58 protein-coding genes and 1 tRNA gene (2 of these 59 only partly in view) are annotated in these 54,846 nt (G+C 69.3%); 32 read left to right on the forward strand and 27 right to left on the reverse strand.

Translation table 11 applies throughout. The annotated features are described in order from the left end of the window. Both ilvD and AVL48_RS00755 read left to right on the forward strand, forming a co-directional pair. Positions 1 to 93, forward strand: partial view of a dihydroxy-acid dehydratase gene (gene ilvD / locus AVL48_RS00750; RefSeq protein WP_061982961.1) — the 3' portion only. 1,587 nt of this gene lie to the left of the window's left edge; the window shows 93 of its 1,680 coding nt (coding positions 1,588–1,680); its start codon lies beyond the left edge, outside the window; the stop codon is at positions 91 to 93. A gap of 148 nt (positions 94 to 241) precedes the next feature. Then, positions 242 to 1,366 (forward strand): helix-turn-helix domain-containing protein, encoded by a 1,125-nt coding sequence (locus AVL48_RS00755; protein WP_061982960.1) that lies wholly within the window; start codon positions 242 to 244, stop codon positions 1,364 to 1,366. Positions 1,367 to 1,369: 3 nt separating this feature from the next. Here AVL48_RS00755 and AVL48_RS00760 read toward each other — a convergent pair whose 3' ends face one another. Both AVL48_RS00760 and AVL48_RS00765 read right to left on the reverse strand, forming a co-directional pair. Continuing rightward, positions 1,370 to 3,682, reverse strand: a complete 2,313-nt coding sequence (locus AVL48_RS00760; protein WP_061982959.1) for a LuxR C-terminal-related transcriptional regulator — start codon at positions 3,680 to 3,682, stop codon at positions 1,370 to 1,372. An 89-nt stretch (positions 3,683 to 3,771) separates the two neighbouring features. Then, entirely contained in the window at positions 3,772 to 4,005 is a 234-nt protein-coding gene (locus tag AVL48_RS00765) for a hypothetical protein (RefSeq protein WP_061982958.1), read from the reverse strand. A gap of 45 nt (positions 4,006 to 4,050) precedes the next feature. On the opposite strand from AVL48_RS00765, the gene AVL48_RS00770 reads away from it, so the two are divergent. The 3 genes from AVL48_RS00770 (at position 4,051) to AVL48_RS00780 (ending at position 6,711) form a co-directional block, all read left to right on the forward strand. Beyond that, the gene (locus AVL48_RS00770) at positions 4,051 to 5,364 is read left to right on the forward strand and encodes a sensor histidine kinase (protein ID WP_143104911.1); all 1,314 of its coding nucleotides are present in this window, start codon (positions 4,051 to 4,053) and stop codon (positions 5,362 to 5,364) included. Beyond that, positions 5,365 to 6,036 (forward strand): response regulator, encoded by a 672-nt coding sequence (locus AVL48_RS00775; protein WP_061982957.1) that lies wholly within the window; start codon positions 5,365 to 5,367, stop codon positions 6,034 to 6,036. It begins immediately after the preceding gene. A 99-nt stretch (positions 6,037 to 6,135) separates the two neighbouring features. After that, complete coding sequence (locus AVL48_RS00780) at positions 6,136 to 6,711, forward strand: dihydrofolate reductase family protein (protein ID WP_061982956.1); 576 nt, start codon at positions 6,136 to 6,138, stop codon at positions 6,709 to 6,711. A 20-nt stretch (positions 6,712 to 6,731) separates the two neighbouring features. Here the strand turns inward: AVL48_RS00780 and AVL48_RS00785 are convergent, their stop codons facing one another. Further along, positions 6,732 to 7,145 (reverse strand): ATP-binding protein, encoded by a 414-nt coding sequence (locus AVL48_RS00785; RefSeq protein WP_061982955.1) that lies wholly within the window; start codon positions 7,143 to 7,145, stop codon positions 6,732 to 6,734. A 160-nt stretch (positions 7,146 to 7,305) separates the two neighbouring features. Between AVL48_RS00785 and AVL48_RS00790 the strand changes: the two genes are divergently transcribed. After that, positions 7,306 to 7,650 (forward strand): STAS domain-containing protein, encoded by a 345-nt coding sequence (locus tag AVL48_RS00790; RefSeq protein ID WP_244162433.1) that lies wholly within the window; start codon positions 7,306 to 7,308, stop codon positions 7,648 to 7,650. A 12-nt stretch (positions 7,651 to 7,662) separates the two neighbouring features. On the opposite strand, the gene AVL48_RS00795 is transcribed toward AVL48_RS00790, so the two are convergent. Then, entirely contained in the window at positions 7,663 to 8,121 is a 459-nt protein-coding gene (locus AVL48_RS00795; RefSeq protein WP_061982953.1) for an STAS domain-containing protein, read from the reverse strand. Between the two features lie 230 nt (positions 8,122 to 8,351). Beyond that, positions 8,352 to 8,690, reverse strand: coding sequence for a winged helix-turn-helix transcriptional regulator (locus tag AVL48_RS00800; protein ID WP_061982952.1), 339 nt, complete (start codon positions 8,688 to 8,690; stop codon positions 8,352 to 8,354). Between the two features lie 68 nt (positions 8,691 to 8,758). Between AVL48_RS00800 and AVL48_RS00805 the strand changes: the two genes are divergently transcribed. Next, the gene (locus AVL48_RS00805; RefSeq protein WP_061982951.1) at positions 8,759 to 9,322 is read left to right on the forward strand and encodes a carboxymuconolactone decarboxylase family protein; all 564 of its coding nucleotides are present in this window, start codon (positions 8,759 to 8,761) and stop codon (positions 9,320 to 9,322) included. Here the strand turns inward: AVL48_RS00805 and AVL48_RS00810 are convergent. Together AVL48_RS00810 and AVL48_RS00815 are read right to left on the reverse strand one after the other, a co-directional pair. After that, a complete protein-coding gene (locus tag AVL48_RS00810; protein ID WP_061982950.1) occupies positions 9,319 to 9,531 on the reverse strand; it encodes a hypothetical protein in 213 nt (70 codons plus the stop codon). The two genes, AVL48_RS00805 and AVL48_RS00810, sit on opposite strands and share 4 nt — an antisense overlap. 53 nt (positions 9,532 to 9,584) lie before the next feature. Next, positions 9,585 to 10,952, reverse strand: a complete 1,368-nt coding sequence (locus AVL48_RS00815; protein ID WP_061982949.1) for an FAD-binding oxidoreductase — start codon at positions 10,950 to 10,952, stop codon at positions 9,585 to 9,587. A 307-nt stretch (positions 10,953 to 11,259) separates the two neighbouring features. Between AVL48_RS00815 and AVL48_RS00820 the strand changes: the two genes are divergently transcribed. The 6 genes from AVL48_RS00820 (at position 11,260) to AVL48_RS00845 (ending at position 16,696) form a co-directional block, all read left to right on the forward strand. Next, the gene (locus AVL48_RS00820) at positions 11,260 to 11,859 is read left to right on the forward strand and encodes a helix-turn-helix domain-containing protein (protein WP_061982948.1); all 600 of its coding nucleotides are present in this window, start codon (positions 11,260 to 11,262) and stop codon (positions 11,857 to 11,859) included. Positions 11,860 to 11,938: 79 nt separating this feature from the next. After that, positions 11,939 to 13,117 carry an NAD(P)/FAD-dependent oxidoreductase gene (locus AVL48_RS00825; RefSeq protein ID WP_061982947.1) on the forward strand — a complete coding sequence of 393 codons (1,179 nt, stop codon included), beginning with the start codon at positions 11,939 to 11,941 and terminating at the stop codon, positions 13,115 to 13,117. Next, on the forward strand, positions 13,114 to 13,422 hold the full coding sequence (locus tag AVL48_RS00830; RefSeq protein WP_061982946.1) for a (2Fe-2S)-binding protein: 309 nt from the start codon (positions 13,114 to 13,116) through the stop codon (positions 13,420 to 13,422). Before AVL48_RS00825 ends, AVL48_RS00830 begins: the two co-directional genes overlap by 4 nt. Continuing rightward, positions 13,419 to 14,786 (forward strand): FAD/NAD(P)-dependent oxidoreductase, encoded by a 1,368-nt coding sequence (locus tag AVL48_RS00835; RefSeq protein WP_061982945.1) that lies wholly within the window; start codon positions 13,419 to 13,421, stop codon positions 14,784 to 14,786. Before AVL48_RS00830 ends, AVL48_RS00835 begins: the two co-directional genes overlap by 4 nt. After that, positions 14,783 to 15,694 (forward strand): dihydrodipicolinate synthase family protein, encoded by a 912-nt coding sequence (locus AVL48_RS00840; RefSeq protein ID WP_061982944.1) that lies wholly within the window; start codon positions 14,783 to 14,785, stop codon positions 15,692 to 15,694. The genes AVL48_RS00835 and AVL48_RS00840 overlap by 4 nt, the downstream gene beginning before the upstream one ends. Continuing rightward, entirely contained in the window at positions 15,695 to 16,696 is a 1,002-nt protein-coding gene (locus AVL48_RS00845) for a proline racemase family protein (RefSeq protein WP_061982943.1), read from the forward strand. A gap of 69 nt (positions 16,697 to 16,765) precedes the next feature. Here the strand turns inward: AVL48_RS00845 and AVL48_RS00850 are convergent, their stop codons facing one another. From AVL48_RS00850 to AVL48_RS00860, 3 genes are read right to left on the reverse strand one after another with little or no spacing between them, the layout of a single operon-like run. Beyond that, positions 16,766 to 17,980, reverse strand: a complete 1,215-nt coding sequence (locus AVL48_RS00850; protein WP_061982942.1) for a metal-dependent hydrolase family protein — start codon at positions 17,978 to 17,980, stop codon at positions 16,766 to 16,768. Beyond that, positions 17,977 to 18,414, reverse strand: a complete 438-nt coding sequence (locus AVL48_RS00855) for a GAF domain-containing protein (protein WP_061982941.1) — start codon at positions 18,412 to 18,414, stop codon at positions 17,977 to 17,979. Before AVL48_RS00855 ends, AVL48_RS00850 begins: the two co-directional genes overlap by 4 nt. Further along, positions 18,411 to 19,802: an MFS transporter gene (locus AVL48_RS00860; RefSeq protein ID WP_061982940.1), complete on the reverse strand. Its 1,392-nt coding sequence runs from the start codon at positions 19,800 to 19,802 to the stop codon at positions 18,411 to 18,413. Before AVL48_RS00860 ends, AVL48_RS00855 begins: the two co-directional genes overlap by 4 nt. 134 nt (positions 19,803 to 19,936) lie before the next feature. Between AVL48_RS00860 and AVL48_RS00865 the strand changes: the two genes are divergently transcribed. The 3 genes from AVL48_RS00865 (at position 19,937) to AVL48_RS00875 (ending at position 22,481) form a co-directional block, all read left to right on the forward strand. After that, positions 19,937 to 20,830: a MurR/RpiR family transcriptional regulator gene (locus AVL48_RS00865; protein ID WP_143104912.1), complete on the forward strand. Its 894-nt coding sequence runs from the start codon at positions 19,937 to 19,939 to the stop codon at positions 20,828 to 20,830. Positions 20,831 to 21,037: 207 nt separating this feature from the next. After that, the gene (locus AVL48_RS00870; protein ID WP_061982939.1) at positions 21,038 to 21,343 is read left to right on the forward strand and encodes a hypothetical protein; all 306 of its coding nucleotides are present in this window, start codon (positions 21,038 to 21,040) and stop codon (positions 21,341 to 21,343) included. Then, a complete protein-coding gene (locus tag AVL48_RS00875; RefSeq protein WP_061982938.1) occupies positions 21,336 to 22,481 on the forward strand; it encodes a VanZ family protein in 1,146 nt (381 codons plus the stop codon). The genes AVL48_RS00870 and AVL48_RS00875 overlap by 8 nt, the downstream gene beginning before the upstream one ends. Before the next feature lie 124 nt (positions 22,482 to 22,605). On the opposite strand, the gene AVL48_RS00880 is transcribed toward AVL48_RS00875, so the two are convergent. Continuing rightward, positions 22,606 to 23,700, reverse strand: a complete 1,095-nt coding sequence (locus AVL48_RS00880; protein WP_061982937.1) for a S1 family peptidase — start codon at positions 23,698 to 23,700, stop codon at positions 22,606 to 22,608. A gap of 483 nt (positions 23,701 to 24,183) precedes the next feature. Here AVL48_RS00880 and AVL48_RS00885 point away from each other — a divergent pair, with 483 nt between their 5' ends. The 3 genes from AVL48_RS00885 to AVL48_RS00895 all read left to right on the forward strand — a co-directional run bounded on the left by AVL48_RS00885 (position 24,184) and on the right by AVL48_RS00895 (position 27,460). After that, positions 24,184 to 25,146 carry a YncE family protein gene (locus AVL48_RS00885; RefSeq protein WP_061982936.1) on the forward strand — a complete coding sequence of 321 codons (963 nt, stop codon included), beginning with the start codon at positions 24,184 to 24,186 and terminating at the stop codon, positions 25,144 to 25,146. Positions 25,147 to 25,563: 417 nt separating this feature from the next. After that, the gene (locus AVL48_RS39915) at positions 25,564 to 26,598 is read left to right on the forward strand and encodes a sigma-70 family RNA polymerase sigma factor (RefSeq protein WP_244162432.1); all 1,035 of its coding nucleotides are present in this window, start codon (positions 25,564 to 25,566) and stop codon (positions 26,596 to 26,598) included. Positions 26,599 to 26,608: 10 nt separating this feature from the next. After that, positions 26,609 to 27,460 (forward strand): hypothetical protein, encoded by an 852-nt coding sequence (locus tag AVL48_RS00895; protein WP_061982935.1) that lies wholly within the window; start codon positions 26,609 to 26,611, stop codon positions 27,458 to 27,460. A 103-nt stretch (positions 27,461 to 27,563) separates the two neighbouring features. Here the strand turns inward: AVL48_RS00895 and AVL48_RS00900 are convergent, their stop codons facing one another. Beyond that, on the reverse strand, positions 27,564 to 27,980 hold the full coding sequence (locus AVL48_RS00900) for a DUF6892 domain-containing protein (RefSeq protein WP_061983095.1): 417 nt from the start codon (positions 27,978 to 27,980) through the stop codon (positions 27,564 to 27,566). Between the two features lie 311 nt (positions 27,981 to 28,291). On the opposite strand from AVL48_RS00900, the gene AVL48_RS00905 reads away from it, so the two are divergent. From AVL48_RS00905 to AVL48_RS00925, 5 genes are read left to right on the forward strand one after another with little or no spacing between them, the layout of a single operon-like run. After that, positions 28,292 to 28,771, forward strand: coding sequence for a hypothetical protein (locus AVL48_RS00905; protein ID WP_061982934.1), 480 nt, complete (start codon positions 28,292 to 28,294; stop codon positions 28,769 to 28,771). Next, entirely contained in the window at positions 28,761 to 29,975 is a 1,215-nt protein-coding gene (locus AVL48_RS40475) for a PPE domain-containing protein (RefSeq protein ID WP_061982933.1), read from the forward strand. Before AVL48_RS00905 ends, AVL48_RS40475 begins: the two co-directional genes overlap by 11 nt. Then, positions 29,972 to 30,271: a hypothetical protein gene (locus AVL48_RS00915; RefSeq protein ID WP_061982932.1), complete on the forward strand. Its 300-nt coding sequence runs from the start codon at positions 29,972 to 29,974 to the stop codon at positions 30,269 to 30,271. The genes AVL48_RS40475 and AVL48_RS00915 overlap by 4 nt, the downstream gene beginning before the upstream one ends. After that, positions 30,271 to 30,999 (forward strand): hypothetical protein, encoded by a 729-nt coding sequence (locus tag AVL48_RS00920; protein WP_061982931.1) that lies wholly within the window; start codon positions 30,271 to 30,273, stop codon positions 30,997 to 30,999. Before AVL48_RS00915 ends, AVL48_RS00920 begins: the two co-directional genes overlap by 1 nt. After that, a complete protein-coding gene (locus AVL48_RS00925; protein ID WP_061982930.1) occupies positions 30,996 to 31,541 on the forward strand; it encodes a hypothetical protein in 546 nt (181 codons plus the stop codon). The genes AVL48_RS00920 and AVL48_RS00925 overlap by 4 nt, the downstream gene beginning before the upstream one ends. Here the strand turns inward: AVL48_RS00925 and AVL48_RS00930 are convergent. Continuing rightward, complete coding sequence (locus AVL48_RS00930) at positions 31,516 to 32,325, reverse strand: helix-turn-helix transcriptional regulator (RefSeq protein WP_061982929.1); 810 nt, start codon at positions 32,323 to 32,325, stop codon at positions 31,516 to 31,518. The genes AVL48_RS00925 and AVL48_RS00930 overlap by 26 nt on opposite strands. A 97-nt stretch (positions 32,326 to 32,422) precedes the next feature. On the opposite strand from AVL48_RS00930, the gene AVL48_RS00935 reads away from it, so the two are divergent. Next, positions 32,423 to 33,193, forward strand: coding sequence for an ESX secretion-associated protein EspG (locus AVL48_RS00935; protein WP_061982928.1), 771 nt, complete (start codon positions 32,423 to 32,425; stop codon positions 33,191 to 33,193). Here AVL48_RS00935 and AVL48_RS00940 read toward each other — a convergent pair. The 5 genes from AVL48_RS00940 to AVL48_RS00960 all read right to left on the reverse strand — a co-directional run bounded on the left by AVL48_RS00940 (position 33,188) and on the right by AVL48_RS00960 (position 36,513). Beyond that, positions 33,188 to 33,481 (reverse strand): hypothetical protein, encoded by a 294-nt coding sequence (locus tag AVL48_RS00940; RefSeq protein WP_061982927.1) that lies wholly within the window; start codon positions 33,479 to 33,481, stop codon positions 33,188 to 33,190. The two genes, AVL48_RS00935 and AVL48_RS00940, sit on opposite strands and share 6 nt — an antisense overlap. Continuing rightward, on the reverse strand, positions 33,478 to 33,744 hold the full coding sequence (locus AVL48_RS00945) for a hypothetical protein (RefSeq protein WP_061982926.1): 267 nt from the start codon (positions 33,742 to 33,744) through the stop codon (positions 33,478 to 33,480). The genes AVL48_RS00940 and AVL48_RS00945 overlap by 4 nt, the downstream gene beginning before the upstream one ends. Then, complete coding sequence (locus tag AVL48_RS00950) at positions 33,741 to 34,769, reverse strand: CHAP domain-containing protein (RefSeq protein WP_061982925.1); 1,029 nt, start codon at positions 34,767 to 34,769, stop codon at positions 33,741 to 33,743. Before AVL48_RS00950 ends, AVL48_RS00945 begins: the two co-directional genes overlap by 4 nt. 17 nt (positions 34,770 to 34,786) lie before the next feature. Then, positions 34,787 to 35,503: a transglycosylase SLT domain-containing protein gene (locus AVL48_RS00955; RefSeq protein WP_061982924.1), complete on the reverse strand. Its 717-nt coding sequence runs from the start codon at positions 35,501 to 35,503 to the stop codon at positions 34,787 to 34,789. A 113-nt stretch (positions 35,504 to 35,616) separates the two neighbouring features. Then, on the reverse strand, positions 35,617 to 36,513 hold the full coding sequence (locus AVL48_RS00960) for an SDR family oxidoreductase (protein WP_061982923.1): 897 nt from the start codon (positions 36,511 to 36,513) through the stop codon (positions 35,617 to 35,619). Between the two features lie 493 nt (positions 36,514 to 37,006). Here AVL48_RS00960 and AVL48_RS00965 point away from each other — a divergent pair, with 493 nt between their 5' ends. After that, the gene (locus AVL48_RS00965) at positions 37,007 to 38,206 is read left to right on the forward strand and encodes an FAD-dependent monooxygenase (protein ID WP_061982922.1); all 1,200 of its coding nucleotides are present in this window, start codon (positions 37,007 to 37,009) and stop codon (positions 38,204 to 38,206) included. A 606-nt stretch (positions 38,207 to 38,812) separates the two neighbouring features. Here the strand turns inward: AVL48_RS00965 and AVL48_RS00970 are convergent. After that, a complete protein-coding gene (locus AVL48_RS00970; RefSeq protein ID WP_061982921.1) occupies positions 38,813 to 39,241 on the reverse strand; it encodes a GNAT family N-acetyltransferase in 429 nt (142 codons plus the stop codon). A gap of 347 nt (positions 39,242 to 39,588) precedes the next feature. Between AVL48_RS00970 and AVL48_RS00975 the strand changes: the two genes are divergently transcribed. From AVL48_RS00975 to AVL48_RS00985, 3 genes are all read left to right on the forward strand, one after another. After that, the gene (locus tag AVL48_RS00975) at positions 39,589 to 40,935 is read left to right on the forward strand and encodes an ABC transporter substrate-binding protein (protein WP_061982920.1); all 1,347 of its coding nucleotides are present in this window, start codon (positions 39,589 to 39,591) and stop codon (positions 40,933 to 40,935) included. A 68-nt stretch (positions 40,936 to 41,003) separates the two neighbouring features. Further along, the gene (locus tag AVL48_RS00980) at positions 41,004 to 41,879 is read left to right on the forward strand and encodes a carbohydrate ABC transporter permease (RefSeq protein ID WP_244162431.1); all 876 of its coding nucleotides are present in this window, start codon (positions 41,004 to 41,006) and stop codon (positions 41,877 to 41,879) included. Positions 41,880 to 41,978: 99 nt separating this feature from the next. After that, a complete protein-coding gene (locus AVL48_RS00985; protein ID WP_244896125.1) occupies positions 41,979 to 42,776 on the forward strand; it encodes a carbohydrate ABC transporter permease in 798 nt (265 codons plus the stop codon). A gap of 887 nt (positions 42,777 to 43,663) precedes the next feature. On the opposite strand, the gene AVL48_RS00995 is transcribed toward AVL48_RS00985, so the two are convergent. From AVL48_RS00995 to AVL48_RS01010, 4 genes are all read right to left on the reverse strand, one after another. After that, a tRNA-Pro gene (locus tag AVL48_RS00995) sits at positions 43,664 to 43,737 on the reverse strand. 139 nt (positions 43,738 to 43,876) lie between these two features. Further along, complete coding sequence (locus AVL48_RS01000) at positions 43,877 to 45,046, reverse strand: alginate lyase family protein (protein ID WP_061982919.1); 1,170 nt, start codon at positions 45,044 to 45,046, stop codon at positions 43,877 to 43,879. Between the two features lie 117 nt (positions 45,047 to 45,163). Then, the gene (locus tag AVL48_RS01005) at positions 45,164 to 46,189 is read right to left on the reverse strand and encodes a lactonase family protein (protein WP_082857501.1); all 1,026 of its coding nucleotides are present in this window, start codon (positions 46,187 to 46,189) and stop codon (positions 45,164 to 45,166) included. Between the two features lie 91 nt (positions 46,190 to 46,280). Continuing rightward, entirely contained in the window at positions 46,281 to 48,497 is a 2,217-nt protein-coding gene (locus tag AVL48_RS01010) for a glycosyl hydrolase family 18 protein (RefSeq protein ID WP_082857502.1), read from the reverse strand. 221 nt (positions 48,498 to 48,718) lie between these two features. Here AVL48_RS01010 and AVL48_RS01015 point away from each other — a divergent pair, with 221 nt between their 5' ends. Continuing rightward, entirely contained in the window at positions 48,719 to 49,321 is a 603-nt protein-coding gene (locus AVL48_RS01015) for an RNA polymerase sigma factor (RefSeq protein WP_061982917.1), read from the forward strand. After that, a complete protein-coding gene (locus AVL48_RS01020) occupies positions 49,314 to 50,213 on the forward strand; it encodes a CU044_5270 family protein (protein WP_061982916.1) in 900 nt (299 codons plus the stop codon). Before AVL48_RS01015 ends, AVL48_RS01020 begins: the two co-directional genes overlap by 8 nt. A gap of 18 nt (positions 50,214 to 50,231) precedes the next feature. Here AVL48_RS01020 and AVL48_RS01025 read toward each other — a convergent pair whose 3' ends face one another. Beyond that, positions 50,232 to 51,011: an enoyl-CoA hydratase/isomerase family protein gene (locus tag AVL48_RS01025; protein WP_061982915.1), complete on the reverse strand. Its 780-nt coding sequence runs from the start codon at positions 51,009 to 51,011 to the stop codon at positions 50,232 to 50,234. A 36-nt stretch (positions 51,012 to 51,047) separates the two neighbouring features. After that, positions 51,048 to 51,938 (reverse strand): PaaX family transcriptional regulator, encoded by an 891-nt coding sequence (locus tag AVL48_RS01030; RefSeq protein ID WP_074038176.1) that lies wholly within the window; start codon positions 51,936 to 51,938, stop codon positions 51,048 to 51,050. Positions 51,939 to 52,084: 146 nt separating this feature from the next. Between AVL48_RS01030 and AVL48_RS01035 the strand changes: the two genes are divergently transcribed. Then, complete coding sequence (locus AVL48_RS01035; protein ID WP_061982913.1) at positions 52,085 to 53,722, forward strand: ABC-F family ATP-binding cassette domain-containing protein; 1,638 nt, start codon at positions 52,085 to 52,087, stop codon at positions 53,720 to 53,722. 49 nt (positions 53,723 to 53,771) lie between these two features. Here the strand turns inward: AVL48_RS01035 and AVL48_RS01040 are convergent, their stop codons facing one another. Beyond that, entirely contained in the window at positions 53,772 to 54,611 is an 840-nt protein-coding gene (locus AVL48_RS01040; protein ID WP_061982912.1) for a carbohydrate ABC transporter permease, read from the reverse strand. Beyond that, positions 54,608 to 54,846, reverse strand: partial view of a carbohydrate ABC transporter permease gene (locus AVL48_RS01045; RefSeq protein WP_244162430.1) — the final stretch only. 649 nt of this gene lie beyond the right edge of the window; 239 of the gene's 888 nt are visible here — the last part of the coding sequence; its start codon lies beyond the right edge, outside the window; it ends in the stop codon at positions 54,608 to 54,610. Before AVL48_RS01045 ends, AVL48_RS01040 begins: the two co-directional genes overlap by 4 nt.

The following is a 54,846-nucleotide window of genomic DNA, read 5'->3' on the forward strand; positions in this document are numbered from 1 at the left end:
TGGACTCCGAAGACCCCGGCGTACACGCGCGGAGTGCTCGGCAAGTACGCGAAGGTCGTCCAGAGCGCCGCTCATGGAGCCGTGTGCGAGTAACCGCTGACTGCCGGACCTGGCGGATTTTGCCACGATCGGGTGATCAACACCGCGGAAAGGCCCGACTACGTAATTCACCCGATGTGCCCGTTACCCCGGAGTAGCAGACTCGGCGCCCCGACGATTCCCGCTGCTCCGGAGGTCGACGATGACCGCGTCCCTTGCTCCAGCCCGTTCCGCCGCCCTCGTGCTCGCCCGCGCCGTCGTCGACGGCGTCCGGCATGCCCTGCCCGAGCATGCCCCCCTGTTCGGCGCGCGCGCCACGGAGTTCGTCGCGTCGGTCCTGGAGCACGACGGCATGGCGTCCGCGCTGGGTATCGCCGCCGGAGCGGACGCCTTCCGGGAAGTGGGGGTCGCCGAGTACGCCGCCGGCAGGGAACTCGACCGGCTCTCCAGGGCCTACCACGCGGCCGGCCGGTGCGCGCTGCCCGTGCTGGCCTCGTTGTCGCGCCGGCCCGGGGCCGGACCGGGCTTGATGGACACCGGGGTGGAGGCGCTGCTGCGCTGCTCCGACGTCCTGACCCGGCTCTCCACCGCCGCCTACCGCGCCGCGCACACGCCTTCGGTGGCCGAATTGCGCCGCGACCTGCTGAAGGAGATCTTGAGCGGCCGCCCGCCCGCGAAGTGGGCGGGACTCGCGGCCGAGGCGGGCTGGGTGCCGCCCGCTCGCGTGGTCGCGCTCGCCGCGGAGCCCGGCGCGATCCGCGCCTCGTTCGGCCCGGAGGTGCTGGCCGACCTCACCGGCGAGTATCCGCATCTCCTCGTGCCCGACGACGTCGAGATCGGCGGCGTACTGGCGGGGGCGCGGGCGGCTGCCGGGCCGGCGGTGGCGCCCGCCGAAGCCGCGGTGTCCCTGCGGTGGGCCCGCCGGACGCTGGAGCTGGTCCGGCGTGAGGTGATCGAGGACGGCCCGCTCGTGCGCTGGTCGGACCATCTCACCACGCACTGGCTGTTCGCCGACGAGGTCCTCACGACCGCGCTCGTCGCGCGCAGCCTGGCGCCGTTCGCCCAGCTGCCGCCGAACGAGCGCACCAAGCTCGCCGAGACCCTCGAGGCGATGCTCGCCGCCCGTGGCGGTGCGCCCGAGATCGCGAACAACCTCGGCGTGCACCCGCAGACCGTCCGTAACCGCCTGCGCCGTCTGCGCGTGTTGTTCGGTGACCGCCTCGACGACCCGCGCGAGCGGCTCGATCTGCGGATCGCCTTGCGCGCGGAGCTGCTCACGCCCGCACCCGAGCCGGCGAAGCCTCTCACGCCGATCAGGGCGGCGTGACCGTCAGGCCTGCTCCGCGGTGCGGGTCACCCAGGTGGCGACCTGCACCCGGTTGGAGTAGCCGAGCTTGGTGAGGATGTGGTCGATATGCGTGTCCACGGTGCGCCTGGCGATGCCGAGCCGGTCGGCGATCTCCTGGTTGGTGAGCCCCTCGGCGATCACGTGCGCGATCTCGGTCTCGCGTTTGGTCAGTACCCGCGCGGCCTGTTTCCGCGGCTCGGGGGACCGTTCACCGAGGGCATACGCGATGGCGTCACCGGTGGACATCGCGGAGCCGTCGGTGAACTCCTTGACCGCGACCTCCCAGCCGAGCGCCGTCGTCACGACATCGACGTCGGCCTGCAGCGGCTCGGTGAACGCCTCGTAGCGGGTCGGCCACGCGCCGACCGTGCGCCAGACGTTCATCGCGGCGCCCTGCAGGATCGCGGCGCGGTTGGGCCGTCCGGTGCGGGCCGCGCAGCCCGCCATGACGGTGAGGGTGAAGCCGACGACGACGCGGTCGTCGACGCGGGCGTGCAGCCGCAGGATCTGCTCGCAGCAGCGGCCGGCCACCACGAAATCGCCCTGGAGGTACTCGGCGGCCGCACGCGACCACAGCGCCCAGCCCCGCCAGAAGACCTCGCCCCGGCGTTCGCAGCGCTCGACGGATTCGGTGAGCACCGTCCGGCCGCGGTCGATGTCGCCGTCCAGCCAGACGGCCAGCCCGTAGTTGTAGCTCGCCCAGATCTCCGCGCCTTCGTCGCCGTGGATACGGAAGAGGTCGATGGCCGCGCCGAACAGGCGCGCCGCCTCGGACATGTCGTTGCCGATCAGCGCGGCATAAGCGCGGACGTGCAGGACGTACGCGGCGGCGAGTTCGTCGCCGCTCGTCTCGGCTTCCGCGGCCGCCCTGTCCACCATGGACCGATGAGCGGACAGGTCTCCTTGCACCAAGGCCAGGAAACCGGACAACCACAACCCGTGCGCCCGCTCCGGGACACCCGGCGCCGCGGTCTCGTCGAGCCGGCGTACCCACATCCGGCCTTCGGTGTTCAGCCCGCGGACGATCCAGAACTCCTTGACGTCGCGCAGCATCCGCAGCCCGACGACCGCGTCTTCGGGAGCGCCCGCGCAGAAGTCGAGTGCGACGCGGAGGTTCGCGTGCTCGCGCCGCAACCGCGCGATCCAGGCCAGCTGATCGGTCTTCAGCCATTCCGCGGCGTACCGGGCGGAGAGTTCGGCGAACCAGTCCCGGTGCCGTTTCCGGAACTCCGTCGTCCCACCGGCCTCGCTCAGCCTGTCGGCGCCGTACTCGCGTACCGACTCCAGCATGCGGTACCGCACGCCGCCCGGGTACTCCTCCCGCAGCAGGATGGACTTGTCGAGCAGCCCGTCGACGACCTCGAGGACGTGTTCGCGCGGCAGGTCGCCGCCGGAACAGACCTCCTCGGCGGCGTCGAGGTCGAAACTGCCGGAAAACACCGACGCGCGTGCCCACAGCAGCCGTTCGGGACCGGTGCACAGCTCGTGGCTCCAGTCGATCAGCGCCCGCATCGTCTCGTGCCGTTCCGGGCGGCCGCGGCGATCCTTCGTGAGCACCGAGAACTGCCGGTCGAGCCGGTCGGCGAGCTGACGCAGGGACAGCACCAGCGCGCGGACCGCGGCCAGTTCGATGGCCAGCGGCAGCCCGTCGAGTCGGCGGCACAGCCGGATCAGCGGTTCGGTGTCGGATTCGGTGAGCCGGAACGACGGCGCCACCGCGGTCGCGCGGTCCACGAACAGCCGCACGGACTCGTAGTTCACCGCGCGCTCGAAGGAGTCGCCCTGTTGCGGCACCGCCAGTGGCGGCACCGGCAGGATCCGTTCGCCCGCGACGCCGAGGGACTGCCTGCTCGTGGCCAGCACGGACACCTGGGGGCACTCCCGCACCACGGTGTCGGCGAACCGGGCGCAGCTCTCGACCAGGTGCTCGCAGTTGTCCAGGACCAGCAGTAACCGGCTCTCCCGCAGCGCTTCGACGACGACGTCGATGGCCGGTTTCGCCGAACGGTCGCCGAAGCCGAGCACGTTCGCCACGGTCGGTACCAGCAACGCGGGTTCGCGCAGTTCGGCCAGCGACACGAACGCGACGTCGTCGGCGGTCGCCTCCCGGTGCGCCGTCGCGATCCGCCACGCGAGCCTTGTCTTCCCGACGCCGCCCGGGCCGGTCAAGGTGACCAGCGACGCCGCTTCCAGCAGGCGCCGCGCCTCACCGGTCTCGGCGTCACGGCCTACGTAGCTGGTCACTTCGGCGGGTTCGGCCGACCACCCCGAAAGCAAGCCGACTCCGTCCGCCATGCACTCTCCCGCGATCGACCAGGTCCGCGTTCTCCGTCCGAAGTAGACGGAAAACGCCCGGCTGCGGATCCTAGCGGACCGGCGTTCCTTCAGCGGGACACTTGTTCGCCGCGCTCGTGCGCCCAGCCTGCCAGCACCACGCCAGCGGCGGTGAGCAGCGAAAAGACGATCAACCTGCCGCCCCACTCGCCGGGTACCCAGTCGAACGCTCCCCACAACTGGGTGGCGGAATGGTCGAAGAGACCGCGGATGGCGGCCTGCGCGAAGACGGCGATCACCACCATCCCGAGCACCCGCAGCCCCGGATAGCCGCCCTTGGCCATGCCCTCTACCTCCTGTTTCGCGATAAGGGCTCAGCTTCGCGCAGGATGGACGACGACCACATCGGCATCGCGTCGCTTCTGGTGTTCGACCAAAGTCGACCCCGGCCGCGACCGAGGTCGGGGCCGGAATCGTCCGGTGTCCGGCTGCGTCGCCGGGCGCGGGCCGACCATGATGGGCCGGTGATCACCGACGCCCAACCGCCCCTGCGCCCCTGGCAGCAGGCCTGGCGTTTGCTGGCGGCGGCCGCACTGGGGATGGTGCTCTGGATCCTCACCGCGGCGCAACTCCCGCCGGGCTCGGCTGACCCGAGGATCCAGTGGCTGATCACCGGTGATCCGCTGGTGGCCCTCGTCTGCCTGGCCGTGCTGCCGTGGCGCCGCCGGTTCCCGGTCGTGGTCGCGATGGCGGTCATCCTCCTCGCGACGGTTTCGGTGGTGGCCGGTGGCGCCGCGATGTACGCCCTCGGCTCGCTCGCCACCCGGCGGCGACCGGTGGAAACGTCGGTCGCGGCGCTGCTCTGCGTGGTCACCGCGATGCCGACTTTCGGGCTCTACCCCAGCCGTGACGCGCCGGCACCGCTGTGGCTCATGCTCGGCGTCTCCGTCCTGGCCGTGGGCATCGTGGTGGCCGTGGGTGCCGCCGTCGGGGCACGCCGGGAGGAACTGCGTTCCCTGCGGGCACGGGCCGAGAGCGCGGAACGCGAGCAGGCCGCGCGGTCGGCCGAGGCGAGGATCCTGGAGCGGCACCGGATCGCCCGCGAAATGCACGACGTCCTCGCGCACCGGGTCTCGCTGGTCGCCATGCAGGCCGGCGTACTGGGTCATCGCACAGACCTGCCCGCCGACCAGGTCGCGGAACTGGCCCGCGGCATCGCCGACGGCTCTCATCAGGCGCTGGAGGAACTGCGCGACGTCCTCGGCGTGCTCCGGGCGGGTCCCGAAGGCCTGGAACCACCGCAACCCTCGTTCGCCGATCTGCCCGCCCTCGTCGCGGACGCGCGGGGGCTGGGACTGGAGGTCACCTTGACGGCCACGACCGACGGCTCGCCGCCCGACGCGATCGCGAGGACCGTGTACCGGATCGTCCAGGAAGGGCTGACCAACGTGGGCAAGCACGCGCCGGGAGCCCGGGTCGCGGTCACCGTCGAAGGCGGGCCGGGTGCCGGGCTGCGGGTGACCGTCCGGGATTCCGGTGCGTCGCTGGCGGTCGCGGGTCCGCCCGCCTCGGGATTCGGCCTGCTCGGTCTCGCCGAGCGGGTCGCGCTGGCCGGCGGTCAGCTCGACCATCACGCCGATCCCGGTGGCGGGTTCGTCCTCGCCGCGCGGCTGCCGTGGCCGGTCCGCGAAGGGAGCGAGTGAATGGACAGCGAGCGGGTGCGGGTCGTGCTCGTCGACGACGAACACCTGGTACGGATGGCGCTGCGGCTCATCGTCGACGGCGAACCGGACCTCGTCGTGGTCGGGGAGGCCGCCGAGGGGGACGCCGCGGTCACCGTGGTGGGCGAGCAGCGGCCCGACGTCGTCCTGATGGACGTCCGGATGCCGGGGCGGGACGGGCTGAGCGCGACCGAGGAGATCCTCCGCCTTCCGGATCCGCCCGCGGTGCTGGTGCTGACCACGTTCGACACCGACGAGATGGTGCTGGGCGCGTTGCGGGTCGGCGCGCTCGGGTTCGTCCTCAAGGACACCCCGCCACCACGGATCCTGGAAGCCGTGCGCACGGTCGCCGCCGGGGAACCCGCGCTTTCGCCCGCCGCCACGGCCCGGCTGATCGCCGCCGCCACCGGACCGCGCTCGTCCGACGCGCGCCGGGCGTCCCGCGACCAGGCGCGTGCCCTGCTGGCCACGCTCACCGACCGTGAACGCGAGACCGCGTGCGCCATCGCCGAGGGGCTCTCCAACACCGATGTCGCGCGGCGGCTCGACATCACCGTCGCGACGGTGAAGGCCCACACCAGCAACATGCTCGCCAAACTCGGCGTCGAGAACCGGGTCCAGATCGCCCTGCTGGTCCGCGACGCCGAGAGCTGACCGGATGCGCCGGAACTTTTTCCGGCACGCTGTCGAAATCCGCCGGTTCCCGGACGACGCAGTGTCGAAAGCAGATCGGAACGACCAAGGAGAAACCAAATGCGCACCCTGATCGTCACCGCGTTCGTCTCGCTCGACGGCGTCGTCGAGGCTCCCGGCGGGGAGCCGGGCTATCGCAACTCCGGCTGGACCTTCAACGGCATCGAGTTCGATGAATCCGCCTACGAACTCAAGGGCCGTGAGCAGGGCGAGGCCACCGCGATGATGATGGGCCGGGTCAGCTACCAGGCGTTCTCGCCGGTGTGGCCGGAGATGACCGTGGAGTTCGCCGGATACAACGCGATGCCGAAGTACGTCGTTTCGACCACGCTGCGGGAGGAGGATCTGGTCGACAACTGGGGTGAGACCACGATCCTGCGTTCGCTGGACGACGTCGCCGCGGTCAAGGAGACCGAGGGCGGGCCGATCATCGTCCACGGCAGCGCGGAGCTGAACCGGAACCTCGCCGACGCCGGCCTCGTCGATCGCTACCACCTGCTGCTGTTCCCGGTCCTGCTCGGCGCGGGCAAGAAGCTGTTCAGCGACACCGACAAGGACAAGCAGGGCCTCAAGCTCGTCGAGAGCGAGGCTTACCGCAACGGTGTGCAGAAGCTGGTCTACGACGTCGTCCGCTGAGCCTGCCGCGAGTCAGCGGGTCAGCGGGTGGGACAGGGCCAGGAAAGCCGGACGCTGGTGCCGGTGGGCGTGCTCGTCACGGAGGCCTCCGGGGCGAAGGCGCGGATGATCGGCAGGCCGCGCCCGCCGTCCGAGCGGTGCCCGTCGCGCCAGCGGCCCTCGTCGGCGACGGTGACCACGATGGAGCCGTCGACGTACGTGGCGGTGATCGTCATGACGTTGTCGTCGGTCCCGTCCGGGTAGGCGTGCTTGACGACGTTGGTCATCGCTTCGTAGGCGGTGAGCTTGAGGTCCTCGGCCAGTTCACGGGGCAGACCCCGGTCGAGTGCCCAGGTCGCCAGGACGTCCCGCAACGCGGCGGCCTCTGCGGGAACGGCGGCGACCTCGCGGACCAGCTCGTCAGGACTCTGGCGCACCGGCTCGTCGATCGGCATCACGGGACTTCTCCTCCTCGTCCGCCGCGGTCGACGACCGCCGGATCCACCGCCCAGGTTAAGGCAACACCCGGATCCGCGGCGCGAGTGCCGCGCGGCTGGGGGCCGTAATCCGATATCTTCGGAACTCTCGGTGTTCCGATCGTGAGGGAGTGTGACGGTGACGAGCGGAGACTGCGACATCAAGGAGGTTCCCTTCTCGGTGACGGTCGCCAGGCCCCACGGCACACAGGTCGTCATTTCGGTGGCGGGGGAGATCGACATGACGACGTCAGAGGACCTCAAAGAGACCTTCGAGGAGGCGCTGGAACCCGTGCCCGGCAGGCTCGTCGTCGACCTCGAACGCGTGGAATTCTGCGATTCCACCGGACTGGCCACCCTGGTCCGGATCAACGACCGGTGCGGCAGCCGGGGGGTCGGCCTGAGTTTCCTGCCTTCCCCCACGATCCGGCGTCTCGCGCAGAAGACGGGCCTCTCCACGTTGCTGCCGCTCGCCGGAGCCTGAGCGGGCCGCGGGTCAGGGATTGCGCGCGGGCACGGCCTTCGGTACTTCGCGGACCGCGGCGGCGAGGTGCCGGTACAGGGGGATGTGGGCGTCGACACCGAAAAGGTGCAGCAGCCGCAGCACCGGATGGGTGCACGCTACGACTCCGGTAGCCCGGCGTTCGGTGCGAGCGCGGGCGGCGGACGATTCGATGACCCGGAGCCCGGCGACGCCGAGGAAAGTGACCTCGGTCAGGTCGATGATCGTGGTGGCGGGGAGACTGCCCCGCAGTGCGCGTTCGAGCCGTCCCGCCGTGGCGAGGTCGATCTCGCCGGCGGCCGAGACGACGAGCAGGTCGTCACTCCATCGGATCCGGCGGACGCGCATCAGGTGCTCGTCGGACGGGCGGGGCCGCGGAACGGAGACACGGAGGACGGTCCGGACGGCGGGGCCGTGGCGGCTTCCTCGGGGGAACGGAAGTCGGTCGATCATGGGAAGTCTCCCGGATAGCCGGGGACGAGACGGACAACGGGTAAGCCTGCACAACGGCTGCGCAAGTGAACTCGCCGCCGCGTCGCCCGTCGAAAATTCGTGGGCCGCGGACATGCGGGTCGTTCATGCGGGCTGGTGGACTCAACCTCACGTACCTGTCACGGTACGCCGCTCACAGCGCGTGGCAATACCGCGAGGGTGAACAACGCATGATCCCCGGCGGCGCATGATCACGCTTCGAGGGCTTTTTCCCAGGTCAGTCCCCACTTTTCCAGTGGATGCAACGCGTCGAGAAGTTGTTCCCCCAATGGTGTCAGTCGGTAACCGTCTTCACCGGTTTCGACGATCAGGGCTTCGGTGAGCTCACCGAGCCGCGTCGCGAGCACGCTCGAGGACATGCGCTCGCAGCGACGCTGGAGTTCGCGGAAGCCGGCCCCGCCGTGGCGCAGTTCCCAGATCACCCGCAGCGTCCATCGCCGTCCCAGGAGGTCGAGCGCGGCCATGAGAGGGCGGCCCGTTTCGGAGCCGCGGACCGGCCGTCCGGGGCGCGGGTGCGGGTCTTCGGGCATGACATCCCCTTGTGCTTCGGCTTTCGAAGCAGCATAGTGGTTCGAAAAGAGAAGCACTTGAGGTGGTCATGGCCCGGATCGCACCGCTCGCCCCGCCCTACGAGGCACACGTCGAAGAAGCACTGCGCACATGGATGCCGCCCGGTGTCGCGCACGACCCGCCGGCCCTGTTCCGCTTGCTGCAGCATCACCCGGATTTGGCTTCGCGCATGCGCGTCCTGGGCGCCGGTTTGCTCGCGCACGGAGAATTACCTGCCCTGGACCGGGAAATCGTCATCGCCCGGGTCACCGCGCGCTGCGGCTGCCGGTACGAATGGGGCGTCCACGCCGCGGTTTTCGCCTCGGCCGTCGGGCTCACGCCGGAGCAGGTCGAAGCGACCGTGTCGGGCGGTTCCGGGCATCCGGCCTGGTCCGGACGTCAGCGCGCGCTGATCGTCGCCGTCGACGAACTCCATGACACGGCGACGGTTTCCGATGACGCATGGACCGCGCTCGCCGAGCACTACCCGGCCGGACAGCTCCTGGAATTCCTCGTGCTCGCCGGCTGGTACCGCACGATCGCCTACGTGGCCAACGGCGTCCTCCTCGAAGGGGAACCGTGGGCAGTCCCGTACCCACCGGACAGCGCCTAGCGCCGAGGCGAGCCGACTTCCCGTGTGCCGTCCCGTTCCTGTTTCGGGGCCTTCCACGCGGCGAACGCGCACGAAAACGCCGCCACGAAGCCGGCCGCGGTGAGTGTCCCGGCCCAGACGGCACCGGTGCTGACGAGGAGGTAGAGCTGTACCACGGCGGTGCCTGTGTAGACGACCGCCAGACCCAGCCACAGCCGTTGCGTCATCATCTCCCGTCTCCGTTCCCCAGGTATCGCCTCCATCGCGGCTGGAGGGGATGGGGTTACAGGAAGACCTTTCCGGGATTGAGGATTCCGTGCGGATCGAGCGCGCGTTTGACCGCGCGGTGCATTTCGAGCACCGCGGGACCGAGCTCACGGGTGAGCCCCGCTTGCTTCAACAGGCCGACGCCGTGCTCGCCGGTGACCGTGCCGCCGAGGTCCAGCGCGCCGGAGATGATGTCCTCGAAGGCCGCTTGCGCCGCCTTCCTCGCGTTCTCGTCGCCGGGTGGTGTGACGAGCAGCGGATGCAGGTTGCCGTCGCCGACGTGCGCGACGTTGGCGATCACGACGTCGTGCCGCCGGGCGGCGGCGTCGATCCGCGCGAGCATCTCGGGCACCGCCTGCGTCGGCACGCAGACGTCCTCGGTGAGCACCGGCCCGAGCCGTTCCAGCGCCGGGTAGGCCAGCCGGCGGGCGGCGAACAGCGCGTTGGCCTCGGTCTCGTCGGAGGATTGGGCGGCCCAGGTCGCTCCGGCGTTCTCGAAGCATTCGAGCAGAACGGCGGCCTCGTGCTCGCCCAGCGCGCCGGGGGTGTCGGTGCGGCCGAGCAGCACGACGTTCGCGTCCGCGCTCAGCCCCATGTTCTTCCAGGCGTCCACCGCCGCGAGACAGTGCCTGTCGACCAGTTCGAGCGCGGAGGGCACCACCCCTCGCGCGGCCACCGCGGCAGCGGCTTCGCCCGCCGCGACCGTGGTGTCGAAATATCCGGCGACGGTCCGCTCCGGGCCGCGCGCGGGCCGGAGCCGGACGGTGATCTCGGTGAGCACCCCCAGCGTGCCCTCGGAGCCGACCATGAGCCCGGCGAGGTCGTAACCCGCGACGCCCTTCGCCGTGCGGCGGCCGAGCCGGACGAGCTCGCCGGTGCCGGTCACCACCTGCAGGCCGAGCACGTAGTCACGGGTGACGCCGTACTTCATGCAGCACACGCCGCCCGCGTTGGTCGCCACGTTGCCGCCGATGGTCGACCACGGCGAACTGGCCGGGTCCGGCGGATACCACAGCCCGCGCTCCGCACACGCGGCGCCGAGATCGTCGTTGACCACGCCGGGTTCGACGACCGCGAACCGCTCTCGTTCGTCGATCTCCTTGATCGCGGTGAGCTTGTCGGTGACGAGGATGACGCAGCCGTCGAGAGCGTTCGCGCCGCCGGACAGGCCGGTGCCCGCGCCGCGGGTGACCAACGGGACGCGATGACGCAGGCAGAGCCGTACCACCGCCTGGACCTCTTCGGCGGTGTGCGGGCGGATCGCGGCGACCGGTGTGCCGTGCGGCGCCCACTCGGCTTCGTCGTGGGCGAAGCTCCGCAGGACGTCCGGGTCGCGGACAAGACGGTCCGGCGGGAACCCGGCGACCAGATCATCGATCATCATGGTCCTCACGCTAAGTGGCGCGCGTGGTGACAAGGGTGGGAACCGTCATTTCCACTCACGAGTACCAGCCGGACGACCATGCCCGGAAACTCGGGCGCGGCCGGTTTCCCCACTTGGCTCCCCGTGAGGCGGGTCGAGGCACGCCCGTTTGCCTTAGCCTTCAGTAGAACCCGAATCGCCACTCACGACCCTCCGGACCGAAGCGCTCCCGCCCTTAGGGGCGTGTCATGATGTCCGCGAACTCGATCGGCAAAGCGAACGATTCGCCGTCCGGTCGTACGGTTTGTCGAACGACGCGGGAGAAGTGGTGGAGAACGAGACACCCTCGATCCGGGACATGCTGGCGGTCAACCTGCGCGTGGCCAGGACGGCGAGAGGGCTCTCCCTGTCGGAGTTGTCCCGGCGCTCGGGTATCGGCAAGGCGACGCTGTCGCAGCTGGAGTCCGGCGGTGGCAATCCGACCATCGAAACCGTGTTCAGTCTGTCCAGGGTGCTGGAGGTGGCGATCTCCGATCTGCTCGATCACCGGGCGGGCGGTGCGCTCACCGTGGTGCGCGGTGCCGACGTCGAGGTGCTCCGCGGGGAGGGCGTCGATCTTCGTCCGCTGCGGCGGATCGAGACCGGTGACGGCGTCTTCGAGGTGTACGACCAGGTGGTCCGCGGTGGCGCGCCGCAGCGGTCGCAGGGGCATGTCGGCATCGAACACACCGTCGTGCAGTCGGGCTCGCTGCGCGTCGAGGTGGCCGGTCGGACCGTCGACGTCGGCCCGGGGGACTACGTCGCCTTCGACGCCCGTGAGCCGCATTGCTATACCGCTGCCGAAGGGCCGGTGCATTCGGTTCTGCTGCTGCAATACCGCGCAGACGAACGGCTCGACGGCAAGCCGCATCCGGTACTGAAGGGCTGACCGCCGGGCAGGGGATTGACACTTCTCCTGACCGCGACCTACCCTCCGATCGTTCGCTTTATCGAACACTGGAGGGCCGTTGAACCGAACGCGCGTGGTCGTTCTCGGCGCGGGTATCGTCGGCGCCGCTTGTGCCCGTGAGCTGAGCCTGGCGGGCTTCGACGTCGTGGTCGTGGATCGCGGCCGTCCGGCCGGGGGCACCACGTCGCACGGTGAGGGCAACGTCCTCGTCTCCGACAAGGGACCGGGCGCCGAACTCGAACTCGCGAAGCTTTCGGCTCTGCTGTGGCCGCGAGTGGTCGCCGAGATCGCCGACGAGGACGCACGCGCGGCGTCGGCGATCGAGTACGACCCCAAAGGCGGCATCGTGGTCGCCACCACCGGCGAGGGTGCTCGCGCCCTCGCCGCGTTCGCCGAGACCCAGACCGGTGCCGGAGTGCGCGCTGAACCGTTGTCACACAAGGAACTCGCTGAAGTCGAACCCGCGCTGACCCGCGAGGTGACCACCGCTTTCCGCTATCCGGAGGACGCTCAGGTCCAGCCCGCCGGCGCGGCGTTGGCGCTGCTGGGTTCCGCGTTGCGGCACGGCGCCCGGTTGCGATCCGGGACCGAGGTCGTCGGAGCTGTCGTCCGCGATGGATCGATCACCGGTGTCCGCGTGCCCGGTGAGGTCATCGAGGCAGACGTCGTCGTGAACGCCGCGGGCCCGTGGGCCGGGCAGGTGTCGGCGCGCCTCGGTGCCCCGATCGCGATCCGCCCCCGCCGGGGCGAGGTGCTGGTGACCACCCCGATGCCCGGTGTGGTTCGGCACAAGGTCTACGACGCCGATTACGTCGGCGCGGTCGGCGCCGATTCGGGCGACTTACAGACTTCCGCCGTCGTGGAGTCGACGTGGGGCGGCACCGTGCTGATCGGCTCGTCACGCCGCCGGGTGGGTTTCGACGACGCCATCCGCCCCGACGTGCTGAGCGCCATCGCGGTCAAGGCGCTGCGGCTGTTCCCGGCGCTCGCCGACGCCGCGGTGATGCGGGCCTACGGCGGTTTCCGGCCCTATGTGGACGATCATCTCCCGGTGCTCGGCGAAGATCCGCGGCTGGGAAACCTGTGGCACGCCACCGGCCACGAAGGCGCCGGTATCGGGTTGAGCGTCGGCACCGCCCGGTTGCTGCGCGAACTGCTCACCGGGACGGAGCCCGCGATGGGCGTCGAAGAGTTCACGGTGGACCGTCCGGCGGTACTGGCCGGGGTGGCGGCGTGAGCGGCCGGTTGCTGCCGCGTGACCGGGACCCGGCCGGCCGTACCGACCGGCCGATCCGGATCACCGTCGACGGCGAACCGGTGGCCGGGATCGCGGGCCAGAGCGTGGCTGGCGTGCTGCTCGCCGCCGGCCGGATCTCCTGGCGCACCACCCGGGCCGGCGCGCCACGTGGCGTGTTCTGCGGAATCGGTGCCTGCTTCGACTGCCTGCTCACGGTCAACGACGTGCCCGACGTCCGCGCGTGCCGCCGTCCGGCCGCCGACGGCGACCAGATCCGCACCCAGTCCCGGGAGGAGGGCGCGTGAGCGGGCACGTGGTGATCGTCGGTGCCGGACCCGCCGGGCTCGCGGCGGCCGAGCACGCGCTGCGGGCCGGTGCCCGCGTCACCGTGCTGGACCAGGCGGACGCCCCTGGCGGTCAGTACCACCGGACGTTGCCCGAGGCCTACGCGGCGCGGCATCCGGACCGGGTCCAGCACGGCTGGGCCGGCTTCGACCGGCGCCGGCGCGTGCTCACGCATCCGCGCTGCCGATGGTGGCCCGGCGCCACCGTCTGGGCGTTCGATCGCGTGGAGCACCGGCTGCACGTGCTGCGGGGGCAGCCTGACGGCAGTGGACGGCGGAGGCTGGCCCTCGAACCGGACGCGCTGATCCTGGCGACCGGCGCGCACGATCGCACCCTGCCGTTCCCCGGCTGGGAACTGCCCGGCGTGTACACCGCGGGCGCGGCGCAGGCGCTGGCCAAGGGGGAGCGGGTCGCGATCGGCGAGCGCGTGCTCGTCGCCGGGGCCGGGCCGTTCCTGCTGCCGGTCGCGGAATCGCTGCTGGGCGTCGGGGCGGAGGTGGTCGCCGTGCTGGAGGCCAACCCGTTCGCCACCGTCCGAAAAGGATGGTCGGCTCGGCCGTGGCAGTTGGCCGCGCATACCGGCAAGGCAGGCGAGCTGGCCCGCTATGCCCTCACCCTGGCCCGCCACCGCGTCCCGTACCGGCTGGGCCGGGCCGTGATCGAAGCACGCGGCGCCGGCAAGGTCCGCGAGGTGGTGACCGCGAAGGTCCGCGCGGACTGGTCGGTCGTCGCCGGTACCGAGCGGACGTACGAGGTCGACGCGGTCTGTGTCGGACACGGCTTCGTCCCGCAGCCCGAATTGGCCGTCGCGGCGGGTTGTGTCCTCGACGGTGGTTTCGTCCGGGTCGACGGCGAGCAACGGACCACAGTGGACGGTGTCTTCGCCGCGGGCGAGATCACCGGGATCGGCGGCGCGGTCACCGCCGCCGCGGAAGGCGCGGTGGCCGGATGCGTCGCCGCGGGCGGAGAGCCGCCGACGGCACTGCTCCGCGCCCGTGACCGGGCCCGGGCTTTCGCCGAACGGCTCGCCGCGGCTCATCCGATCGGCGCGGCGTGGCCCGCCTGGCTACGGGAAGACACGATCGTCTGCCGCTGTGAGGAAACGACGTACGGCGAACTGAGCCGCGCCACCCGTGAATCCGCCTGTCCGGGCCCGCATGCGCTCAAACTCGGCACCCGCGCCGGGCTCGGCCCGTGCCAGGGCCGGATGTGCGGCCCCGCGGTGGCCGAACTCTGCGGTGCCGCTGAACGACATCACCGTCCGATCGCCCAGCCCGTCCGGCTCGGCGAGCTCGCCGCCCGAACCGAAGGAGATCCTGAATGAGCAGCCCCGACCTCGGCGGTGTCGTCGTCGCGACCGCCCTCCCGTACCGGGCGAACGCCTCGGCGCCCGCCGGGCTGGCCGTGGATTACGACGCCTACGCCGCGCACTGCCGGTGGCTGGTCGACAACGGCTGCCGGGGCGTCGGCCCGAACGGCTCCCTCGGCGAATACTCCTCGCTGACCGACGAGGAACGCCGTCGGGTCGCCCGGACCGCGATCGAAACCGTGGGCGACGACGGGATCGTCGTCGTCGGTGTGCACGGGCCCGGGTCGCATCAGGCGCGGCGGTGGGCCGAGGCCGCGGCCGAGGACGGCGCCGACGGCCTGCTGTGCCTGCCACCCACGATGTACCGGGCCAACCGCGGCGAGGTGCTCGCCCACTTCGAGGCGGTGGCGTCGGTCGGCCTGCCGGTGATGGTCTACAACAACCCCATCGACACCAAGGTGGACCTGACCCCGGCTCTGCTGGCCGAGATCGCGGCGATCGACAACGTGGTGGCGGTGAAGGAGTTCTCCGGTGACGTCCGGCGGGTGCTGGAGATCCGCGAGCAGGCATCGGGCCTGGACGTGATCAGCGGCGCCGACGACGTCGTGCTGGAAAGCCTGCTGATGGGCGCGACCGGCTGGTTCGCCGGATTCCCCAATGTGTTCCCCGCCGAATCGGCGCGCCTGTTCGAACTGGCGACGGCCGGTGAACTCGAGAAGGCCAGGGCGCTCTACGAACCGCTGGTGGCCGCGTTCCGCTGGGACTCGCGCACCGAGTTCGTGCAGGCGATCAAGCTCGGCATGGACCTCGTCGGCCGCTACGGCGGGCCGTGCCGTCCGCCGCGCGGGCCGCTGACCGGCGAGCACCGCGATCAGGTCACCGCCGACATGCGGCGCGCGCTCGCCTCGCTGGGGGTGGAGTAGATGCGGTCGATCCGGTCGATCACCGCGGTCGACTCCCATACCGAAGGCATGCCGACCCGGGTGGTGACCGGCGGGGTCGGGCTCATCCCCGGCGACACCATGGCCGAACGCCGCCGGTATTTCATGGCGCATCTCGACCGGCTCCGGCAGTTCCTGATGAACGAACCGCGCGGCCATTCCGCGATGAGCGGCGCGATCCTGCAACCGCCGACCCGGCCGGACGCCGACTGGGGCGTGGTCTACATCGAGGTGTCGGGCTGCCTGCCGATGTGCGGGCACGGCACGATCGGGGTGGCGACCGTGCTGGTGGAGACCGGCATGGTCGAGGTGACCGAACCGAAGACCGTGGTGCGCCTGGACACCCCGGCCGGGCTCGTGCACGCCGAGGTTTCGGTGCGGGACGGCCGCGCGGAACGCGTCAAGCTCCGCAACGTCGCGTCGTTCCTGGCCGAGCGTGACGCCGTCGTCGAGGTGCCCGGGCTCGGGGAGGTGCGCTACGACCTGGCCTACGGCGGGAACTTCTACGCGATTCTCGAACTGTCCCAAGTGGACATCCCGTTCGACCGGGCGGAGAAGGACCGGATCCTCGGCGCGGGGCTCGACATCATGGCGGCGATCAACGAGCAGCGTCCGCCCAAGCATCCGGCCGATCCGCTGATCGGCGGCTGCAAACACGTCCAGTTCCTCGCGCCGGGGTCGGACGCCCGCGCTTCGCGGAACGCCATGGCGATCCATCCTGGCTGGTTCGACCGGTCGCCCTGCGGCACCGGCACTTCCGCCCGGATGGCTCAGCTGCACGCCCGCGGCGAGTTGCCGCTGCACACGCCGTTCGAGAACAGCTCGTTCATCGGCACCACCTTCACCGGGGAACTGGTCGAGGAGACCACCGTCGGCGGCGTTCCCGCCGTGGTGCCGGAGTTCTCCGGTCGCGCCTGGATCACCGGCAACGCCACCTACCTGCTCGACCCGGACGACCCGTTCCCCGCCGGGTTCGTCCTTTGACCCACGCGTTTCGTCCTCTAGATGCGGTAGATGCACACGCAACCACCGCAAGTAGAGGACGAAACGCGGTCAGCCGGAGACCACGGTCCCGCCCTGGATGACGTGCCGGAACTTCTCCGGTTCGGCCAGGACACCGATGTCCGCGAGCGGATCGCGGTCGACGACGAGCAGATCCGCGTACGCGCCCGGGGCCAGCGTGCCGATCTCGCCGGTCAGGTTCAGCAGGTCCGCGGCGGTCGACGTCGCCGACCGGAGGACGTCGATCGCGGGCTGCACCTCGCCGCGCAGCCGGAATTCGTGGTTCTGGTGCCGGTGCATCCCGCCGAGGAGGTCGCTGCCGTACACCAGCTTCACCCCGCCACGAGCGGCGCGGTCCAGGGCGGCCATCCCCGCGCCGAGTACCTCGTCGACCTTGCGCCAGCTGGATTCCGGGAGCCCGTGCTCGCGTCCTTCCTCCTTCAGCGCCCAGTACGTGACCAGGGTGGGCACGAGATACGCGTCGTGCCGGAGGAACAGTTCGACACTGAGATCGTCGATCAGGTTGCCGTGCTCGATCGACCGCACTCCCAGTTCCAGCGCGCGGTTCACGGCGCGTGCGGTGTAGGCGTGCGCGGCGACGTAACGATTGGCCGCTTCCGCCTCCTCGACGATCGCGCGCAGTTCGCCGGCGGAATACTGCGTCGAATCGATCCGGTCGGTGGGGGAGGCGACGCCGCCGGAGGCCATCACCTTGATGTGGTGCGCTCCCTTGCGGAGTTCGTCGCGCGCGGCCGCGCGGACCGCGTCGACGCCGTCGGCGAGCCTGCCGAGACCCGCGCAGCACGGGTGGTCGTCGCTGGCGTTGGCGCCGCGGGTCCGGCTGTCGCCGTGCCCGCCGGTCTGGCTCAGCGCGCGTCCGCAGAACAGCAGTCGCGGGCCGCGGAACAAGCCTTCGGCCTGCGCGTCGGCGAGGCCGTAGTCCGCACCGGAGGCGTCGCGGACCGTGGTGAAGCCGCGGTCCAGCATCCGGCTCATCGTGCGGGCGCTGTGCGCGGCCACATAGGACGGTGACGACGAGGGGAGCGACCCGAGATCCGCCGTCGAGGCCGTCACGTGCACGTGGGCGTCGACCAGACCGGGCAGCACGACGGCGCCGCGCAGGTCCTCGGTCCGGACGTCACCGGCGGTGAGACCCGGGCCGATCTCGACGATGCGGCCGTCCTCGCACCGGAGGTCTCCCTCGGCGTACTCGCCCTTGGCCGGGTCGAGCAGCCGGGCGTTGCGCAGCAGCAGTGATCCGTTCATCGCGTCTCCAGGATTTCGCGCAGAGCCGGGACCGCCAACGGTGCCAGGGAACGGGCCGCGTCGACCGAATCGTCGTCGTAGCTGCCTTCCGCGTCGAGGATGTTGAGGACACCCAGTGTGCGGCCGTCGTCCACCACCGGCACGTTGATCACCGCGCCGCAGCCCAGCCGGTCGATGAGTTCATGGTCGGCGAAGATCTCCCGTACCGCCGCGCTGTCCGGACCGAAGTAGGGTTCTTGCCCGGTGATGCACCGGTCCAGCCAGCCCGCGGCCACCTCGACGGTCTTCTCACCGCCCACCGGGTACTCCGCGGGATGGCTGCTGTGCACGCGCCGCAGCGCTCGCCGTTCGGGCATCCACGCCAGCACGGTGAACAGGCGCGCGCCGATCGTCGCGCGGGTCTTGTCCTCCACAGTGGACAGTGACACGGTCACTTCGTCATCTCCTTCGCGGTCTTCACGGGCGCGCCGTGTTCGGTCAGTTCCTCCAATGAGCGGCCGGCGGTGGACAGGCCGAACACGACCACGCACACCACCCCGGCCGCCAGGACGGCGGTGGTGAGGCCGAAGACTCCGGCGAAGCCGAGGCTCGCCGCCGACAGGCCGATGATCGTCGGGGCCAGGATGCTGCCCACCCGGCCGAACGCGCTGGACAGCCCGGTCCCGCTGGCGCGGATCCAGGTCGGGAACACCTCGGGGGTGTAGGAGTAGACGCCGGCGTAGGTGCCGTTGAGGAAGAACGACAGCACCGCCCCGGCGAGGGTGATCGACCACGGCGCGTCCATCTGGCTCAGCCAGAACGCGCTCACCGCGGAGCCCGCCAGGTACAGCGCGATGGTGTGCTTGCGGTCGAGCCGTTCGGAGAGCCAGGCGGCGGAGAAGTAGCCGGGAATCTGGGCGAGGTAGATGATGATCGAGAACTCGAAGCTCTTGGTCACCGTGATCCCGCGCTGGACGAGCAGCGTCGGGATCCAGGAGAAGAAGCCGTAGTAGGAGAACGTGATCACGAACCAGACGGTCCAGATCACCGCCGTCCGGCGCGCCATCGCGGGGCTCCAGAGGAACTTCAGCGCGCTGAGGAGGTTGACCTTCGGCGTCTCCGTCGCGGGCTGGGCATCGGTCTCGGCGACCGCGGGAAGTGCTCGCCCTGTCGCCTTTTCGACGTCCCGCTCGAGTTTGTCGACGATCTTCTCCGCCTCCGCGTGCCGCCCGTTCGCGACGAGGAACCGCGGTGATTCGGGCAGAGACCGGCGCCACCACAGCAACATGACGATCGGCAACGCGGTGATCAGCTGGGCGACCCGCCAGCCCTCCGGCACCGTGGGGACGACGAAGCGCCCGATCAGCGCGGCGGCCACGAACCCGAACGAGAAGAACCCGGCCAGCGCGCCGACGAACCAGCCGCGTCGTTTGGCGGGGACGAACTCCGACAGGAACGGGGCGATGATCGCGCTTTCGGCGCCCGCGCCCGCTCCGGCCAGCACCCTGGCGCCCAGGAAGATCTCGTAATCGGGGGAGAAGGCGGCGAGCACCGAGAACACGGCGTAGAAGGCCAGCGCGTACATCATGACCTTCTTGCGGCCGATGCGGTCGCCCAGCAGTCCGGCGGCGATCGCGCCGAAGAGGAAGCCGAACGGCGTCGCCGAACCGATCAGCCCGAGCTGTCCGTTGTCGAGGTCCCAGGCCGCTTTCGCGCTCGGCAGGAGGAAGGCGACCACGGCGGAGTCCATCCCGTCGAAGGTGTACCCGAGTCCGCCGATGAGCAGGAGTTTGTAGTGGGGACGGCTCAACGGGAGCCGGTCCAGCCGGGCCAGAAGCGTCATGGGGAACGCCTTCCGTGTGCGGGCGACGAAGAGTGCGGACAACGTATACTGCGTTTCAGCAAAACTGCAATGGTTGTTGCATGTGGTTCGGCGAGCACGATGCGTTACCGTGACGCGGTCGAGGGAGGGTGTGCGTGGCAGAGACGGGAACCGACGACGGTTTCGAGGCGTGGCTTCGGGATCGGACGCCGGAACGCGGGTTGCGCCCGAAGTCGGCCGCCGTGCTCGAAGTGCTGGTCTCCCAGCCGCGCCGGGCGTCGTTCGGCTCGACGGCCGAGCTCGCCCAGCTCGCCGGGGTCAACGTCGCCACCGTCACCCGTACCGCGCAGGCGCTGGGTTTCGCCGGCTGGCCCGCGCTGCAACAGGAATTGCGGGCGCGCTACATGTCCTCGCTGAGCGCGCCGCAGGTGGCCGAGGAACACCGGGACGTCGACTCGCCCGGGTCGGCGTCGCTGCGCCGCGACCTCGACAGCCTCGCCCTGCTCAACCGCCGGTTCGACGAGGACGAGATCCGCAACGTCGCCGAGGCCGTCGCCGCCGCGCGCCGCACCGTCGTCATCGCCGACGGCAGCTACGCCGCTGTCGGGATCGCCTTCGCGCACAACGCGCGGCTCGCCGGTTACGACGTCCACGCGATCACCGCGGGCGACGCCGAACTCGCCAACGCCACAGCGAAACTCACCGCCGACGACGTGCTCATCGCGATCAGTTTCTGGCGACTGTACGAAAGCACCGTGCTCGCCGCCAACGAGGCCAAGGCCAGGGGAGCGCGCGCCTTCGCCATCACCGACGCGGCGAGTCCCGCGCTGGCGGGCGCTGTGGAGCAGGTGCTGATGGTGCCCGCCGAGGGCGTCACCTTCTTCCCGTCCTTGACCGCCGGAATGAGCCTGGTGCAGGCCGTCGTCGCGCAGCTGGCCGCCGTAGACCCCGCCCGGACCAGTGACTCCATCGAAGCGGCCGAGGCCATGTGGTCGCGATTCGATCTGCTGCACCGCCGTCCGTCGAACAAGCGGGCCTCCGGCGACTGACCCGTCCGGGGTCGGCCGAACGGACAGCGCGGAAAAGGCCGACCGGTCGAGGCGCCCCCGCCGGATGACCGATGGGAACGTCGGATGCCCGCCAAGTTCGCCTCGGCGTGACGCAGAGCACAGACATCTCTCTGCGGCTACCTCACGTGAGTGATTCAGCCCCGGTCAAGTCGTGACTTTGCGTCGCGCTATGAAACGCTGAGTGACGTGACCGTGGAATGCTTCTCCAACGCCCAACCCGCCGACGCCTTCGCCGAGTTCCGGCAGAACGTCGACGAACTGACCCAGGCGTTCATCGACGCCTGCCGTCAGGGCCGTAGTCCCGGCGACGCCACCCTCGACCTGTTGCAGCGGGTCCATCGCGAAGACCGCAACTGGGTCGTCGTCCACCTGACGTTCGCCATCGCCGCGCTCGCGCATCAGCGCGCCCTCGCTTCCGCGGACACCGTCACCCGGCCAGGTGGCGTAACGGGTGCGCCGGAGCGGGCGTTGCTAGCTTCCGCGAGTGACTGATCCGACCGTCTCCGCGGTCATCGCGGTGTTCGCGGGCTTCGTGCTCGCGGGCCTCCTGGCCGTCCCGTACATCGCGGCGAGTTACCGGCGCCGCGGCGAACTCGGGCTCTGGCGGGTCCTGCTGGTGCTGGGGTTCCTGGTCTACGCGATGTCCTTGTGGACGTACACGTTGCTTCCCATCCCGCAGACGACGGCGGCGTGGTGCGCCGAGCACGCGGCGAGTCACCTGCAGCCGCGACCGTTCCAGTTCCTCGCCGACATTCGCCGCGAGCAGTCCGGGAGCGGCCTGCGGGCGTTCCTGCGCAATCCCGCGGTCCAGCAGGCGGTGTTCAACGTCGCCTTGTTCGTGCCGCTGGGGATGTTCGTGCGGCACCTCTTCCGGCGAAGTTTTCCGGCCACCGTCGCGATCGGGTTCGCGGTTTCGCTGTTCATCGAGTGCACCCAGCTCACCGGGGTCTGGTTCCTGTTCGAGTGCCCGTACCGGCTGGCCGACGTCGACGACCTGCTGACCAACACCCTCGGCGCCGCCGTCGGCTTCGGACTCGCTCCCCTGCTGCGGCTGTTGCCGGGGAACGAGCCGTCCGCGCCGCCCGGGATCCCGCGACCGGTCACCGCGCGCCGCCGCCTGCTCGGAATGGCTGTCGACGTCGTCTCGGTCGTCCTGCTCGGCACCACCGTCGGGCTGGTGACAACCTTGCTGGTCGGTCAGCCCGGCACCGTGGTCACTGCCCTGATCGGCACCCTGCTGCCCGCGATGCTCCTGCTGCTCGTCGTCCCTCTCGCGGGTAACGGCGCCACCTTCGGCCAGCGGGTCGTACTGCTGCGACCGGTCGGGCCGGACGGCGGAAAGCCGGCCGGGTGGCGGACGCTGGTGCGGTTCCTCGCCGGTTCCGGCGGCTATTTCACCTTGCTCACCTTGGCTTCGGTGGTCAACGGCGGCTTCGAACCGCTGGCGAATCTGCTGTTCTTCGCCAGCGGGATGCTCGCGATCCGGCCGCAAGATCACCAAGGCCTGTCCGGCATTCTCGCCGGCCTGCGGGTGGTCGACGCACGGACGATCGCCGGTTCGGACGAGCCACCCGGCGTTGTCGACACAAACGGGGCTTCCGGGCGCGACGGCGTCGGTCAGCGTCGGTGACGCGATTACCGATCGGATCTCGCGCTCGCGGAGGTCGCGGTGGACGTCCTGCCCCTGCCCCTGACCCCGCCCGTCGAGTACGACGGGGGCGGCCGGGGAACTCGGCCGCCCCCTGCCGGAGAGATCAGTCCTTTTCGAGGGTCAGGTCGTAGCGGTCGAGCACCTCCTTGACAGGCTGGAAGAACGTGGTGCCGCCTTCGTCGCAGTCACCGGAGCCGCCCGAGGTCATTCCCTGCGCCTGCACGAGTTTCGTGCCGGAACCCGACGAAGGACGGCTGACGAACGAACCGCCGGAGTCGCCCGGTTCGGCGCAGGCGTCGGTCTGCGTGAGGCCCTGGACGATGTTCCCGTCGCCGTAGTTCACGGTCTGGTCCAAGGCTTCCACCCGTCCGCACCGCCAATGGGTGGTGATCCCGGACCGGCAGATCCGGCCACCGACCCCCACGACGTCGGCGCCTTCGATCCGCACGTCCGAACCGTCCTCGTACCGATCGACCCGGGGCGGGGTCGAGACGTCCGATTGGGTCACCCTCACGGTCCCGTAGTCGTTGCCGGGGAAGGACGACCTCGCGACCTTGCCGATCGTGCCGTCGACACCGCGCACCGTGCCGCCGAGTTCGGTGCAATGGCCCGCGGTGATCACATAATGATCATCGTCGTCGTAGGCGTTGAACCCGACGGAACAGGCCCCGCCGCTGAAGTAGAGACCCTGCCCGCCGATGACCGCCCACAACGGCCGCGGCGCGCTCTTCACCTGTGCCACCCGGACGGGGACTCCGGCGGCCGTCGCCCAGGCCCGGCCCTCGGGGGCACCGCCCACCACGCTGACCACGACCTCGTTCGTGGGCGCGTCGACGTACCACCCGGCGACCGAAGCGGGCACGCCCGCCGATCTGTTGTCCAATGTGGACTGGATCTTCTTCAGCTCGGCGATGTTGTGCCGTACCACCTTCGGGATCGCGCCCGCCGCGCGGATCCGGGCCGAGTGGCTCCGGTCGGTGGTGCCGACGACCAGTTCTCCGGTCGTCTTGTCGAGCCAGGAACCGGCGAACGCGGCACCGAGCGAAACGCCGAGGCGCTGCTGCGTGGCGGCCAACGTGACCGGACCGGCCGATTCGTTCAGCACCGGTGTCGCCGCCGAAGCCGGGGTCGCGAAAGCGGTCACGGCCGCCGCGGCGCCGAGTAAGGCGGTCATTGTGCGCAGGGGACGTCGAATCACGAAAACCTCCGAGTATTGCGGAATTCGGTGCGGGGTGTGTGCTGGAGACACGCTCCTCATTCGACGTTACGACAGCGAAGTACCGGCCGAATGCCGCCATTTGAGTTGCACCGGCGGTTCCCCTTTCCGGCTCAGTGAAATCGGGTTTTTCCGGATTTCCTCACTCTTGTGAGTGGAGCCTGCACGTTTTACCGTCCCTGATTCGTCGAGTGGCGCTCGACAACCCGCGACGCTCGTGCGTCCATTCGGGAAACGCCCGCTCGCGGGGGAGAGTGGGCGCGTCACCTGATGGTGATAATGCTGAACCCATTCGTTCGAATCGGTGACGAACGTGTCTCTTTCGCCCGGCACCTCGAGGTGGGCCCGGCCAACTCGGATCGTCCCGGTAGGCCGCTGGTGCGGTGTCCGCTTCGTCCGCTAGGTTCGGGTCGTCAACTGGGGTGGCACGGCTTCGTCGTGCCTGGACAAGGAGTTATCGTCACCATGTCACGAACTTTCACGCGGCGCGCCGTGGCCGTCGGGGTCACCGCCGTGCTGCTCGGCGCGTCCACCGCGGTCGCGAACGCGGCCGAACCGACCGTCTTGATCCCGACCGGCAAGTACCCGGAAGCCGTCGTGATCAGCCCGGACGGCAAGAAGGCCCTCGTCACCAGCCCGCCGGACGCGACCGTGACCGTCGTCGACACCGCGACCCACAAGGTCACGAACACCATCGCGGTCCAGCGTGGTCCTTTCGGAGTCGCGTTCACCCCGGACGGGTCCAAGGCGTACGTCGCGAACGCCTACGCGAACGCCGTCTCGGTGATCGACATGGCCTCGGAGACCATGGTCGCCGCCCCGTTCGGCGGCGACTACCCGACCTCACTCACCGTGTCGCGTGACGGCAGCCGGGTCTACGTGGCCGGACGGGAAGCCGTCCACGTACTCGACACGGCCACGGACACCGAGGTGGCCGCGGTCAAGCTCGAAACCTCCGCCTACGCACTCGCCACCGCACCGGACGGTACGAAGATCTGGGCGGCGACGGGTTCCGGCGAACTCACCGCGATCGACACCGCCACGAACACCGTGGTCGACGCGGTCAAGACCGGCTCGGGCGGCGACGTGGTGCTTTCCCCGGACGGAACACGCGCTTATCAGAACGGTGGCAGCGCGCTCGTCGTCGTCGACCTGATCGCCCACGAGGTCGTCACACGCGTGCCGGGCCTGCAGAACGGCTACCGGCTCGCCATCAGCCCGGACGGAAGCCGGGTCTATGCGAGCAGCAGGGCGAGCGATACGACGCAGGGCACCCTCGCCGAGTTCGACACGAGCACGAACACACTGGTGCGCAAGCTGCCCGCGGGCGCCTACCCGTACGGCATCGCGGTCACCCAGGACGGCACGCACGCCTACGTCGTGCTCGCCGGGCAAGCAGCCCTCGCCTACCTCGATCTGCGGCGCTGATCTCGCTGTGTCGTGAGTGGCGATTCGGGTTCTGGCCAAGGTCGTTTCAGGTACCTTCGGGGTTACGCACTGGGGTGTGGGGCTGGTGCGGGTTGCCGGTCGACACGAGCTTGATCAAGGTGTGAGATGGGGCGGAGGGACTCGGAGTTCCTGCAGAAGTCTCCCAGTACATGATGGCCCCCTTCCTTGCGTCTAGCGCAAGGAAGGGGGCCATCATGTACTTCACGCCAGCAAGACCGCGCGCGCTCGCCCTGGACCCGGTCGACGGCCGCCATGTCGCCGATGTCGCGGGCACGCAGGACATATCCTTCGAGGCGCCACCGTCTCCCGTCGGTGCGACGCTTCTCGGCTATCCGGTCTCGAAGGCGGCGGCCAGGAAGACGTTGTTTCCTGGAAGACCGATTGCGGCCTCGCCCGGTGGTTCCAGCGGGCCTCCAGCACCTGCCGGCCCGCCAGCGGGCGATCCTCCTCCTGCGCGAAGTGCTGGCGTTCTCCGCGGCCGCGGTCGAAAGCGGTCTGCAGCGCGCCCGTGCCCGGCTGGACGAGGTGAAGCCGGAAACAACGGAACTGCTCGAACCGACAGACCCGAGGGCACGCGCGCTGCTCCAGGACTACATCGCGGCCTTCGAACGCTCCGATGCCCGCCTGCTGGAACAGGTGCTGCGCACCGACGCCACCCTGGAGGCGACGCCGTTCCGCGACTGGCGGTCGGGCCGGGCGATATGCGTCCCTCACCACCGCCAACGGCCAACCCGCCGCCGTCGTGTACCACCGGGACCCGGACGGCGTGCTTCGGGCGGCCGGTGTCTCCCGCGTGATCAAGTTCCACGATCCCACGCCGGCCGGGATATTCGGCTTCCCGGAACACGGAAGCTCATAAATCGTTGCCGGCCGGGCAACCCGGGTGTCCGTATCCCCGGTTGTAGAAGGTGTGAGCGAAAAACACGGGAGGCCAGGGTGAAGCGGTCCGACGAAACGGCGTACCGGGAGTACGTCACGTCTCGGATGGAGGTGTGGCGGCGGACAGGCTATCTGCTCTGCCGCGACTGGCATCTCGCGGACGATCTGGTGTCGATCACTATCACCAAGCTCTATCGGCATTGGAAGCGGGCGAGTGGCGTCGAGCATCTCGACGCGTATGTGCGCCGGATCCTGGTGCGTACCTGGCTCAGCGAGCGAGGCAGGTCGTGGCGGCGTGAGGAACTGTCGGGGGAGCTGCCCGAACCGGCGGTGGAGCTGAACTCCGGGGTACTCGACAGGGCGCAGCTGTTCGCCCTGCTCGACGCGCTGCCGCCGGGGCGCCGGGCCGCCGTCGTGCTGCGCATCTATTGCGACCTCTCGGTCGAGGAGACGGCCGCGATTCTCGGCTGTTCGGCGGGAACGGTGAAGAGCCAGACCGCGCGGGGCCTCGACACATTGCGTGCGCGGCTGGCCGAAACCACCCTGAACTGAAGGAGACGAGATGACCAACGAACGGATCGACGAGATCATCGGCGTGGCCCCGCCGTCCACTGTGGACGTGGACGCGATCGTGGCGCGGGAACGGAAGACGGCCTGGCTGCGGCCGAACCCGTGGGTGGCGACGGCCGCGGGTGTGGCCGCCGTCGCCGTCGGAGCGGCTCTCGTCCTCGCGCCCGGATCATCCGGGACGGTGAGCCCGGCGGCGGGACCGTCCTCGGCGCCGGAACTGCCGGAGCCCTGCAAGATTCCCACCCTGATGGGCCCGGTGCCGACGGAGAAACCGGCCGAAGCGACGACGCGGCTCACCGGTGTGCTGACCGCCGCGGTGAACGCCCGGCTCGCCGCGGGTACGACGCTGGCCCCCGACGCGGCGAACTACCCCGCGGCAGACCCCGGGCGCGGGCCGCTGCAGGTCGTCCATTCGGCGAGGCCGGTGACCAACGGCGGCGGTGGCGTGTGCAGTGGTGGAGAGGACGAGTTCCTCGCGGGGGCGGCCACGGTCAGGTCGGGTGAGAAGGGAAGCGTCCAAGCGACGCTGGGACGGCTGGGTGGCCGCCTGAACTTGGCCGCCGACTGCGCGGACCGGCCCCCGGAGGACATGGAACAGGTGTGTCACCGGTCGTTCGGGCCGAAAGGGGAGGTCATCGTGGCGACCACCTTGACCTTGAAAGGCGGTGGGCCGTCGATCCATCGGGTCGAGGTCGCCCGCGCAGACAAGATCGGCGTGGTCCTCGAGGCGGCGAACGCCGTCGACGCCAAGCGCGAACGGAAACCGGACAGCCCGGTGCCACCCCTCACTCTGGAGCAGCTGACCGAGATCGCGCTCGACTCCGGGATGACGCTGTACCCGTGAGCCACCGCGGTGTCCATTGTGGAGCACGGTGAGGCACCCAGCGCGAGCCCGCCGCCCTGGCAAGACGCCTGGGCGGTGGGCTCGCGCCGTGCCGGGTGCTCGGTCAAAGCCAGTCTGCCTCGATGCCGCGGGCTCGGAGCGTCTCCAGTGCCTCGTCGTTGCCCGTGTAGAGCAGTGTCATCGACTTCAAGTCGGGAAAATGCCGCACATCGGCGAACTCGTCGACATCGAACAGACCGTCCTCGCCATCCCAGTTCGGCGCGATCTCGAGGTAGATCTCGTTGCCGCCGTCCATCTCGATCTCGGTGACCTTCTCCGCAAGCTCGGCCGGCACCTCGAGCGCCTCGAAGTAGGCGAGGGCCTCAGGCACCGCTTCGACGCTTCCGTCGTCGAAGGTGAAACCCTGCTCAGCGGCGTACTCCCGCAGGTCGAACCGCGGCAGGAGGTCCTGGTCGTACATCAGCTCCTGGACCACGGCGAGCTTGAAGTTGAGGTCGGTGAACGGGATCGGCTGGCTCATGGCCGAACCATACAAGCGGCGATGCGCCTGGCCGCTGACCCTCCACAGGAGCGAATGGGTCGTCGCGCTCGGCCAGGTCCTCACGCCATCGGCGGCACTCTTCTCTCCGTGAGAGCCCTTTTTCATGGCTTGGCTGAATGGTGTGCTCGTCGCCCGTGAAGTCCTCAAGGAAGACGGGGGCGTTCAAACGTCCTGAGCCGCGCCGGTTGACCGGCTGTGCAGGCTTCATGTCCCGCTGTGCATCCGGCACTGGTCTTGACGCGCCGGAACGACGAAGATGTGCGCGTCGACGACGAGAGGGAGCGCGCGACATGGTCAAGGTGCACGGCAAGGCGGAGGCCGAGCGGATCCGCGACGAGCTGCGCGAGCAGCGGCGGCCGTCCGGCCCGGTCGGCAAGGCCGGTCAGGTCGGGAAACCGACGGGTGAGGGTGCCGCGGACATCGTCGCCGACGGCTCGGATCGCATCGAACTGGACCCCGCGGAGATCGCGGACGCGCTGAAGGCGCTGGACGAGCGCCAACAGGTGCTGGAGGCGCATCTGGCGGACGCCCGCGAGCTGGGGACCCCGCTGGCCGACGGCAAAGGCCCCGTGTCCGTTCCGATGCGCCGGTCGTTCGCCCGCCGGGGCGGGGCGGAGGAAGGCGGGGTGCAGGTCGCGCTCGAGTCCTACCTGGCCGAACTCGCCGCGTTCCGGGCCGCGATCGGTCTGGTCGCCGAGCAGCACGTCCGCACCGACGAAGCGAACGCGTCCGCCGTCGACGCCGTGGCGAGGGGGACTGATGAGCAGTGAGTACTACACCGACAAGCATCCGCTGAGCGCCCGGGCACGAGCCAGACAGCGGAAGGTGATCCGCCGCCGCGAGGCCAACCTGAAGGAAGGCACGCTCGGGAAGATCAACTGGGACTGCTACGAGCACCGCCAGCTGTGGGACATGATCAAATCCGCCGAACCGCAGAAGCTGGGGGAGCAGGCGCATCGCTGGGGTGAACTGGCCAAGGGCGTCGACACCGCGACCGCCGAGATCCGCACCATCGTGCAGAAGCTGGTGATGTCCTGGCGCGGGCCGTCTTCGGCGCAGGCCGCCGAGTCGGCGCACCGCCTCACCACCTGGGCCAGCGAAGCCGCGCGGAACTCCCGGCACGTCGGCGACGGCCTCGACGCGTACACCTCGGCCATCACCGAAGCGCGCCGAAAGATGCCGGAGCCGGTGCACTACGACGCCGAGCGCTGGTTCCGCGCGGGGTACGCGGTGAAGGCACTCGACGGACCCAACGGCGCGTACATGATGGACGACCTCCTCGACGACAAGCTGCCGACCAAACGCGAGGCGGACCGGGCGAAGGCCGAAGCCGTCCGGGTCATGGAACAGTACGAACACGCCAGCCACGACGTCCGGCACCGGTTGCCGCCGATGTTCGAGGCCCCGCCGAAAGCGGCCGAAATTCAGCCTCTTCCCCCGCCACGGACCGTCCTGCCACCCGCCGACCCGCTCCCGCCCACGCCGCTCCCGCCTACGCCGCTCCCGCCCACGCCGGTTCCGCCTCGTCCGGTCCCGGTGCCGCCGCCCGTCGTCTCCGAACCGGACATCGTGAACCCCGAGGACAGCGCCACGTACGCGGCCTCGGCCGGAGTCGGGGACCTCCCGTCCGGAGGGACGACCGGCGTCGGCGGATCCGGGCAAGGCATGAGCTACGGCCCCGGCTCCTCCCTGCCCGGTGGTGTGCTTTCCGCTGACGACGCCGCCAGGGGCGGCCGAGGTGCCGGCGCGGGTCTCGTAGGGGGTTTCAGTGGCACGGCCGCGCCGGCGGCCGGTGGATTCGGCCAGGGTGCCGCGAGTACCCGAGGCGGCGCCGGGGGAGCGGGGTTCGGCATGTACCCGCCGATGACCGGCAGCCAGCGGGAAGAGGACAAGGAACACCGTGACCGCTACGGCAGCGGCTACGACCTCCTCGACGATCTTCCGCCCGCCTATCCGCCGGTGTTCGGCGAATGAGCGGCTACCGCGCCGAGCCGGAGCGACTGCGGGCTCTCGCGCGGCGGTTCGAGGACGTCGCGGACGACTTGGGCGATGCCGCACGGCTGACCGACGGTGTCGCGTCGGGCGAACTGGGCCCGCCCGGGATCGCGACCGCGCTCGACGGGCTGATCCGGCCATGGGCGAGCTCCGTCGCCGCGGCGCATGCCGAGGCAGCCGGTGCCGCGGCTGGGATCCTTACCGCGGCGAAGTCCTATGAGGACGCCGAGGACGACGCGGTCCGGACCCTGCGCCGGGTGGACGGGAGCTTCTGATGCCCGAGTTCGGAGGGCTCGGGTTCGACCCGGTTCCGGGGGACGCGGACGCCGTCGCGGACGCTGCCCGGCGGTGTTCGGAGGCGGCGGCGAAAATCGAGGCGGCGACCGCCGTCCGGATCGCGATGCCGCGTGAATGGGAGGGTGACGCCGCCGGAACCTTCGCCGCTCGCGCGGCCGCGGCGAGGGCGGCGCTCGAACCCGCGCCGGCCGTCCTTCGTGCCACGGCGGACATCCTCACCGGATGGGCGGGCACCGTCGTGGCCGGGATACGGCGAGCCGAGCAGTTCGACCGGCGGACCGTGACCCTGCGCCGGGCGCTCACCGAAGCGGCGGACGCCGTCGAGAGGGCGGAAACGACCGTCCAGTTCGCCGCCGGCGCCGCGGCGGCACAGGCCGGACTCGCGGCAGCGAAAGCACGCCACGAGGACGTGCGACGCGAACTCGACCGTGTCCTGGACCAAGCCCGTGCGCTGGAAGCGAGTCACCGGGCCGAAGCGTCGCGCGTCGAAGAGCGGCTGAGGGCGCTCGGCGAGCCTGACACGGCGTTGGGCGAGGCACCGGACGGGAGAGCGTCCTTCGCCGAGGTCACCCGCGGCATGGAACGATTCTCCGCGCTGGGCGAGGAACTCGCGGCTTCGCTGGCCCGTGCTCCCGGCCCGGCGGTCACCCCGCCTTCCGGCGCCGTCGGCGCTTTCGCGGCGGCCGTTTCCCTGGGTGGCCGGTGAAACTCACCGCGGTCCCGGGAATCACCCCGGTTTCGTTGGCCTCGGTCGAACGGACGACGGCCGAACTGCACACGCTGCTCGTCCGGCTCCGCGGCCCGGACGCCGAACGCGACCTCGGCCTGGAAACCGCCGCCATCCAGGCCGCCGAACGCGCCCACGAGCACCGCGCGGGTTTGCTGGCGGTCGCCGAGCACCGCGACGCCGATCCGGCGTTGCTGCTCGCCGGGTCGGCCCCCGTCGCACGGCCGCTGAGTGTCGAGGCCGCCGCGGAACTGAGCTGGTTCGCGGCCGACACCACGCCGGGGATCCGTGAGGTCAGCACCGCGACGACGGCACGCGGATATCCGGTGGTGATCGTCGAACGCATCGCCGTGGACGGGCCGGGTGCGCAGTTGCAGGCCGTCGTGCTCGACCCGGCACGGCCGCGGGTCGCGGTGTTCACCTTGCACTCGCCCGGCGGGCGTGGCTGGCTGGACGTCGCCGCGCTCGCGGGCGCGCTTGTCGCGGGGGTGGATCTCAGTGAGCCAGCGCGCGTTCCCTGAATTCCCGCGGTGTTTCCCCGACGGTCTTCCGGAAAGTGCGCGAGAAGTGGGCCGCGCTGGCGAAGCCGCAGTCCTTGGCGATCTCGGCGATCCCCCGCGCGGCCTTCGCCGGATCCGCCAGCAGGGTCTTCGCCCGCTCGACCCGCATCCCCTTGATCCGCTCGGAGATTCCCTGGCCGTCGTCGAAGAGCTGGTAGAGCCGACGCCGCGAGATGTAGAGCGCCTCGGCCACCTGATCCGCGCTCAGCGAGGGATCGGCGAGCTGGTCGCGCATGTACCGGACCGCCTCGCGCCGTCGGGTCGCGAGCGCGTCGGCGCGGTCGAGTTCGGCCCGCAGCACGCTGCGCAGCACCAGTTCCGCGAGTCCGCGCAGGTAGTGGGCGAGGCCGTGCGGATCGAGCGACGCGCCGACCGCGAGGACGTGGGCGATCGCGCTGGAGAACAACGCTCGCAGCGGCGCCTCGACGTCGACGGGACGGAACATCAGCGGGCGCAATTCGGTGAAGGACAACGAGAGTTCCGCCACCGGAAGGGTCAGCATGACGACGCCGCGCCTGCCGGGTGCTTCGCCGTCGTGCCCGCCGATCGGCAGCACGTGCAGGACGCAGCCCGCGAAACCGAGCTTCGCGCCCTCCTCGGCGACCGCGCGCGGGACGGTGCAGCGCAGCAGGAGTTGGATGCCGTCCGGGCCGGTCTTCCGGTCGCCGAGGATGGCCGCGCGCGCGGCCGCGGCGCCGGAGGCACGGACGATCAGTTGTCCGGTCGCGACTTCGGGTTCGGTCATGGGCACCGTTCGCGGATTTGTCGGGACTTCGCGTTCATCTTCGCCGTTCGATCGGTATCGTGCCCGCCGGGGTGGCGGCAGCAGGGGAGGAAAGGTCATGGCGCGGCGTTCGGGAAGTTCGGTGGGCATCGTCCTGTCGCATCGGGAATTCGACCTGTTGTGGGCGGATCTGGGAAACAGTGAGCTGCCTTATCCGCTCGACGTGGCCTCACACGGCGAAACCATGGACGAACGGGACGAACTGGGCGAACAGGTCTTCGCCGGGCTGGCCGAGGCCGGATTCACCAGCGGTGACGATGTCGACCCGGCGATCGAGGACCTGTTCGTCCTGTTGGGTTCACCCGCGCTGTCAGTGGACGCGCTCGTGCTCGGCGAACAGCCGTGGCGGATGCTCGCGGCCGTCCGGGGTGCCCATGGCGTGCTGGCGGTGCTGGACGAACAGGACCTGGTCCTCGAACCGTTGCGCGCGAACGATCTGATCGTCACCGTCGGCCGGATGCTCGGTGACGGCGTACCCGGGCCGGGTGAACAGATCCGGTTGCCGCGAGCCGCTTTCTCGGCGGCCATGGACGGCTTCGCGAGAGCGGGTTACGACGGTTTCGAGCGTGCCCTGGCCGAGGCTGGGATCACCGGGCGGAGCGTGCGGCCGCTGGCGACGATGGTGACGTCGGTGCGGTATGGGGCCGGGCAGCTCGCGGTCAACGGCGGCCGCGGCCGGAGCCCGGTCCTCAGCTGGTTCGACACCGAGGCCGGTCGCTACGCCGTCACCCACGAGAACGTCGGCGGGGAGCCGTGGGTGATGGTCACCCCGGCCGACGCCGGCTGGCTCGCCGGGCGCCTGACGTCGATGATCGAAGACTGGTCATGAACGCCGGCCCGGCGGAACGAGACCGTCCACAACGGACTCACCGACGTCGAGTGCCACGACCGTCGCCGTCGCGGCGAGCCGGAGCACGAGCGCGGACAGGTCGCTCGCCCGCGAGGTGAGCGCGAGCCGGTCGAACCGCAGCCCGACCGGTTTCCCGTACAGGTCGACCGTCACGGTGACGCCGTCGCTACTGGCTTCGCCGGTGACCGCGGCCAGTCGCCCGCGGTAGTCGGTGTCCGGGGTTTCGGCGTCTTCGAGGAGCTGCTCGACACTGCGTTCGTCGATCACTGCACCCTCCACGTCTCCGGAGTCGTCTCTTCCGCCGCTTCGGCCAGTTCAGGGCTCGTACCGAGACCCAGCGATTCCGCGTCGTCCAATTCGAGCCGCCGGCTCGCCTGAGCCGTCGCCCGCTCGATGAGACCGAGGATCCGCTTCGAAAGTTCCTGGGGGCCGAGCCGCAGCGCGCTCTCCTCGATCCGCAGATCCCGCAGCGCCCCGCCGGTCTCGACCTCGACCGTGATCACGCGGTCCCGCGCGCTTCCGAAGCTCATGGACGCACCCCGCCGTAAAAGGTGGCGCTGGACAGTGTGTGCGTGTTGCGGCGCACGGAGTTGCCCGAGTTGCCCTCGATCATCGTCACCGTGTTGCCTTCCACCTTCTCCACGATGCCGATGTGGGTGCTCGTCGACGGGCTTTGCGGCCCTGTCCCGAACAGCAGCACGTCACCCGGTTTCGCCTGCTTCAACGAGTTCTTGCCGTACGCCTTGTCGTGCTGCTGTCCCCAGCGGTAGACGTCGCCGGTGAAGGGCAGGATCGGGATCTTCACCCCGGCCTTGCGCCACATCGCGGTGGCGAAGGAAGCACACCACGGCGCCGTCGGGCCGTACGGGTTCCGATTGCTGCCGGGCGGATTCTCCCGTGTGCCGAGTTCCTCGCGCGCGGCGGAAACGACCTTCTGCCCACGAGTGGACGCTTTGGCGGCTTCGGTTTTTCCGTGACCGGACGAGTGGTCCGCGACCGAGCGGTCGGCGACGCCGTCGTGCCGGAGTTCCTTGCGCAGCGCGCGCAGCCGTTTCGCGGCGTCGGCGAGTTCGCCGTTCACCTTCCGCAGGGTCGCGGCGGACTGCTTCGTGTACCGCGGCGCGAGATCGGCGGCCGCGGCGATCGCGGTGGCCATCGCGGCCCGCGAGCCCACGCCGGCGGCGTCGTCGAGGAGCTTCTTGGCCTTGCCGATGTACTCGTCGGCGAGCCGCTGGACGGCGGTGTGTCCGCCATCCACAGTGGACGTGACGCGAGCGACGACCCGTTCGGCGTCGGTGGTCGCGTCGGCGGTGGTGCGGATGTCCTTGCGCAGCCGCATGGTGGTGCGCTCGAACTCCCCCGACGCCTTGCCGTCCCAATGACTCAGGACGACTTCGGTCTCCTTCTTGTGCAGATCGTGCTGGTCGTGCAGGGTCTTCGAGACCTGGCGCAGGGCGAACTGGACGCGGGCGGCGTCCTCTGCCTTGCCCGCCAGCTTGTTGCGGTGCGCCAGGATGTCCGCGGCGAAATGCCGGGCGGTGGCGAGGGTGTCCATCGAAGTCTCCAACGCTTTCAGGCGAGCCGGTCCAGGCGCGCGGCGGCCGAGGAATCACGGTCGTGGTAGGCCTTCCCGGCCTTGACCGCGGCGTCCGCGAGCCGGTCCGCGGCCACGCCGACCGCCTTGACCTGGCCCTGTAGGGCGGCGCCGAAGTCACCGAGCGCGTCGGCGAACCCGGACTCCTTGCCGATCTTGCCGAAGCTGTCGTCGGCGATCGACCGGACATCCTTGACCTGGTCGGCCGAAGCCGAGGTGAGCGCGTCGCCGACCCGGCGAGTGCGCCGCACGAAGCCGTCCAGGGTCTGCCTATCGACCCGGATCCTCCCCATGCCGGTGCCGGTGGGGCGTCCGCCCGGGTGTTTCCGCACGGCCTCGGCCGCCTTGCGCGCGGCGGGCAGATGACGTTTGTAGGCGCCGTTCGTGTAGGTCGACCACGGCTTCCACGACTCGCCGTCACCGGAGATCTTGTTGGCCGCTTTGGCGTTGGTGGCGGCGTCGAACAGTTCGGCGTTCGACCCCAAGCCGAACTGCCTGCGCCGTTCCGGTCCCATCGCGCCGAGCATGTTGATCTGCCAGAGCCCGTAGGAGTTGTCGGGCGGGGTGGCGTTGTGGGCGCGGGTGTCCCCACCGGATTCGGCGAGCGCGACCGCCACCGCCGTGGTGAGCCCGTCGCCGCGAAAGCCGGCGTCGTAGGCGTGCCGGGCGATCTGCTCGGGGGTCAACTTGGTCATGGACTGAGCTTGACCGCCTGTGCGCGCGGGGGGAACCGGCGTTGCACGCGTGGACACGTGCGTTGCACAGGCGGTCAGCCCGTGCTCGGTGTCGACAGCCCACCCGCGGCACGTCAGGTCAGGGGCTGGCCGCCGGTGACACCCAGCATTTCGCCGGTGACATAGCTGGATTCCTGCGAAGCGAAGAACACGTAGGCGGGTGCCAGTTCGGCGGGCTGACCGGCCCGGCCCATCGGCACCTGCTCACCGAAGGATTCGACCTGCTCCTCCGGCATGGTGGCCGGGATCAGCGGTGTCCAGATGGGACCCGGCGCGACCGCGTTCACCCGGATGCCCTTGTCGGCCAGATCCTGCGCGAGCCCCTTGGTGAAGTTCGCGATCCCCGCCTTGGTCGTGGCGTAGTCCATCAACTCCGGCGACGGCTGCGAGGCCTGGATGGAGGACGTGTTGATGATGGCCGACCCGCGCGGCATACGCGGCACGGCGGCCTTGCACAGCCAGAACATCGCGTAGAGGTTGGTCTTCAGTACGCGGTCGAACTGCTCGGTGGAGATTCCGAGCAGGCCTTCTTGGCTGCTCATCTGATAAGCGGCGTTGTTCACCAGAATGTCGATGCCACCGAGGGTGGACACCGCCGTGTCGATGATGTGCCCACAGTGACGCTCATCGCGAATGTCACCGGGCACGAGTTCGACCCGCCTGCCGGCTTCGCGCACCAGTTGGGCGGTGCGTTCGGCGTCGTCCTGTTCTTCCTCCAAATAGGACAGCACGAGATCGGCGCCCTCCCGGGCGAAAGCGATCGCCACGGCGCGGCCGATACCGGAGTCGCCGCCGGTGATCACGGCCTTGCGGTCCAGCAATCGCCCGCTGCCGCGATAGGACTCCTCACCGTGGTCCGGTGGCGGATCCATGGTTTCGCCCGAGCCGGGGTGTCGCTGCTGTTGCCCCGACTGCTCGTCCGGGCTGGGGTGCCGCTCCGCGGTTTCCTGGCTGTGTTGGTCTTCCGTCATGTTCGCCTCCTGAAGTCCTCATCATCAGCGTGGCCGGGTGAAGGCTCGTCCCACACGGTCTGACCAGGCCGAATGCTGTGCTGTAGATGAATCAGTGCTTTCAGCACCGTTGGCAAGGGTTCGAGGTCACCGCCCTGATACCACCCGTCCGCCACGACAAAACCCGGCAAGGACTGAATTCCCCTCACCCATTGGTGGCTGCGCTGAACCGGAACGACACCTCTGACCACAGGAAAAAGCGGGTCTCCGCAGCTGGTGAGCTGCGGAGACCCGCTTCGTCCGTCGATCACCACATCGAAACAAGGCCGTGGCCGCTCGTCGGCATATGCGAGTGTCTCCTTTGAACGCGCGACTCGCGGCATGATCGCGTGTTCGCCATGGGTCAACTGTGTCGAACACGCGGAGGCCGGGCGGCGAACGACCACCGGCATCCTGGACCGCCGTTGCGGCGTACGATCCGGGCCGTGATCCGGACGGGCGAGCGGGGGGCGCGGTGAGCGGTACCAGGGTGTTGGTGGCGGGGGCGAGCATCGCGGGGCCCGCGCTGGCCCATTGGCTGCGCCGGCGGGGGGCCGAGGTGACCGTGGTGGAGCGGGCCCCCGAGCTGCGTCCCGGTGGGCAGGCGGTGGACGCGCGGGGGGTGGCCAAGGAGGTCATCGGGCGCATGGGGCTGGACGCGGCGGTGCGCGCGGCGTGCACCGACACCGCCGGCGCGCACATCGTGGACGCGGACGGGCGAGTGTTGGAGACCTTCCGTGCCGACGACGATGGTGGCGACGGGTTCATCGCGGACATCGAAATTCTGCGCGGGGACCTGTCCCGGGTTCTCTACGACGACACCCGCGGCGGCGTCGAGTACCTCTTCGGCGACCGGATCGCCGAACTCACCCAGGACGCGGAGGGGGTCGATGTGACCTTCGCGGGCGGCGACCGGCGGCGCTTCGACCTGGTGGTCGGGGCCGACGGGCTGCACTCGGCGCTGCGGGCGATGGCCTTCGGGCCGCATGAGCGGTTCCTCCGCCACCTCGGGCACGTGCTGGCCTTCTACAGCGTGCCCAACGAATTCGGGCTGGACCGCTGGCTGCTCGAACACCAGGATCAGGAGTCCGGGCGCTCAGCCCTCCTGCGACCCATCCAGGACGCTACCCGCGCGATGGCGATGTTCTACTTCGCCTCGGCTGACTTCGACGTCGACTACCGTGATGTCGCGGCCCAGAAGGTTCTGCTGCGTGAGCGGATGGCAGGCCTGGGCTGGTTGACCCCGGACATCCTCGCGCAGCTGGAGGACACCCCGGACTTCTACCTCGACCAGGTCGCCCAGGTGGTGATGGACCGCTGGTCGAGCGGACGGGTGGGGCTGCTCGGGGACGCGGCGTTCAGCTCGTCGCCGATGTCCGGGCAGGGCACCGGGCTGGCCCTGGTCGGCGCCTACCTGCTGGCCGGTGAACTGGCCGCCGCCGGATGGGACCCCGACACCGGGTTCGCCCGCTACGAGGCGCGGATGCGCTCGTTCGTCGAGGCCAATCAGGAGATCGGCCGGCTGAACGCCCGCAGCCGCGACCTCCCCGGGCCAGATGCCGAGCCGAGCCCCGATTTCGCGGGCGAATGGTTCACGGAGCTGGTCGGGCGCGCGATCAACGGCGTCGAGCTGCCCGACTACGCAGGGGTGCCGGACTCCGGGGCCCGGGCCTGACCGCCGCTCACCTCGTCGGCCAAGCCATCGGCCACAACCTCGGGCCCGGCGAATCAGCGGTTCCCGTCGAAGGCGATGGCGATCTGCTCCACCGACTGCCGGTGGGTTCGGCGGTCTAGCCGTGCGTTCGCGAGCACCCTGTAATCGGCATGAGCGGCGTATAACGGGAGCGCTCGCCCTCCGCCACCGTAAGTTAGCCGATCAAGAATGTTCCTTCGCAGGTACGCGCACATCGGCATGAGCGCGCGTCTCGGTAGTGAGATCAGCGGCATGAGCCAGGGATCGTCACGGGGAAATCCCGTCGCCGCGGCGGGTGGCTCCGACCTACCATCACGATGAGCCCGCCCAAAGCGCGTCTACCCGGTAAGGATGCGTCCTGCCCGTCGCATGGTGAGGGTGGTAGCCCGTTCGAGCCGGGCCGGGTCCGGGGGACTCACGCCTCGACGGGAGGTGTCGGGGTTCCCGCACCGACGCGCTCATCGGCCATGAGCGCGGGTCAGTCGTCCGTCATGCATCCTTATCGCGTGTCCGATGACCGATCCGAAAACACTGGCTTCGCCCCAGATGCGCCGTGTCGTCCTGGGACGGCGGCAGGGTCTCATCGAGTTACAGCGGTCGAACGAAGACTGGCTCGCCGTAGTGGGTCCGGTCCGTGCTGTGGAAACCGCAGTGGCGCCAAAAGCCTTCGGCGCCGCCCTCGACTGGGACGACACTGGTTTCCAGCGTCGTCCATCCACCGGCGTGTAATTCGTCCACCAGCAGTTCGACGGCGCGGCTGCCGATCTTGCGGCCTTGGTGGTCTGCGTCAACCATGAATCTGACCAGGTGCGGGGTTTTGTTCTCGATTTCGACGAGCAGAACGCCCACCGGGGTGTCGTCCAGGTAGATGGCTCGCAATATCGCACCCGGTTCGTAGTTGCCTTCGGCGACGGTATAGGCGGCAGGGGCGACGAGGTGGCGTTGGTGCTCGGCCAGCCGGAGATCGCAGACCGCGCGAACGTTCTCACGGGACAACGGCAGTAGGTGAACCTCCACAGCTCGACCGTATCGCAATCCCCATGGTTCTCGATGTCGTTGTTTCGACGAGTGAGTCTGCTCCTAGTCCAAAAGGAGTCGCCCGCGCTGAAGCGACTGGGCGCTCCAACATCAGGCCGCCGAAACAGCGGAGGGTGCGAAAACCATCGTTGCGAATTCTTCCGGCGGCGAAACCACGCCTCACCCGACGGCCAAACGCACATATACGGTGCCAGGTCGCGTGCCCGCCCCTTGCCGGCGATCCTCATCGGCATGCCGAACTCGGGCTCAATCGTAAAGGTGGTTTGCGCGGCGGCGTCGGCGGGTAATTCAAGGCCGGCTATTCGGCGATCGGGCGGAGGTGGCGTATGCCGGGCGGGTACGCACGACTGCGGGCGGGGCTGCTGGTGACCGCGCTGGCGGTGAGTGGCTGCGGCGGAGTCAGCTCGACGGTCGAAACCGGCGGGACCACACTCGTCACCATGGGATTCGGGGCTGGGGACGAGATCGCCAAGACCCGGATCGAGCTGGCGGACAAGGTGATCGCTCCAGCTACGGTCAAGGTCGGCGGCAGTGCCTTCGACGCACAGCAGTTCCTGGCCGCGGTGGCGGCGGGGAATCCCCCCGACATCATCTACCTCGACCGCCAGCTGCTCGGCACTTATGCGGCGCGGGACACCTTGATGCCGCTGGGCGAATGCGTCCGGGACAGCCAGGTGAAGGTGGCGGAGTTCCGGGAGGCCGCGGTGGCCGAGGTGACCCTGCGCGGTCAGCTGTACGGGCTGCCGGAGTCCTACAACAACCGTCTGATCATGGTCAACGACGCGGTGGTGCGCCAAGCCGGTGCCGATCCGGCGGAGGTCGGCACCGCGGACCGGGCGAAGCTGGCGGCACTCACCCGGAGCCTCACCGGTCGCGACGGTGGCGGTGCGCTCACCCGGATCGGATTCGACCCGAAGCTCCCCGAGTTTCTTCCGTTGTGGGCCAGGGCAAACGGGGTCACGATGCTCAGCGAAGACGGACTCAAGGCCAACCTCGACGACCCTCGGCTGATCGAGATATTGGACTACACGGTAGGTCTGATCGAGGCACAGGGCGGCTGGGGCAAACTGAAAGCGTTCCGCGACACCTTCGACTTCTTCGGCGCGAAGAACCCGTTCGCCACCGGGCAGCTCGCCGCCGGGCCCATGGACGACTGGTACCTCAACGTGCTGGCCAACCACTCGCCGCAAATCACCCTCTCCGTCCGGCCGTTCACGGACCAGCACGGCACGCCGATCGATTGGGTCACCGGTTCCGCATGGGCCATTCCGGCGGCGAGCAAACACAAGAAGGAAGCGTGCGCCTGGATCGCGACGATGACCAAGTCGGATTCCTGGATCGCCGCCGCACGGGCACGGGCCGACGCGCGCAAGGCCGCCGGGAAACCGTTCACCGGGGTCTACACCGGAAACCGGGTCGCCGACGAGAAGATCTTCGGTGAACTGGTCAAGCTCGATGACAAGCCGGTTTTCGGGAACGCTGTCAAGGCGGTTCTCGACGCGCAGAAAACGGCCTTCTCGATGCCGTCCTCGCCCGCTGGAGCGGAATTCAAAGCCGCCTGGCAGGATGCGGTGAACCGTGTGCTCTCCGGTGCCCAGCGCCCCGCGGACGCGCTGCGCCAGGCACAGGCGGAGGCCCAACGGGCACTCGACCTCGCAGCGCAGCCCCGGTGAGGGCGGCCCTGCCCACTCGGGGGGCGAGGATACGGACGTGGGCGCGGGGCTTCCGGCGGCGGGAAACCTTGGCCGCGTACGCGTTCCTGTCACCGTGGATGATCGGCTTCCTGATCTTCATGCTGATCCCGATGGTGGCGAGTTTCGTGCTCTCACTGACCGACTACGACGCCCTGCGGGAACCGACCGCGGTCGGCCTCGCCAACTACCGCCAGTTGATGGAGGACCCCGACGTCCGTAAAAGCCTGACCAACACCCTGGTCTACGCGCTCATGTCGGTACCGTCGACGATGGCCGTCTCACTCGGCCTCGCCGCGCTGCTGGTCAGGACGGGGCGCCGGTCGGCCGGGATCTTCCGTACCCTGTTCTACCTGCCGGAGATCACCCCGAAGGTGGCCGTCGGCGTGCTGTTCCTGTTCCTGTTCAACGGGCAGGCCGGCCTGGTCAACGAGGTGCTCGGGCTGTTCGGGGTGCGGGGGCCGCAGTGGAGCACCGACGGTGCGTGGATCAAACCGGGGCTGGTGCTGATGCAGCTGTGGTCGGTCGGCAGCACGGTGGTGATCTACCTCGCCGCGTTGAAGAGTGTGCCACCGGAGCTGTACGAAGCCGCGGAACTCGACGGAGCGTCACGGTGGCGCCGGTTCCGGCACATCACTGTGCCGATGATCAGTGGTGCGCTGTTCTTCACGCTCATCGTGCAGACCATCGCGGCGCTGCAGACGTTCGACGAGGCGTACACGGCGTTCTACGGCAACGCCTCCTCCGCCGGATACAGCAGCGATGCCGCTCTCTTCTATCTGATCTACCTGTTCCAGCAAGGTTTCCAGTTTTTGCACATGGGTTACGCCTCGGCCATGGCTTGGCTGCTGTTCGCGATCATCATGGTGATCACGCTGATCCAGGTGCGGCTGAGCAAGCGTTTCGTCTACTACGAGGGCCGGTGAAGCATGGTCGTCACGAGCAACTTGCCGCCGGTCGCTGAGCCCCTTTCCGAATCGACGCCGCAAGTGCGCCGGCGCGGCCGTCGGCGCCCCCTGGTGTGGGTGGCGCTGGTGGCCGCGTCGGTGGTGTTTCTGTACCCGTTCGCCTGGTTGTTGAGCGCGTCGGTGAAACCGGGCGAACAGGTCTTCGACAACGCGCTGCTCCCTCAGCAGGTGGTGTTGGGCAACTACGCCGAGATCTGGCGCGCGGCACCGGTGGCCGCCTGGCTGTTCAACAGCGTGGCGGTGAGTCTCGCCGCCGCACTCGCCGCCACGGTGGCCAGCTCACTGGTCTCGTTCGGCTTCGCCTATTTCCGGTTCCCTGGGCGCAACGCGCTTTTCGGACTGGTGCTCGCCACCATGATGCTGCCGGGCGCGGTCACCATGATCCCGGTGTACCTGATCTGGAACGAAGCCGGGCTGGCCAGCACCCAGGTGCCGTTGTGGGCGGGCAATCTGTTCGGCAGTGCGTTCTACATCTTCCTGCTGCGGCAGTTCTTCCTCGGGTTGCCGAGGGAACTTTTCGAGGCCGCGCGCATCGACGGTGCGAGCTACTGGACGCTGTTCTGGCGGATCGCGGTACCGCTGTGCAAACCGGCGATGGTGGTGACTTTCGTCTTCGAACTCAAGGCCAGCTGGTCGGATCTGCTGAAGCCGTTGATCTATCTGCGGGACCCGGCGTTGTACACGCTGCCGCGCGGCCTCAAAGCCCTTTCGGACCAGTTCGGCCAGGCAGGTGAGCAACGATGGGAAATCGTGCTGGCCGGTAGCGTGCTCACGACGCTGCCGATGATCATCGTCTTCTTCCTCGCCCAGCGGCATTTCGTGGACGGCATCTCGACGCGCCGCCGGATCGACTGAGCCCGTTCCAGACAAGCGAGCATGAGCGCGGGCACGATGCCCTGGGCGGCCAAAGGCACCCAGCACAGGACCAGACTCGCGACGACGTAGACACGCTGGCCGTTCGGAGCCAGGTGGAGACCGAGTTTCTCCAGGTGCGGTTCGGGCTTGGGCAGGGAAGACTTTTGCGGTTTCCAAGCCGGGGCCGGTCGCTTCCGCTGGGGCGAGACGCCGGTACGCAGATACAGGAGCAACTCCGGCGCGCTCGATTCGACCATCAGGACCTGCGCGAAGTCGGTACCGTTCTCCAGCAGGTTGCCGCCCCGGAGCCGCGGCTCGGTCATGGGTACCGGCCTCAGCACCGACACCAGCACGGTCACGCCCGCGCCGCCGACCAGCAGCGCGGGTAGCATCGTGGCCAGCCAGGGCCAAAGGCCGTATTCGCCGGTGAAGACGACCATCGCGATGGTCAGGACGAGTGTCGTCGGCGCGGTGACCAGCAACCAGGCGAGCTGGCGGCCGCGTACATCGTGGCAGGCGGAACCGGGGATCATCAGTTTGCCCCACAGCTCGGTGCCGTCCTCGGCATACTGGTTCGCGGAGATCGCCGCGACCCACAGCGCGAACACCAGGCCGGTCCACGGCAGGAAGATCGACGCGCCGACGGCCAGCGGCAGCAGGCAGAACACCAGGGCGTAGCAGAGGGCGAAAACCAGGTAATGAAAGCGAAGCAGGTCTCGGGACCAGGTTCGCAGCTCCCGGGCGACGACCGCGGTCACCGGACCCCTGGCCCAGTCGCCGGAGGACATCCGGGCCGGACGGTGTTGTGCTGAACCGGAACGACACCTCTGGCAACATGAAAAAGCGGGTCTCCGCAGCTGGTGAGCTGCGGAGACCCGCTTCGTCCGTCGGGCTGACAGGATTCGAACCTGCGACCCCTTGACCCCCAGTCAAGTGCGCTACCAAACTGCGCCACAGCCCGGACCCGCGCTCCGTGGAGTGCGATGTGAGTACTTTAGCGGGTCCGGAAGCCGGGCTTGCAACCAGGGGTCACTGTGTGTCTGAGCTGGGAAAACGGACCGTGAGGGCCGCCCTGCCGCAATCAGGCGGCGTCGGCGGAGTCACTGTGGGTTGCCCGCGTGCGTGAGGGTCTGCCAGGCGACGAACAGGCTATTGGTACCTGCCGGGCGCTGACGCAGGGTGAGGGCCTCGGTATTGCTCATGGTGTGCCCGAGGCGGGCGTGGAGGTGGTTGTAGCCGACCTCGGTGATCGGGCCGAGGCCGAGCGTCAGGCTGCCGCCGCACAGCCACGACGGGACGGCGGCGCCCATCTGGTACTTCGCGTGGAAGCCGAGGCCTTCGCGGAGACGGTCGGCGATCTCCGGGTAGAGGTCCTGGCCTTGGATGCGGGTGGTCTCGGCGAAGTTGGCGATGGCGGCGAGGCCGTAGCCGGTGTGGGTGAAATCGCGGCAGGTCTCCTGGGAGAGGCCGTTGACGAAGGTCGTCTGGCCTTGCCAGTACTTCACGATCTTGTCGCGGGTGTCGAGGCCGCTGCCGGGCGCGGTCCGGGGGAGCGCGCCGTCGCTGGTCAGGTAGAGGTAGGCGGGGACGCGAGTCCGGAACTTCGCGACGGCCTTGTCGTAACTCGCCTTGTCGTCGAGGAAGACCGCGATGCCGACGGCGGCCTCGGTCATGCTGAGTTCCCAGTTTCCGTTGCTGTGACTGCCGTTGCTCACCTCGGGCAGGTACACGTTCCGCAGCATGGTGCCGAAACGGCCGGAATTCGGCCAGTTCGGGTAGGAGTGCTTGATGATCTCCGCCGCGCGCGGCCACGAGGAGGCCGACCAAGCCGATTGCAGGGGAGCGTTGCTGTTCGTGTGGTCCCTCAATACCGCCGACCAGGCGTCCATGATCTCGATCGCCTTGGTCGCGTATTTCGTGTCGCGGGTGATGTACCAGGCGAGGGAAAGGGAGTACGCGGCGATCGCGTCTTGCCGTTCGTCGGTACACCCGAGGTTCGGATTCGAATAGGGGCCGCATTCGACGACGGCGCGGGGTTTCGGTGACCGGGACAGCGACGCGTACGAACCTGACACCATCGCGTCGTAGGCCTGTTTCCACGGTTGCGCGCCGACTTGGACCTTGGCGCGCACGAAGTCCAGTTGCGGACGGCTGACCAGGACGCCGGGGTGGGTGAAGGCGGCGGGCGCGGCCCGAGCGGGAGCGCTGAAAAGGCCTAGCGCCAAGGAAATGAGCGTGGTGAGGGCGAGCAGTTTTCTCGGTAGGGACATGGTTCTCCTCGGGCGGGTGTGAGCCAGGTCACCGGCGGCGTGCGCTTCAGTGTCATGGTCTGAACCAGGTGCGTCAAGACCTTAATTCGACTCGAAAATAAAGAGGGGGCCCTTTGTTCAGCGGCGCCAGGGGCCTACGAAGGCCGGGCTCCCGATGGGGTACGTGCCGATGAGCCGCCAGGTCGCGCGTTCGTAGGCTTGAATCGCGTCATTGTTCTGCGACGCGACATAACAATGCTCGCCGATGATCGAGAAATGCCGTGGCCCTTCACCGGTCCCGTGGTCGGCGACGGCCTTCGGGAGAACGCCGTCGAGCGCGAACTCGGTGATCGCTTCGGGACCGCGGTTGGACAGGAACAGCCGGTCGCCGTGCAGTTCGAGCTGCGCCGGGAGGTTCTCGCCGCCGGGGTTCAGTGTCGCGGGAACCGAGTTCACGACCGTGAACGTGCCCGCCGGCTCTTCGCGCACTGTCACCAGCGAGGCTGCCAGCTCGCCGACGACGTAGGCGTGACCGGTGCCTGGACGCCGCACGAGTTGACGTGGACCGGTGCCGGCAGGCAACGCCGAGACCGACACCGGGATCAGGTCGCCCTCCTCCCCGATGCGGTAACTGCGGATCTCGTCGGTACCGAGGTCGACCGCGCTGACCAGCGTGCCGGTTTCGTCCACCACGGCCATGTGCACGTGTGCGGCTTCCTGCCGTTCGGCGTTGGGTCCGCCGCCTTCGTGCTGGACGAGCGCCGTGCGCACGGTGGGCACCCCGTCCGGGCCGAGCGCGAAGGCGGCGAGGCTTCCGCCGCTGTAGTTGGCGCACAACAGGAACCGGCCATCGGGCGTGACCGCCAGGTGACACGGGTCCGCTCCGCCGGTCGGCAGCGAGTTCAACACTTCCAGCGTGCCGTCCCCGGCGACCGCCACGGCGCTGATCGCGCCCTCGGCCGTCTCGTTCACGGCGTAGAGCACCGGCAACGTGGGATGCGGCGTCAGCCAGCTCGGCGAGTCCAGTTCGAGGGAGCCCGCCGGGGTCAGCTCCCCGGTCCGCCCATCGCGCCAGAAGGTGCCGATGCCTTCACCGTTGCCGTTGCTCGCGGCGGTGTAGGAGCCGACGATGATCAGGATCCGGTCGTCGTTCGCAGGAGTCACAGGCACACTGTGCAGCAAACCGAGGCATCCGTGAAGGCCTCCTTGCCTACCCTCAAGGTAGACAAGGAGGCCTTCACGGACGGACGTGGAACTACTTCAGTGAGGTGTCCACTGTGGTCATGAGGGATCCGGTGTCACCCGACATCTCCCAGGCCATGACTCCGAGCAACCCTCTGGTCTTGAGCCAGGCGACCTTCTGCTGGATGGACCAGGCGTCGTCGAAGGTCCACCATTGCCCGCCGTTGCCGGTGTAGCACGCGGTGGCCACGGCAGCGGTGTCGTGTTGGACGGTGCAGTTCGGGACACTGGCCAAGAGATTCGCGTAGCCACGAGTACCTGCTTCCTCGGCGAACTGGCCTGGCGCGGCGCCGGTCGCGCTCTGCCATTCGCCCTTCTTGCCGCCGTCCGCGACCCCTTGCCATCCTCGACCGTAGAAGGCGAGTCCGAGGGTCAGTTTCCGGGGATTCGCCCCGGCGTTGGTGTAGGCGTTGATCGCCGACTCCACACTGAACTTGAAGTTGTACGGGTCGTCCGCGTCGGCGTAGAGGTTTCCCTGATGGCCGGTGCGGTTCGGCTCCCACGAGTTGTCGCTGCCCGAGCCGTGGAAGTCGTAGCCCTGCACGTTGGCGACGTCGAGGTAGTCGAAGATCTTCGGGATTTCCCAGCCGCCGCTCACCTTCGCCGGGTCGGCGGGGGTGAACGCCTGCAGTTCGTACCGCTTGCCGGTGGTCGCGCCGTAGGCGTCCATCTGCGTGCGGAACTCGGCCAGCAGCGCGGTCAGGTTCGTCTTGTCGTTGGCGCTCCAGTGGTTGCCGGGATGCCCGTCGGGACTGCCCGGCCACTCCCAGTCGATGTCGATGCCGTCGAAGATGCCCGCGGCCGTGCCCGGCCCGCCGGCCCCGCCGTACGCCTTCACGTTCCCCTTCAGGTACGTGTCGATGCACGACGCGACGAACTTCTGCCGGGACGCGGCCGTGGCCGCGACGTCGGAGAAGTACTTCGAATAGGTCCAGCCGCCCAAGGAGATGAGCACCTTCAGGTTCGGGTTCTTGGCCTTGAGTTTCTTCAGCTGGTTGAAGTTGCCGCGCAACGGTTCCCAGCCGGTGTCGCCCACGCCGTCGACGGACTGGGCCGCGGACATCGGCCGCGAGTAGTCGGCTTCCGCGTCGCCCGCGCCGTCACCCTGGTTCGGGTCCTGCGGGTTCGACGTCGTCCCCTTGGTGACACCCGAAAGGCAGGTGTGGTTGACCGGGTCGATGTTGCCGAAGGCGTACAGCAGATGCGTCAGCTTGCTCGCGGATCCGTTGGTCACCAGGTTCTTGACGAAGAACTGGCGGCCGTAGATACCCCACTGGACGAAGTAGCCGACCCGGGCGTAACCGTTCACGATGTCGCCGGTGCGAGCGCTGACGGCGGCGCTCGCCGCGGAGACGTTGTCGTATCCGTCGCGGGCTTTGACCGTGAAAGAGTACGAAGTGGACGGTGAAAGGCCGCTCACCGTCGCGGTCGTCCCGGTCACCGTGGTGGCCAGTGTCGTGCCGCGGTAGACGTCGTAGGAGACGACGCCGGTGTTGTCGGTGGACGCGGTCCACGCCAGTGCGACGGAGCTGGACGTGACCGCGGTCGAGCGAAGGTTCGACGGCGCCGTCGGTGCCTGGGTGTCGTCGCCCGGGTTGTTCGTGGTCACCGCCAGCGCCGGGGTGGGCGGGGACTTGGTGTCCTTCCGATCCTTGGCGACGACGGTGAAGCTGTAGGCCGTGTTCGGCGTCAGCCCGGTGATCCGCGCCTCGGTGCCGGTGACCGACGCCGCCAGCGTGGTGCCCTGGTAGACGTCGTACCCGGCGACGGGCAGCGAACCCGGGGCCGACGCGTTCCAGGCCAGTGCGGCGGTCGTGGTCGTCTTGGCCACGAGGCGCAGGTTGGCGGGCGTCGACGGTGGTGTGTCGCCCGACCCGTCACAGTTCGCGTCGTCGATCCGGCAGGTGGTCGGGTTGACCGCGGAGCTGAGCCGGAACGACGGGCTGTAAGGGTAGGTCGAGCGGCCCGGCGCGAGTGACTTGATGTAGTACGCCGGGGTGAGGGTGACTTGGTCGCCCGTTTGGGAGACGGTGGCGTTGGAGCCGCTTGTGGCGGTCACCCCGGCGGGGACGGTGAAGGTGATGGACCAGTCGGCGACGGTTTCGCTGCTGGGGTTGGTGACGGTGTATTCACCGGTGGTGCCCGTCAAGGTGAAGGCGGCGCGGAGGCGGCCCGCCGCTAGTGCCGGAGTGCCCGCGGCCACCAAGAGCCCGGCGGCGAGGAGGGTCACGGTGAATGCGCTGAGTAGTCGTTTTCTGGTGCGTCTCATGGCGGTTCTCTCCAAAAGAGGCGGCGAGACTGAACCTGATCTGAACTGGCGCGATGTGGTCTAGACCACACCTGAATGTAGCGCGGCTCGCATAAAAGGTCTAGACCGATTCGGCGGCCGTGAACCCGTTCGGCCGTGCGTGCGGATAGCAGGTGACACTGTCGACCGGCGAAGGGCGGTTCATGAGCACATCTGGGGCGGATCCGGGGGATCTCGAAGACGCGGAGCTGATCGCGAGGTCGGTGACCAGGCCGGACTGGTTCTCCGCGATCTTCGACCGGCATGCCGCGCACATCCACCGGTACCTGGTCAGACGCGTCGGACCCACCGCCGCCGAGGACGCGCTGGGGGAGGTGTTCCTGGTGGCCTTCCGCAAACGCGAGGGCTACGACACCGAGCGCCGTGACGCCCGGCCGTGGCTTTACGGGATCGCGACCAACCTGGTGGCGCAGCGGCGCCGCGAGGAGGTCAAAGAACTGAAACTACGGGAAGCCCTCGGCCCGCCGGCTCACGAGGAAGGGCATGCCGAGCGTGTCGCGGAGCAGGTGACCGCCGCGTCGATGGGGAAGCTGCTGGACTCCGCGCTGGCGGGACTGAGCGACGGCGACCGCGACGCGCTCACGTTGTTCGCCGGAGAAAACCTGAGCTACGGGGAAGTGGCCTCGGCGCTGGGCATTCCACTCGGCACCGTCCGCTCGCGGCTCAACCGCGCCCGCCGGCAGGTCCGCGAGACGCTCGGGCACCCGGAAATCACGACTTCGAAGGAGATCGCCACCCATGGATGAGCTGAAGCTGATCGCCGAGCGGACCGCATCGGTGCCCCTCGCGGAATCCGACGCGCTCGGCTCGGCACGCGCGCGATTGATGGCCGAGATCGCCGCCGCCGGGACGGAGAACGTGGTGCCGCTCAAGAAGCGGCGGCGGTGGGTCTGGACCGGGGTGGGTGCGGCGGGCCTGGCCGCGGCCATCACCGCCGTCGTCGCGTTCGCCCCGGCCGGTCTGGAGCCACCCGTGGCCACCGCGGATCCCGTGGCCGTCCTGCGCAACGCCGCCGCGGTCGCGCTGAAGGCGCCGGACACACCACCGACGCCGAGCCAGTTCGTCTACACCAAGACCAAGCAGCCCGACGGCGAGCGGGAATCGTGGCTTTCGGCCGATGGTACCCACGACGGGCTGATCAAAATGGCGGACGGAAAGTCCTTCCCGCTCCCGGGCTGTCGAAACGGGCGGGCGCAGGCGTACAAGGGCGAAAAGCCGCTCAAGGGCGTCATGGAGCCGTGCACGCCAAGGCCCGCTTACCGGGCGGATCTGCCCGCCGACGCCGACGCGATGTTCGCCTACCTCAACGCCAACCACAGCGGTCACGACGGCGACTTCAACGCGATGGGCAAGGATGTCCTCGCGCTGGCGAACGAAAACCACCTTCCGTCCGCAGTCCGGGCGGCGCTGTTCGGCGCCGCGGCCAAGGTGCCCGGCCTGCGCGCCGTCGACCACGCCAAGGACGCGGCGGGCAGGCCCGGTGTGGGCATCACTTGGCCGCTCGGGCCGGGGCACGACCCCAAGGTGGCGAAACCGGTCGTGATCGTCTTCACCGCGGACACGTTCCGGTACCTGGGCACGAATTCGACCGCGGTGATCGCGTCCGGCGTGGTGGACGCGGTCGGTCAGCGGCCCTAGCCGTCACTGCACAGCGGATCAGCGGCCGGTGAAGGTCGCCTTGCCGGGACCGTCGGCGAGGAACGACTTCACCGCGCCGCGCAGGTCCTCGGTGTCGAAGAGACCGGCGGCGATCGTCGTGATGTGCTCGTTCGCCTCGGCGACGCCGCCGTGCTCGTAGTGGTCGAGGACCTTCTTGGTGGCCGCGTGTGCCCGGGTCGGTCCCTGCGCGAGGTCGTTCGTGAAAGCGCGGACGGCCTCGTCGAAGGCGTCCGCCGGGAACACGCGGTTCACCACGTTCCAGCGTTCGAGGGTCGCGGCGTCGTAGGTCGCGCCGGTCATCACGAACTCCTTGGCGCGGCCGACACCGGCGCGGGCGGCGAGCCGCTGGGTGCCGCCCATGGTCGGGGTCAGCCCGACGACCCGTTCGACGAGACCGAACTTGGCCCTCTCGCTCGCCAGGATGATGTCGCAGGCGACCGCGACCTCGAAGGCCCAGGTCAGGCACAGACCATGGGCGGCGAAGACGGTAGGGAAGGGGAGCGCGGCGATCCGGTCGGGGATCGCCAGCATCTCGTCGAAGAGCACCTTCGCCTCGGCCGCGGAGGACTGGGCGTCGAACAGGGAGACGTCGACCCCGCCGCTGACGATCTTCCCCTCGGCCCGGATGAGCGCCGCGCGCGGCGGCGTGGCCTCCAGGTCGCCGATCGCCTCGGCCAGTTCTCGCTGGAGTTCCGCGGTGTAGAGGTTCAGCGGCGGCGAAGCGATGGTCAGGACGGCGACGCCGTCCTCGTGGTCGAGGCGGATCGAGGTGGCCAAGGCGGTGTTCCCTCCGCTAGATCGTTTTCGGTGACCCTAGCCGGAGGTGTCCGCGAGTTCGTCCCATTGGGACTGTGCTTCTGGTCGCCATTCCACGTGCTTGCGGTGGAAAAGGTCCGCCGCGCGCACGCCGCTCCAACCGTCGGGGAGAAGTTTCAGTGGAAGGCGTGGATCGAGGAACGGGAAACTGCGCCATTCGTGGACGAGTTCGGTCTGCGCGCGAAGAACGCCGCGTTCACCTGAAGGATGCAAACCGGTGAAACGGTCGATGAAGTCCTCGTAGCGGTCTTTGAGTTCGCTGAGATCCCAGGACCGCGCGACCATCGTCTCCTGGTCGCCGACGTCGCCATAGGCGGCGGTGAACGACATCGCCTGCGCGTCGAGGCCGAGTTCCTGCACGATCTGCTGGGCTTCCCGCTGACGGGTGAGGTCCGGGCTGACCCAGACACCCGCGACCGGTGAGCCGAATCCGGCCCAGGTCAGGCGCGTGCGCAGCCGGTGCCGGAGGTCCCGCTTCGCTTCGGGGACCGAGACGATCAGCATGAGCCAATGACCGTCCCATTCCCGCTCCTCGTTGCCGAAGGCGTAGATCCGTTCGGCGCCTTCGGTCAGGAGACGTCTGCCTGGTGGGGTGAGCGACCAGCGCACTCTTCGTCCGACGCGCTCCGAGATGACCCAGCCCTCGGCGGACGAACGGGCCAGCGCCTGCCGGGCGGACTTCTCTTCGATGTCGAGCACCCGTAGCGCTTCGACCAGCGTGGACGTCCAAATCGGCTGGTCACGGGGCAGGACGTACTCGCCGAGGATCGTCATCAGCAGCGATCGGGCGCTGGCATGGCTGACTTCCCGTCGCCTGCTCAGTGTCGGCCTACGGGTACCGCCTTTCTGCTGGTGTGCGACGGGGACCTGGGTGGCGGAATCCGCCATTTGCTGTCACCGACCTCAATGCTCGGGGGTTCGTTCGGGTCCAGAAGAACAACCAGGTTACCCACGTTCCGTGATCGGTTGGATACTTGCCACTCTTCCGAGGGACCACGAGCTGTTCAATCGGTCCCCGTAGACTCACTGCTCTCATGAGCGCCACACTCGTTGCCAAGGATCTCGCCGCCGGCCACGGCGACCGTGTACTGTTCTCCGGTCTCGATCTCGTCGTCGCCCCTGGCGAGGTGATCGGTCTCGTCGGCGTCAACGGCGCGGGCAAGTCGACCCTGCTGAAGACCCTCGGCGGGCTCGTGCCGCCCGAAGCGGGCAGCATCCGGCTGAACCCGCCCACGGCCACCGTCGGTCACCTCCCGCAGGAGCCGGAACGCCGGGAAGGTGAGTCCGTCCGCGCGTTCCTCGCGCGCCGCACCGGTGTCACCGCCGCGCAGGCCGCGCTCGACGCCGCCACCGAGGCGCTGACCGCGGGCGAAGCCGGCGCGGACGACGCCTACGGTGAGGCCCTCGATCGCTGGCTCGCGCTCGGCGGGGCCGACCTGGACGACCGGGCGGGTGAGGTCGCCGCGGAACTCGGGCTCACGATCAACCTCGAACTGCCGATGCTGTCGCTGTCCGGCGGCCAGGCGGCACGGGCGGGAATGGCCTCGCTGTTGCTGAGCCGGTACGACATCTTCCTGCTCGACGAGCCGACCAACGACCTCGACCTCGACGGGCTGGAACGGCTCGAGCGGTTCGTGACCGGCCTGCGCGCCGGTACGGTGCTGGTCAGCCACGACCGCGAATTCCTCGCTCGCACCGTGGACCGCGTCGTGGAACTCGACTTCGCGCAGCAACAGGTACGGACCTATGGCGGCGGCTACGAGTCCTATCTGGAGGAACGCGCCGTCGCGCGGCGGCACGCCCGCGAGGAGTACGAGGAGTTCGCGAACACGAAGGCCTCACTCGAAGCCCGTGGCGCGATGCAGCGTTCGTGGATGGAGAAGGGCGTCAAGAACGCCCGGCGCAAAGCCACCGACAACGACAAGGTGGGCCGCAAGTTCCGGAGCGAGGCGACGGAGAAGCAGGCGTCGAAGGCCCGCCAGACCGACCGCATGATCGAACGGCTCGACGTCGTCGAAGAACCGCGCAAGGAATGGGAACTGCGGATGGAGATCGCCGCGGCGCCCCGGGCGGGTGCGGTGGTGGCGACCCTGCGCGGCGCGGTGGTGCGGCGGGGCGGGTTCACGCTCGGGCCGGTGGATCTGCAGATCGACTGGGCGGACAAGGTCGCGATCACCGGGGCCAACGGCGCCGGGAAGTCGACGCTGCTGGCCGCCCTGCTCGGCCGCGTCGCGGTCGACGAAGGCGCCGCGTCGCTCGGCTCCGGTGTCGTCGTCGGTGAGGTCGACCAGGCGCGGAAGCTCTTCCTCGGCGACCTTCCGCTCGTCGAGGCCTTCGCCCGCGAGGTTCCGGAACTCGCCGACGCCGAGGTACGGACGTTGCTGGCGAAGTTCGGGTTGAAGGCAGCGCACGTCCTTCGGCCGGCGGCCACGTTGTCGCCGGGGGAGCGGACCCGGTCGGCGCTGGCGCTACTGCAGGCGCGCGGGGTGAACCTGCTGGTGCTCGACGAGCCGACGAACCATCTGGACCTGCCCGCGATCGAGCAACTGGAGTCGGCGCTGTCGGAGTATCCGGGGACGCTGCTCCTGGTGACGCACGACCGGCGGATGCTGGACGCGGTGGAGACCACCCGGCGGCTGGAAGTGGCCGACGGGAAGGTCACCGAACTCTGAGCATTCAAAGGCTTTGCGCATTCAGAGGACTAAATGCTCAGAGAGAGGGTCACCCCTTGGTCGCGCCGCCGGTGAGGCCCTTCACGAACTGCTTTTGCAGCGCCAGGTAGAAGATCAGCACCGGCAGGGTCGCCAGGAACATCAGGGCGAACACGCTCCCGAGGTCCGCCTGGTACTGGCCGATCGAGCGGTAGATCCCGGTCGTGACCGTGGTGCCCTGACTGGGGCCGAGGATGATCAGCGGATCGATGAAGTCGTTCCAGATCCACACCCCGAGGAAGATCAGCACACTCGCCGTCGCCGGGCGCAGCAGCGGGAACACGATCCGCCAGAACACCTGCGCCCGGCTCGCCCCGTCGAGCAGCGCGGCTTCTTCGAGTTCGACCGGCACCCCGCGGATGAACCCGGTGAACACGAAGACCCCGAACGGCACGTAGTACCCGACGTTGAACAGCACCAGACCCTGCAGTGTCGCCATCATCCCGGTCAGCCGCAGCACCTCGGTGACCGGGATGAGGATCACCTGCGGCGGGATCATCAAGCCCGCCAACAGGATCAGCGCGAGCACCTTGGTCCACCGTTTGCCGGAGCGCGCCAGGTAGTGGCCGAGCATGGCCGAAAGCACCGTCAGCACGATGATCGACAACAACGTGACGAGCAGGCTGTTCGCCAGGCTCACCCAGAACAGGCCGTCGGGCCGGGTGAGCACGGCGTGGATGTTGGCAGGCGTCGGTGGCAGCGGGACCGACGCCGGCTCCTGGGCGATCAGGTCGCCGGGTTTGAAGACGTTGACGAGCACGTAGTACAGCGGCACGAAGAAGAGCGCGCTCGCCAGGATCGCCGCGGCGGGCCGGAGCCATGAACGCCGTGCACCGTCCACTGTGGTCACAGGTCGACCTCCCGCCGCCGCAGGAAACGCAGCACGACCGTGGTCAGTGTCGCGACGATCACCAGCATCACCACGGCCATCGCGGACGCGTAGCCGACGTGGTTCGCGTCGAGCCCGGTGGCGAGGACGTTGAACGCGATCGTGGCGGTGGTCCCTGAACCCGGCCCGCCGTTGGTGACGACCTTGACGTAGTCGTAGGTCTTGAACGCCGAGATCAGCAGCACGACGGTGTTGA

Origin of the sequence: Amycolatopsis regifaucium, assembly GCF_001613935.1 — a bacterium.
Taxonomy (GTDB): Bacteria; Actinomycetota; Actinomycetes; order Mycobacteriales; family Pseudonocardiaceae; genus Amycolatopsis; species Amycolatopsis regifaucium.

Bases quoted from the DNA above. Each gene is read 5' to 3' on its own strand.
- AVL48_RS00755 (WP_061982960.1), top strand. From the start codon at position 242: ATGACCGCGTCCCTTGCTCCAGCCCGTTCCGCCGCCCTCGTGCTCGCC.
- AVL48_RS00760 (WP_061982959.1), bottom strand. From the start codon at position 3,682: ATGGCGGACGGAGTCGGCTTGCTTTCGGGGTGGTCGGCCGAACCCGCC.
- AVL48_RS00765 (WP_061982958.1), bottom strand. From the start codon at position 4,005: ATGGCCAAGGGCGGCTATCCGGGGCTGCGGGTGCTCGGGATGGTGGTG.
- AVL48_RS00770 (WP_143104911.1), top strand. From the start codon at position 4,051: ATGGACGACGACCACATCGGCATCGCGTCGCTTCTGGTGTTCGACCAA.
- AVL48_RS00775 (WP_061982957.1), top strand. From the start codon at position 5,365: ATGGACAGCGAGCGGGTGCGGGTCGTGCTCGTCGACGACGAACACCTG.
- AVL48_RS00780 (WP_061982956.1), top strand. From the start codon at position 6,136: ATGCGCACCCTGATCGTCACCGCGTTCGTCTCGCTCGACGGCGTCGTC.
- AVL48_RS00785 (WP_061982955.1), bottom strand. From the start codon at position 7,145: ATGCCGATCGACGAGCCGGTGCGCCAGAGTCCTGACGAGCTGGTCCGC.
- AVL48_RS00795 (WP_061982953.1), bottom strand. From the start codon at position 8,121: ATGATCGACCGACTTCCGTTCCCCCGAGGAAGCCGCCACGGCCCCGCC.
- AVL48_RS00800 (WP_061982952.1), bottom strand. From the start codon at position 8,690: ATGCCCGAAGACCCGCACCCGCGCCCCGGACGGCCGGTCCGCGGCTCC.
- AVL48_RS00805 (WP_061982951.1), top strand. From the start codon at position 8,759: ATGGCCCGGATCGCACCGCTCGCCCCGCCCTACGAGGCACACGTCGAA.
- AVL48_RS00810 (WP_061982950.1), bottom strand. From the start codon at position 9,531: ATGATGACGCAACGGCTGTGGCTGGGTCTGGCGGTCGTCTACACAGGC.
- AVL48_RS00815 (WP_061982949.1), bottom strand. From the start codon at position 10,952: ATGATGATCGATGATCTGGTCGCCGGGTTCCCGCCGGACCGTCTTGTC.
- AVL48_RS00840 (WP_061982944.1), top strand. From the start codon at position 14,783: ATGAGCAGCCCCGACCTCGGCGGTGTCGTCGTCGCGACCGCCCTCCCG.
- AVL48_RS00845 (WP_061982943.1), top strand. From the start codon at position 15,695: ATGCGGTCGATCCGGTCGATCACCGCGGTCGACTCCCATACCGAAGGC.
- AVL48_RS00850 (WP_061982942.1), bottom strand. From the start codon at position 17,980: ATGAACGGATCACTGCTGCTGCGCAACGCCCGGCTGCTCGACCCGGCC.
- AVL48_RS00860 (WP_061982940.1), bottom strand. From the start codon at position 19,802: ATGACGCTTCTGGCCCGGCTGGACCGGCTCCCGTTGAGCCGTCCCCAC.
- AVL48_RS00885 (WP_061982936.1), top strand. From the start codon at position 24,184: ATGTCACGAACTTTCACGCGGCGCGCCGTGGCCGTCGGGGTCACCGCC.
- AVL48_RS00895 (WP_061982935.1), top strand. From the start codon at position 26,609: ATGACCAACGAACGGATCGACGAGATCATCGGCGTGGCCCCGCCGTCC.
- AVL48_RS00900 (WP_061983095.1), bottom strand. From the start codon at position 27,980: ATGAGCCAGCCGATCCCGTTCACCGACCTCAACTTCAAGCTCGCCGTG.
- AVL48_RS00905 (WP_061982934.1), top strand. From the start codon at position 28,292: ATGGTCAAGGTGCACGGCAAGGCGGAGGCCGAGCGGATCCGCGACGAG.
- AVL48_RS40475 (WP_061982933.1), top strand. From the start codon at position 28,761: ATGAGCAGTGAGTACTACACCGACAAGCATCCGCTGAGCGCCCGGGCA.
- AVL48_RS00915 (WP_061982932.1), top strand. From the start codon at position 29,972: ATGAGCGGCTACCGCGCCGAGCCGGAGCGACTGCGGGCTCTCGCGCGG.
- AVL48_RS00920 (WP_061982931.1), top strand. From the start codon at position 30,271: ATGCCCGAGTTCGGAGGGCTCGGGTTCGACCCGGTTCCGGGGGACGCG.
- AVL48_RS00930 (WP_061982929.1), bottom strand. From the start codon at position 32,325: ATGACCGAACCCGAAGTCGCGACCGGACAACTGATCGTCCGTGCCTCC.
- AVL48_RS00935 (WP_061982928.1), top strand. From the start codon at position 32,423: ATGGCGCGGCGTTCGGGAAGTTCGGTGGGCATCGTCCTGTCGCATCGG.
- AVL48_RS00945 (WP_061982926.1), bottom strand. From the start codon at position 33,744: ATGAGCTTCGGAAGCGCGCGGGACCGCGTGATCACGGTCGAGGTCGAG.
- AVL48_RS00950 (WP_061982925.1), bottom strand. From the start codon at position 34,769: ATGGACACCCTCGCCACCGCCCGGCATTTCGCCGCGGACATCCTGGCG.
- AVL48_RS00955 (WP_061982924.1), bottom strand. From the start codon at position 35,503: ATGACCAAGTTGACCCCCGAGCAGATCGCCCGGCACGCCTACGACGCC.
- AVL48_RS00960 (WP_061982923.1), bottom strand. From the start codon at position 36,513: ATGACGGAAGACCAACACAGCCAGGAAACCGCGGAGCGGCACCCCAGC.
- AVL48_RS00975 (WP_061982920.1), top strand. From the start codon at position 39,589: ATGCCGGGCGGGTACGCACGACTGCGGGCGGGGCTGCTGGTGACCGCG.
- AVL48_RS01000 (WP_061982919.1), bottom strand. From the start codon at position 45,046: ATGTCCCTACCGAGAAAACTGCTCGCCCTCACCACGCTCATTTCCTTG.
- AVL48_RS01015 (WP_061982917.1), top strand. From the start codon at position 48,719: ATGAGCACATCTGGGGCGGATCCGGGGGATCTCGAAGACGCGGAGCTG.
- AVL48_RS01020 (WP_061982916.1), top strand. From the start codon at position 49,314: ATGGATGAGCTGAAGCTGATCGCCGAGCGGACCGCATCGGTGCCCCTC.
- AVL48_RS01030 (WP_074038176.1), bottom strand. From the start codon at position 51,938: ATGGCGGATTCCGCCACCCAGGTCCCCGTCGCACACCAGCAGAAAGGC.
- AVL48_RS01035 (WP_061982913.1), top strand. From the start codon at position 52,085: ATGAGCGCCACACTCGTTGCCAAGGATCTCGCCGCCGGCCACGGCGAC.